This is a genomic window from Rathayibacter sp. PhB179, assembly GCF_004345345.1.
Classification (GTDB): Bacteria; Actinomycetota; Actinomycetes; order Actinomycetales; family Microbacteriaceae; genus Rathayibacter; species Rathayibacter festucae.
Genome location: NZ_SLVD01000011.1, coordinates 55629 through 113299, shown reverse-complemented (window position 1 = coordinate 113299; position 57671 = coordinate 55629). Strand labels below are relative to the sequence as shown.

Below are 57671 nucleotides of genomic sequence, written 5' to 3'. Positions count from 1 at the left end.
GACACCTGGACACTGATGTCCCTCGTCTCGGCGGAGATCGGGTGCTCGCTCACCCTCTCCTCGATCATCCCGAGCATCGCCGACCCGCACCTGCGGTTCCTGCGCCTGCGGGAGGACGTCGAGCCGATCGAGCTGAGGATGGCCTGGCGGGCGGACAGCGACGACCGCGCCGTGCACGCCGTCCTCCGCCTGTCGGAATCGGTCTTGCCGACGCCGGGGTGATTCATTCTCGCTGGGTAAGAGTGCCTCTCTCACTTGGTATTGGAACGGATTCAATGCCGGTGTCACAGTGAGACTTCCTGAGGGACCCAAGCTGACGAAGGAGTCACCTATGACAAACCCGCACCTCGAGACGGATTACGACGCGGTCGTCGTCGGCGCCGGTTTCGCCGGCATCTACCAGCTGTACACCCTGCGCGAAGAGCTCGGACTCCGCGTCCGCCTGTTCGAGAAGGGCTCGGGCATCGGCGGGACGTGGTTCTGGAACAAGTACCCCGGCGCGATGTCCGACACCGAGAGCCCCTTCTACCGCTACTCCTTCGACAAGGAGCTGCTGCAGGAGTGGAGCTGGAGCCGCAAGTACATCGACCAGCCGGACATCCTCGCCTACCTCGAGGAAGTCGTCCGCCGTCACGATCTCCTGAAGGACATCCAGCTCGACAGCGAGATCACCTCCATCGTCCTCGACGAGGCGACCGACACCTGGACCGTGACCACGGGCGCCGGCGAGTCGTTCACCACGCGCTACGTCGTGACGGCCCTCGGCCTGCTCGCCGCGGTGAACGTCCCGGACATCCCGGGCATCGACACCTTCCAGGGCACCCTCGCGCACACGGCGGAGTGGCCCGACGACCTCACTCTTGAAGGCAAGCGCGTCGGCGTCATCGGCACCGGGTCGACCGGCACTCAGTTCATCGTCGCCGCGTCGAAGAAGGCCGAGCACCTCACCGTCTTCCAGCGCAACCCGCAGTACTGCGTCCCGTCGGGGAACGGCCCCGTCGAGCCCGGCGAGGTCGACAGCGTCAAGGCCCGGTACGACGACATCTGGAAGCAGGTGCGCGGATCGCAGGTCGCCTTCGGCTTCGAGGAGTCGACCGTCCCCGCCTCGTCGGTGACCCCGGAGGAGCGCGAGCGCGTCTTCGAGGAGGCCTGGGCCCGCGGCAACGGCTTCTACTTCATGTTCGGCACGTTCAACGACCTGGCGGTCGACCTCGAGTCGAACGAGGCCGCGGCCGACTTCATCCGTCGCAAGATCGCCCAGACCGTCACCGACCCGGATACGGCCCGCAAGCTCACCCCCACCCAGGCGTACGCCAAGCGCCCCCTGTGCAATCTCGGGTACTACGAGGTCTACAACCAGGAGAACGTCGAGTTGGTCGCCCTGCTCGAGAACCCGATCGTCGAGATCGTCCCCGAGGGCGTCAGGACCGCTGACGGCGTGCTGCACGAGCTCGACGTGCTCGTCCTCGCGACGGGCTTCGACGCCGTCGACGGCAACTACCGGCGCATCGACGTCGTGGGCCGCGGCGGCGTCACGGCCGACGAGCACTGGAGGGATGCACCGACCAGCTACCTCGGTATCGCGACCACGGGCTTCCCGAACATGTTCATGGTGCTCGGCCCGAACGGCCCGTTCACGAATCTCGTGCCCTCCATCGAGGTCCAGGTCGAGTTCATCACCAAGCTCGTCGAGACCGGCGAGCGCGAGCAGGTCACGATCGAGACCACGCAGGACGTGGAGGACGGCTGGTCGGTGATCTGCAAGGACATCGCCGACGGCACCGTGTTCCCCAAGACCGACTCGTGGATCTTCGGCGCCAACATCCCGGGCAAGAAGAGCAGCGTGCTGTTCTACATGGCAGGCATCAGCGCCTACTCCGAGGTCCTCGCCGAAGTCGCGGGAAACGGTTTCAAGGGGTTCACCCTCACGCCGGCCGCGAGGCCCGTCGAGGTCTGATCCGCGCAGCACGATGCCCCGGGGTGCCGAGCACTCCGGGGCATCGTGCTGCCCACAGCTCCGGTCCGTGAGGACGCGAGAGTGAGAGGGATCCGCCCCGCCGGCCGCATCCTGCGGACAGGTCGGCGGGGCGGACCCCTGGTCGCGAGAGGGGGACTCGCTCAGGTGAGCGGCTGGATCGTCCGCACGAGCTTCTTGTTGGCGAACTCGTCGATGCCGAAGCGGGCGAGCTCGCGACCCACGCCCGAGCGCTTCACGCCGCCGAACGGCAGATCGGGGGCGGTCTTGCTCGTCGCGTTGATCCACACCATGCCCGCGTCGAGCTGCTCGGCGAGCGAGGCGGCGAGGTCTCGGTCCGCCGTGAAGACGCTGCTGGCCAGCCCGAACGGCGACGCGTTCGCGAGCTGCACCGCCGCCTGCGGCGAGGGAACGCGGTAGACGACGGCCGTCGGGCCGAAGAGCTCCTCCTCGAACGCGCGCATCTGCGGCGTCACCTCGGTGAGCACGCTCGGCGGATAGAACGCGCCGGACCGCTGCGCCCCCGGAGCGGTGTGCAGCGTGGCCCCCTGGGAGACCGCGTCCTTCACGATCTCGTCGAGCTCGTCGCCCGCGCCCGCCGAGGACAGTGGGCCGAGGAACGTGGCCGGATCCATCGGGTCCCCGGTGACGATGTCGGCGACGGCGTCGATGAACTTGCGAGTGAACTCCTCGTACACCGCTTCCATCACGATGAACCGCTTGGACGCCGTGCAGGCCTGGCCGCCGTTGGCATAGCGCCCGACGATGCCGGCCGCCACCGCCGCATCGACGTCCGCATCGTCGAGCACGATGAACGGGTCCGAGCCGCCCAGCTCGAGCACGTACTTCTTCATGTGCCGTCCTGCGATCTCGCCGACCGCGGAGCCCGCCCTCTCGGACCCGGTGAGCGAGACGCCGCGGACCCTCTCGTCGGCCACGATCACGGCGACCTGACGGCTGTCGATGAAGGCGTTGAGGTAGGCATCGCGGGGGAGCCCGGCGTCGTGCAGGACCCGCTCGATCGCCAGGGCCGCACGCGGGCAGTTCCGGGCGTGCTTGAGGATGATCGTGTTCCCGAGCGCGAGATTCGGCGCGACGAAACGGGCCACCTGGTAGTAGGGGTAGTTCCAGGGCATCACCCCGAGGAGCGGCCCGATCGGCTCGGTGCGCACGAGAGCCTCCCCGCCACCCGCGATGTCGAGCTGCTCATCGGCGAGGAATCTGGCGGCGTTGTCCGCGTAGTACTCGTAGATCGACGCGACCAGCGTGACCTCGCCCCGCGCCTGCGTGATGGGCTTGCCCATCTCCACGGTGAGGATCTCGGCGAGCTCCTCGATCCGCTCCCGGTGAAGGGCCGCGGCACGACGGAGCACGGCGGTGCGCTCCTTCAGGGGGAGGGAGCGGAACGACGAGTACGCGGCCGCCGACCGGGTCAGAAGGCCCTCCACCTCGTCGTCGCTGAGGAGCTCGTGCTCCTCGAGCGTCTCGCCCGTGCTCGGGTTGATGGTCTTGTACGCGCTCATCGTCTCTCCGCTTCGTCGCCGGTCCTGCTTCGTCGCCGGTCCTGGCCTCCAGCCTGACCTTCGGACTCGATGGTCGTCCAATACCGATGGCCGCGCCCGTCGATCCGCGCGATGAATCAATCGGACCCCGATCAGGTATTGGACACGCATAAGTCGCCGTGTGACCCTGGCGGGACCGTGAAGGTCGAGGGAGATGTCATGAGTGGTGCACCAGAGCGAGTCGGCGTGATCGGCGGCGGTCGGATGGGGGCGGGCATCGCCCAGGTCTTCGCCCAGGCGGGATCCGAAGTCACAGTGATCGAGCGCGACGACGATGCCGCGGTGGCCGCTCGGGCACGCTTGGCCGACGGGATCGCCAAGGCCGCCGCGCGGAATCCCTCCGTCGACCTCGAGTCGACTCTCGCGCGCGTGAGAGTCTCGACCTCCTACGACGACCTGGCGCCGGCCGGCTTGGTCGTGGAAGCGGTCCCCGAGGTGATCGAGCTCAAGATCGAGGCGCTCACCAGAGCGGAGCGCGTCGTCTCGCCCACGGCGTGGGTGGCGACGAACACCTCCTCGCTCCCAGTGACGCGGCTCGCCGAGGAGCTCACGCATCCTGATCGGTTCTGCGGTCTGCACTTCTTCAATCCCGTACCGCCGTCCGCCCTCGTCGAGATCGTCCTCACTCCGCGCGCGTCGAGCGCCCTGCGCGACGCCGCACTCGGCTGGGTCGAGTCACTCGGCAAGGCGGCGATCGTCGTGACCGACTCTCCCGGCTTCGCCAGCTCGCGGCTCGGCAACGTCCTCGCCCTCGAGGCGATGAGGATGCTCGAGGAGGGGGTGGCAGAGGCCGCCGACATCGACGCCGCGATGGTCCTCGGCTACCGCCACGCCACCGGCCCGCTGCGCACCTCCGACCTCGTCGGCCTCGACGTGCGACTGAACATCTGCGAGTTCCTGCACGAGTCCCTCGGCGAGAGGTTCGCGCCGCCGCAGATCCTGCGCGACAAGGTCGCCGCCGGTGACCTCGGCCGCAAGACGGGTCGCGGCTTCTTCGACTACAGCTGAGTCACCTGGCCCACCTGAAGCGGCCTTCGAACGCGCCGATCGCGGCCCACCTACCCTCAGAGTCAGCACGTCAAAAGAAGGACGAGATGCCTAAGCCGCCACTGCCCGAGAACGTCGTGGAGTTCCTCCGGGCGCCGAACCCGGCGGTCATCGCGTCGGTGCGCCCGAACGGCGAGCCGCACACCGCGACGACCTGGTACGAGATCCAGGACGACGGCTCGATCCTGGTCAACATGGACGGGACGCGAGCCCGCCTGAAGTACCTCCGCGCGAACCCGCACGTCTCGCTCTCCGTGATGGGCGCGGAGAACTGGTACTCGCAGATCTCCCTCAGCGGGCGGGTGAGCGAGATCCGCCGCGACCCCGACCTCGCCGACATCGACCGGCTCGCGACCCGCTACCGCGGTGCGATCTACCCCGACCGCGAACGGGAGAGCTGGACGGCGATCATCGAGGTGACGTCCTGGTTCGGCTGGGGGCCGGTCCTCTCCGCGTGACCCGGATCACCGTCGCCGGGTGGTCGGACCGCGCGAGCTGGGCGGTACGCCCGGTCCTCGAGGACGGCTCGGCGTTCGCGTTCGCCGGCCATCCGCTCGAGGCTTCTCGCTCACTGACCTTCGACGCCGTCGCGGGGACCGCCCGATGGAGGACGCCGGGCCGATTCGAGCGAGTCATCGTCCGGGGCGCCGTCGCCCGAGCAGCATCGCTGCGAGGTTGAGGACGAGCAGCGCGCCGCCGAGCCCGGCGATCCACGCTCCGAGGAGCGCGATCCCGCCGTCGGCGGCGGTCGACTCGAGCGCGTGCGCGACCACCACCGCGGAGGCGCACGCGCCGATGTACTGCGCCGTCCGATAGAGCCCGCTCGCCGATCCGGCTGCGGTCGACGGCGAGGCGGCGTGCAAGAGGAGCTGATTGCCGAGATTGTTGAAGCCGTTCGGCACACCGAGCAGGACAGCGAACGCGACGAGCAGCAGCAGGGGGCTCTCGTCATCGACGAGGAAAACGAGGATGCCGCCTGCCGCGACCATCGCGGTCGTGCCGATCGCCAGCAGTACGCGCGGGCCGGCTCGCCGTCCGAGCCGGGTCGCAATCAGCGTCGAGAGCACACCGACGCCGAAGACGGGGAGCATCAGGAGACCCGTGACGGCCGGATCCAGCCCGCGAGTCGATTCGAGCCACTGCGGGAGTCCGTAGAACACGCAGTAGAACGAGGTGAAGGTCGCTATCGCTCGCAGACAGGTCAAGCCGATCTGCGGGTGGCGACCCAGGAGGCGCAGATCGACGAACGGCGAGCGCGCCGAGAGCTCTCGCCAGACCAGGGCGCCCGCGAGGGGCGCGCCCACGGCGAACGCGAGCCACAGCGGTTCCCCGGTGAGGGAGAGCAGGCCGAGCATCAGCGCGACCAGGGCGCCGACGAAGAGCACCATGCCGAGCGGATCGAGCGACCGGATGGTCGGCAGCACGCCCGTCCGGGTCTGCGCAGCGTCTGCGGGAACCGTCCGAAGCACCCAGATCGCCGAGTTGAGGATGATCGGCAGGTTCACCCAGAAGATGCCCTGCCAGCCCGTCGCCGTGACGAGGAGACCGCCCACGGTCGGCCCGAGAGCCGCGGTGGCCTGACCGCAGAGGGCGACGATGCCGATCGCACCGACAGGGATGACGTCGCTCGCAGCGGCCTGGCGGCGGATGATGGCCATCGCGGCGGGGAACTGGATCGACGTGCCCAGACCCAGCACGATGCGGTCGAGGACGAGCCACTCGATGGAGGGGGTGAACGGACCGGCGACGGAGGCAGCGAGGACGACGACGAGGCCCGCCAGGTAGACGCGTCGGGGTCCGAAGAGGTCGGCGAGCCGGCCGCCCGCCGGAGCGCCGACTGCGGCGGCGATGTAGAGGCCGCTCACGAGCCAGGGGATCGACTCGGCCGAGCCGAACTGCAGCGCGATGGGCACGAGCGCGACGGCGATGATCGCCGAGTTGAGTCCCTGCAGCACGGTGCCGGAGCCGAGTGCCCACGCGAGACTGCGCGGCAGGTCGCGAGGGGACGACGAGGTGGGCGGTTCCTCGGTGCGGGTGCGGCTCATGACAGGGCGGCGATCTCGCCGGGAGTCGCGAGGTGTACGTCCGGATGCGCGGCGAGCCGCGCGAGCGTCCGCTCCGCCACGTCGGCGAAGCACGCCTGTCCGAGCACCCAGCCGAACCAGCTCAGCCCGAGGTAGCGGGCTCCGAGAAGATCGGCGTCCTCGATGAGCTGATCGACGGTGTCCTCCAGCGCCCTCTCGTAGTCGGCGAAGGGCTGACCCCGGGTGTACAGCGCGAACATGTCCTCCGTCTCCAGAGGATGCGGCAGGGCGATCAGCCCCTCGGAGGCGCCGGAGAGCGTGACCGGCCGTTCGTCGACGGGCCAGTCCCCGAACCAGGAGAAGCCGGCCTCGTGCAGCAGAGCCGTGGTCTGCGGGCTCTGGCCCCGCTCCGGTCCGAACCAGCCGCTCGTCGAGCGGCCGGTCGCGGCCTCGACAGCGGATCGCGCGTCGGCGATCGATCCGCGCTCGTCGGCGGTGCCGCTGCCGAGGATGACGTCGGCGGCCTGCCCGCGCACGACGATCTCCTGCGCTCGCCCCGCGGCGAGCCTGGCCAGACCGGGCATTCGTCTCACTCCTGCCGCGTCCAGGGCGACGGCGACGGGAGCACCGGCTCGCTCGGCGATGTCGAGCAGGCGCCAGATGCCGACAGTGAGACCGAAGTCCCACTGGGACAGGCGAGCCACCTGGCCGTGTCTCGGCTCGGACGTCTCGCGCCCGACGCCGCCCTGCATGGTCGTCGGCTTGAGGGCGCCGGACGGCACGACGTCCAGATAGGCGGGGGCGTGCAGCAGCACGCTCACCGCGAGCTTCTTCCCGTCCGGAAGAGACCAGGGTGCGCGGGAGGCGTCCGAAGTGCGCGGCAGGTCGGGGGCGAAGACGACCGCGTCCGCGGGGTTGGTGATGATGCTCATCGCACCGCTCCGTCCTGATCGAGCGCGCTGGCCAGCTGGGCGTCGTAGTGGTGGTCGAGGTAGTGCTCGGCGATGTCCCCGGCTCGCGTGACCCAGAGCCGCTCGTCCGAGCGCAAGTAGGCGAACACCTCCTCGAGGGCGCGTTGCATGCCGGGCTGCCCCAGGACGAACGGGTGGGTGGCGATGCAGGCGACGCGCCCCTGGCCGTCGCGGTCGGCGTCTGCCAGCAGGCGGTCGATCTGAGCCTTGACCATCGTCACGAAGTAGTCGGAGGAGTAGTGCTTCGCGTGCAGCAGGGGGACGTCGTTCAGCATGTAGCTGTAGGGCATCGAGACGATCCGCGCTCCGGAGCGGGTGCGCAGCGGGCGCGGCTGCTCGTCGTGGACCCAGTCGGCGTGGTAGATCATCCCGTGCTCCGCCATCAGGTCCACCGTGTTGTCGGTGCCGCTGATCTTCGGCCCGAGCATGCCCTTGAGACGCGCTCCGCCGTAGTAGGCGTCCACCACCGCCTGCGATTCCCGGAGGAACGCCGCTTCGTCCGCCTCGGGCAGGTCGTAGATCGGACGCAGGTTCGAGATGCCGTGGCTCATCACCTCCCAGTCCCGCTCCCGCATCGCCTCGCGGATGTCGGGGAACTCCTCGAGCACGGTCAGACTGAGGGAGACGGTCGACGGGATCTCGAACCGGTCGACCGCTCGTAGCAGGCGCCAGAAGGCGGTGCGGTTGCCGGCGTCGCGGTGCATGTAGTGCTGCAGGTCGGGTGCGGGGACGCGACCCTGGGGGCTTCCGCCACCGGGCGGGATGTAATCGTAGTGCTCGACGTTGGGCGCGTGCCAGACCGCGACGGTCCTGCCCTCAGGCCAGGTCACCTGCGGACGGGTCACGATCGGCTCGTAGACGAGCCGATCGTCGGTGCTGAATCGCAGCGGGGCGCTCACGAAGCTGTCCGCACAGGCGATCGCTCTGCGGCGATCGATGTGAACCGCGCCAGGGTGGCGTCGAGGGGCACGACGTCGCCGAAGCGGTCCTGGATGTCCCACAGGGAGACCTCGCCCGAGAGCGTGCGGAAGTCGTCGCAGCACTCCTCGACCAGGCTCAGCCGGTAGTCGCGGTAGGCCGCATCGGTGGCGGTGGCGCGAACGCATCCGCTCGTGCTCGTACCGGCGAGCACGATCTCGTCGACGCCGAGCTCCTGAAGCAGATCGTGGAGTCGCGTGTTGTAGAACCCCGAGGCGACCGTCTTCTCGACGATGTGGTCGCCGGGCTGGGCCGGGACGGCTGAACTGATCTCGGTCCAGGGATTCCCGCGCTCGCAGCGCTCGGTGAGGCTCGAGCGGACCCGCTGGGCGAGCATCCGGTCGTCGAGGGAGTCGAGGACCATCACCAGGTAGACCACCGGCACTCCGGCGCGGCGCGCGGCATCGAGCAGGACGTTCGTCCTCTCGAGGGCGACGGCGGTGGTGGGGCCGACGAACTCGTGCTCGGTGAAGGCTCGCTGGAAATCGACCACGACGACGGCCGGAGTGGTGCCCGGGCCGACCTTCGTCCGGGCGGAGCGGAGGTCGCGGATCCTGTCGACTTCGAGGTTCCAGTCGGTCATGAAGTGATTCCTTCCGGCAGGCGCCCGTGCACGGGCGGTTCGGTGAGAGCGGCGACGACGGCACGGGCCGCGCGCACCGCGAAGGTGGTGCCGGTCAGCGTGGAGTTCGCGGTGACCGGGGTCGGGATCACGCCGTTGCCGGCGAGGTAGAGGTTGTCGAAGCCCCAGACACGGGCGTCGGTATCGCAGACGCTGGTGCCGTCGTCAACGGGCCCCATGCGGACGGTGCCGGTGAAGTGCAGGGACGAGCCGGGCGCGAGCAGTGCGGTGTCCCGCTCGGGGTCGAAGCGTCCGATCCGCTCGGCGGCCTCGCGCTGCCGCACCCGGGCGAGTGCGATCAGCTCCTCGTCGCGCGGGGAGTAGTCGAAGTGCACCCGCATCCGCGGCAGGCCCATCGCGTCGGTCTCGGTCTCGGAGAACTCGACGTGATTGGCGGCGCGGACCTCGGTCGGGACGTAGAGAGCGAGTCCCACGGAGTAGTCGACCGTCGCGCCGGCGTCGTCGACATGCGGTCTCTCCATCATCTGGCCGTGGAAGGGCTGCGCCTCGTCGCTGTGCGGAAGCCAGTACGCGCCGACGGCCCACTCGCCCTCGCGAGGCGCGGCCAGGCTCGAAGGATCGATGCCGAGCCGCGCGATGTCCGGGAAGACGCGTCCGGTGAGGAAGGCGTGCTCGTTCAGATGCGTGCCGAGGGCGGCCGGTCGGATACCGCTGGCGAAGAGCAGCTGCGGTGTGCGCAGCGTGTCGGCGCAGACGACGACGATTCCCGCCTTCAGACGGGACTCGTGACCGGTGGCGACGTCGCGGACGATCGCGCCCGTCACGGTTCCGTCGCGGTGCTCGAGTCGCACGCAGAGTGCTCCCGGAAGCAGTGCGAACGCGGGATCTGACCCGTCTGCCATGGCGGGCAGGATCCGGTTCGGCCCGGTCCGAGGGCGAGGTCCCGATGCCGTGGGGGTCATGGCCATAGGCATGGTCCGCGGATGGCGCCCCTCCGCGCTGGTGGGACCGAACACGGCGTCGAGCTCGCGGAGGACCGCTCGGCCGGCGTCCGTGATGCCGAAAGCGTCGTCGTGCACCCCGAGCACCCGCTGGGCCGTCCGGAGATCGGCGTCCCACTCGGCGGCGGGGAGGAAATCCGGTACCTCGCGGCCCCACGGAGCCGGACAGGCCGCCGTCCAGTGGACTCCCATTCCACCGACGTTCCAAGCGAGTGACGCACCCGGCAGCGCGGCGGCGTCCTCACCGAGGGAGGAGAGATGGTGCATCCCCGGCTCGACGTCGGCCATGCCGCCTTCGACAGGGGAACTGACTGCGGCACCCGTGTAGAGGGCCTGCACCCCGCTGGCCACTCGAGCGTTGTACCGCTCGTGGATCAGGGGCTCTGCGGAATCGTGCAGGTGCTGGCCGGGTACCGACCCGATCACTGCGCCGCCGTCGATCATCACGATCGACGCGTCCGGCGACGCTTCCCGGATCAGGCGCGCAGTCGCGGCGCCCATCAGACCGCTGCCGACGATCAGCACGTCGGTGATCATCCCTTCACCGCCCCACCGAGGACACCTCGGACGAAGAATCGCTGCATGCCGATCAGGATGATCAGCGGCACCAGGATCGACAGGCAGGTCGCGGCCATCAGCACGGCCTCGCCCTCGCCGTTGGACTGCACGAGCCCCGCGACCTGCACGGTGAGTGGCGCCTCGAGATCGCTCCCGCCGAGGAAGAGGAGCGGGATGAGCAGATCGTTCCAGGACCAGAGGAACTGCATGATCGCGAGCGATGCGAGGACGGGGAGGGAGAGAGGAGTGACGATGGTGCGGAAGGTCTGGAACGTCGAGGCTCCGTCGATCGCGGCGGCCTCGAAGAGCTCCTCAGGGATGGAGGCGATGAAGCCGCGGATGAGGAAGATGCCGAACGGGATCGTGAAGCCGACCTGGTAGATCCAGACCGAGGGCACCGTGCCCTGCAGTCCGATCGCGGCGAAGAACTTCAGCATGGGCACGAGGGTGACCTGAGGTGGTATGACGAGCATCGCGACGAGGAGCAGGGAGATCACGGTGCGACCGGTGAAGGTCATCCGGGTCAACGAGTAGGCGCCGATCAGGGAGAGCACCGTGGTGAGCACCGTGGTCGGGAGGGAGATCGCCAGCGAGGTGGCGAGGCTCTCACCTGCCGAGATGAACCCCATCGCCTGCTGGTAGTTGTATCCGGTGAAGAGCGGATCGACGATCGCGGTCCACCATCCGGTCGACGCGGCGTCGGCCTGGGTGCGCACGGCGGACACGAACAGGCCGAGCACGGGCGTGAACCAGACCAGCATGAAGACGATCGTGACGATGTGCAGGACGATGCGCCCCGGGGTGAGCAGCCGGCGCAGTTGCCGCCGCCGATGGACGACCGGAGCAGGCTCGGCGAGCGCGGTCGATGCCGTCTCGATGACGGGAGCGGTGAGGGTGCTCATCTCAAGCCTCTTTCTCGGCGCGGAACTGGCGGATGTTGAGGGCGATGATCGGAGCCGCGGCGATCAGCAGCAGGATGGCGATCGCGCTGGCGTGTCCGTAGTCGCTGGAGGAGAAGAGCTCGGAGTACATGCGGTTCGCGACCACATCGGTGCCGAAGTTGCCATTGGTCATCACGTAGACGATGTCGAAGACCTTCAGAGCGAAGATCACCTCGGTCGTGATCACGACCAGGACGGCGGGCGCGATGCTGGGCAGGACCATGCTGAAGAAGACGCGGAACTCGCCCGCGCCGTCCAAGCGCGCCGCCTCGAGCATGTCCGCAGGCACGTTCTTGACGGCTGCCGACAGGATGAGGGCCGCGACTCCCAGGCCCGACCAGATCGCAACGAAGATCAGAGCGAAGGTGTTCACCGTCTGCGTCTGAAGCCAGGGGATCGGCGCAGCGCCTGGCAGCAGCGTCCACAGCGCATTCAGCAGGCCGCGCTGCTCGGATCCGGCCGGCTGGTAGGAGTAGTTCTGCCGCCAGATGATCGAACCCGCGGCGAACGAGATCGCGGTGGGCAGCACGATCAGAGTCATCGCGAGCTTCTCGTAGCGGACGCGGTCGAAGACGACCGCCACGATCAGTGCAAGAACGAGGGTGCCGACCGGGAACGCCACGATCCAGATCACGTTGTTGCCGAGGATCTCCAACATCGACCCGGAGAAGGCCCAGACGAAGTTCTCGCCTCCGACGAACCTGGTGCCCGTCTCATCCATCACGGACAGTACGACGGTGTAGAGCAGGGGGTAGAGCAGGATGAGCGCGACGACGAGGAGCGGGACCAGGAGCCACACCCACGGGCGCAGGACCGAGCGGGGGCGCCGAGGCAGCAGCCGCTCCAGGATGCGCTCCCCGAGACCGAGAAGCAGATACACGGCGGCGGGGATGGCGATCGCGCCGATGAGGATCAGCGCCGGAACGCTGGTCGAGAGATCGATCATCGGACGGTCCTTCGGGTCGGGGTGCGTGTGGAGGTGGTCCCGCTCATCGCTGTCAGCTCGCCGAGACGGTGTCCTGGATGGACTGCAGGACGGAGTCCAGCGATGCCGGGTCCTGCATGTACGCGACGACGCCCTTGTAGAGGGCCGAGCGGACGTCGGAGCCGGCGAGTGTGCTGATTCCGGTACCGAACGTGACGTCCTCATTGATGAAGGTCTCCGCAGCGCGCTGCAGCAGCACGCTGTCGTAGGTGTCAACAGGCACGTCGAGGTTCGAGACGGTCCACTGGTCGGCGGAGGCGAGTAGCGTCTGCGCCTCGGTGGAGGCGATGTAGGCCAGCAGCGCGCGGGTCTCCGGGGTGTCGTTGAAGGCGAAGGTGCCTTCGGTCTGGAAGATCTCCGTCTCGGCGAACTCCGGAGTCGAACCCGGTACCTGCATGAAGTCCAGGTTCTCGCCCGGGACCATGACGTCGGTGCTCCCAGCGATCAGGCCGGCGGTGAAGGATCCCCACACCTCAGCGGAGCAGAGGTCGGTGACCAGGCCGTTGGAGCCGGTGGAGATCGGCTCTGAGAGCGCGCCAGTCACACCTCCGTTGACGGCGGCGTCGTTCGTGGCGATGGCGCCGAACATCTCGAAGGCGTCCTTTACCTCCGGGGAAGTCCAGGCGAGCTCTCCGCTGCCCCACGCGGCGAGCTTGTCCGGGCCGTACTTCTTCGCGAAGAGGGTCTCGATGAACTGCGCACCGGGGAATCCGCTGCTCGCTCCCGACTCCTGCGCCGCGCACCACGGGGTCTCACCTGCGGCGATCGCACTGTCGGTCCACGCCATGACCTCGTCCCAGGAGGCGTCCTCGGTGGGGCCGGTGTAGGTCTGCGGGTTGTACCACATCATGAAGTTGCTGAATCCCTGGAAGACGGCGCGAGCCTCTCCGTCGAAGGTGACCGCGTCGAGCAGCGAGCCGCTGTAGCTCGACGCCAGCTCTTCGGCTCCAACGACCTCGGTCACGCTGACGAGATCCATCGTTGAGGCGTACTGGCGGAAGACCCCGAGGGACATGCTGGCCATATCCGGCGGATTGTCGGCCTGAACGCGTGACTGCACCACGCTGATGTAGTCCTGGGTGCCGGTGTATTTCACGTCCACGCCCGTCGCTTCCTCGAACGGCGCGTAGACGGCCTCGAGGATCGCTCCCTCGTTGCCGCCGTTCGGGCCGATGAGCTCGATGGTGCCGTCGAGCTCGGCGGGCTCGGCGATCTCCGCCGCCTTGGCTTCGGCCGAGGCGACGAGGTCGGAGTCGAGGACGACGCCCGTGCTGCCGTCAGCACGTGCACCGGCCTCCTCTGCGGAGGCGCAGCCTGCGAGGACCGAGGTGATGAGACCGCCGACGAGGACGGTGCCGATGACGCGGGAGCGTCGACTGCGGAAGTGGTTCATGAGTGGGGACTCCTCAACGGTGGTGCGGGGAGCCGGCGCGGCAGTCGCCGTCCGGATGGTGCAGGGATGTCCTCGCGGGGCTAGGCGAGGGACGCGTCGAGGTGGGCGCGCGCGGCGGCCATCTCCTCGACGGGGTTCGGGACCGCGTCGAGCTCGAGGAGGATGAGCGGCCCGACGCGGGTGGTCTCGGAGAGGGCGGCCCAGGCCGTCCAGTCGACGGTGCCGGCGCCGACGCGTCGGAAGTACTCGCGATGAGCGAGATGGATGCCCTCGTCGACAGTTGTCTCGGGCATCTCGCCGATCGCGTCCTTCCAGTGGGAGAGGATGACGCGCTCGCGGTGCCGGGACACTGCGAAGCTCGGCTCGGAGCCCGACAGGACCAGGTGGCCGGTGTCGGGGCAGAGCCCGACGTAACTCGGATCGGTGAGGGCCATCAGCAGGTCGAGGTCGCGGGTGGTGCAGACCAGGGAGTGGGCCTCTGTGTGCACCGCCGTCTTCACGCCCTGGCGCAGGCTCGCATCGCCAATGGCGTGCAAGGAGTCGGCGAAGGCGTTCATGGTTTCGAGGCCCACGAACAGAGGAGGAACCGCGTTCGTCGACCGGCGCATCGGCGGGGCGACGACGAGGGTGTCGCCGCCAGCGCGCCGGATGAAGTCGCTGTCGACGGCGGCGCTATCGGCGAGCTCGGCCGCACTCGCGTCGGGCATCCGGACCGGGTCGACGAAGAACCCGCTCTTGAGAGTCAGGCCGTGCTCGGCGAGAGCGGCGGCGAAGGCCTCGGGACTGCCGAACGCGGCGAGGGCCGAGAGCCGGTCAGCCGGGGCGAAGGTCATCTCGACGACCGAGATCCCCGCATCACGGCAGCCGGCCATGATCCGCAGCCAGAGAGCCTCCGGGTCTGCTGCTGCGAACGCGAGCAGCTCCTCACGGTTCTGCAGGCCCCAGAACGCCGGGTGATAGAAGGTGATCAGATCCACCCCGTACTGCTGTTCCATTGTGCGAGCCTCTCGGTCTGTTCCGATGAGGAAATTCGTTCCGTTCAGTGGAACGCGTATATTGCCGTCATCAGTTGAATTGCTAGCTACGGTAGGTGTTAGAAGCGATTAATCCGTTTCGTCGGTGTAACAGTTACGTTTCCGACCGCACGGAACGGTGGGCAGTCGTTCCGTTCAATGGAACACTGGCCTGGAACAAGGGGGTCGCATGACAGACAGTGAGCGGAACGGCGCGTCAACGACGGAGCGGGTGGCCGACATCCTGCTGGCGTTCGCGGAGGGGGAGCGTCTCGGGGTCTCCGAGCTCGCTCGCCGCGTCTCATTGAGCAAGGCGGTCGTACACCGCATCCTTCAGACGCTCGTGCACCGCTCGCTCCTGCGCTACAACGGCGGAACACGGGACTACTCGCTCGGCGTCGCGGCCATCGGTCTGAGCCGGGCATCGACACGGCAGAACGAGCTGCATGCCGCCGCGGCCCCTGTGATCGCCCGGCTCTCGTCGGCGACGGGGGAGACGACGATCCTGTCGCAGCGGCAGGGGTACCGGCGCTTCTACATCGACCAGGTGGAGAGTGCCCAGCCCATCCGGATCACGATCGCGGTGGGCGGGTCCTACCCGATCACGGTCGGAGCGAGCGGGCTGGCGATGCTCGCCTTCCTGCCCGACGCCGACCTCGACGCCGCGCTCAGCCTGCCGCTCGAGCGCTTCACCGAACGGACCACGGTCGAGGTCGATGCTCTCCGAGAGCGCCTCGTGCAGATCCGCGAGCAGGGATGGGCGCGCACGGCCGGTGAGCGAGTGGCCGAAGCGACCAGCATCGCAGCCCCGGTCCTCGACGAGGACGGATCGCCGATCGGCTCGCTGAGCGCGGCGTACCTCACGTCGCGCTTCTCAGAAGAGGCGGCCAACGATCTGGCCCGACTCGTGAAGGATGCGGGGGCGGATGCGACCACGCGGTATCGGCAGCTCCGAGCGATCTGATCGGCGTCCTCGAGGACTCGTCATCGGAGGCGATCGCGTGCCGAGCGCACGATCGCCCGTGGGCGGGGGCGAGGAGAGTCCGTGGAGCCGGTGCCTGAGCGCCCTGCCGCTCAGCCCGTGGTGCGCATCGCAGTGGCAGCGGCGGCCGAGACGACGTACTCCCGATAGGCGGCCGCGCTCGCTTTCGGCGTTCTCGCGAAAGTCTCGCGATCGACCTCGACGAGGCCGAAGCACCTGTCGTAGCCGAAGATCCACTCGTAGTTGTCGAGGAGGGTCCAGTGGCAGTAGCCAATGACCGGGACGCCGTCCAGGAGGACCTGAGCGAGACCGTCCAGAGCGGGGCGGATAAATCCTGCGCGCAACGCGTCGTCGGAGGCGCCGAGCCCGTGCTCGGTGACGAGCACGGGGACTCCGCTCACGGCGTGGGCGTAGCGGACTGCCCCGGCGAGTGACCCCGGCTCGATCGCGGTGCCCATCGCATTGAGGGGCAGGCCTTCGGCGGGCTCGAGGCGCCCCGCGGGCCCGTAGTACTCCCTCTCGTAGTTTTGCACCCCGATGAAGTCGTCCGAGCTCGCCAAGTCGAGCCAGTGCTCGTAGACCTCGGAGCGCTTGCGGTTCCGGACCCGCTCTCCGCCCTCGGCGGCGACGTCGTCGCTGACGGCGATCGAGATTCCGACGGGCAGATCGGCCCGATGCCCTCTGATGACGGCTCGGGCTGCGAGGTGTGCGCGAGTCAGTCCGGCCTGCATCTCCTCGAACTCCTCGGCGAGGACGACGTTGCCGACGCGGTAGCGCTCGGAACCGGACGCGGTGCTCGCGGCGTGCAGGGTCGCTCGCTCGAGCTCCGCCACGAACGGCGGCAGCTCGGCCCAGCTGAGCAGCTGGGGGAGGTTCGGCTCGTTCAGGGTGACGGCGATCGAGATGCGGTCGCCGAAGCGGCGCATCACAGCGTCGCAGTAGGCGGCGAAACGGTCGGCGGCGTCGGCTGCGAGCCACCCGCCCGCCGCCGCGAACCAGTGCGGTGCTGCGAAGTGGCTGAAGGTGACGATGGGGGCCAGCCCCCTGAGGAGGCAGCCGTCGACGATCTGCTCGTAGTGCGAGAGGGCGTCCTGGTCAAAGACTCCCGCCACGGCCTCGACACGCGCCCATTCGACCGAGAAGCGGTAGCTGTTCAGGCCGAACGAGGCGGCGAGGTCGAGGTCCTCCTCCCATCGGTTCCAGCTGTCGCTCGCGGCTCCCGACCGCTGAGTGAAGATCGTGGGCTGCACGTGCTCCAGGAACCAGATGTCGCTGGCGGTGCTGCCGCCCTCGTTCTGGTAGCCGGCGGTCGCAACGCCCCAGAAGAAGTCGGAGGGGAAGGCGGATCGTGTCATGCAGTGCGCTCCTGGAAAGGGATCGAGGGGAGGCGGACGTCGATCCGGTGCTCACCCGGGGAGAGTTCCCGGTCGTTCGCCCCTGGCAGGCGCAGGACGGCCGTGGTGCTTTCGGGAACTCCGATCCGGACGCTGAGATCGTCGCCCGTGCGATCCCAGCGGACCGACGCTCGGCCGTGCGGAGTCTGCAGGGCCGTCTCCGCCCAGTCCAGTCCGCCGCCGGGCTGGGGCGCGATCAGGAACCGGCGATAGCCGGGTTCCAGCGGGGAGAGTCCGCCGATGGTCCGGTGCATCCAGTCGGCCACCGAGCCGAACGCGTAGTGGTTGAAGCTGGTCATCTCGCCCGGGTTGATCGAGCCGTCAGGCAGCATCGAGTCCCAGCGCTCCCAGATCGTGGTGGCGCCCATCGTCACGGGGTAGAGCCAGGAGGGGCACTCCGTCTGGAGGAGAAGCCGGTAGGCGTGGCGGACGTGGCCGGTGGAGCTCAGTGCCTCGGTGAGGAACGGAGTCGCGGCGAACCCGGTCGAGATGCGGAAGCCGCTGGCCTCGACGAGCTCGGCGAGGCGTCGGCCGGCCCACACTCGCTGGGGGGCGTCGAGCAGCCCGAGGACCAGGGCCAGCGTGTAGACGGCGGAGCAGTCGCTGCGGATGCGCTCCTCAGAGACGTACTCGTTCTGGAAGCCGGCGCGGATCCGCTCGGCCCCGAGGCGGAACTCGGCCTCGTCCTGCGACCGACCGAGGAGCGCGGCGGTATCGGCTGCGATCGTGCAGGTGCGGAACGCGCACGCTGTCGCGACGACACCGGAGTCGGCCTTCGCCGCCCAGGGCATGTCGTCCGGCGCATCCGGATCGAGCCAGTCTCCGAACTGGAAGCCGGAGTTCCACACGTCGCGCTCCGAGAGCAGCTCCAGCTCGCGTCGGGCGTGCGTCGCGAGGGAGTCGTAGGACTCGGTGAGCACCGACATGTCGCCGTACGCGATCCAGAGCTGCCAGGGCAGCCATGCGGCGACGTCGCTCCAGACCGCCGCGGTGTCCACCGGCGGCAGGTCGGGCTGATCGATGTACTTGAGAACGTCGGGCACCACCAGCGGCACCCCGGTCGCACCGTGCCGCTGCTCGAGAGCCAGATCGCGCAGCCAGTCACGGAGGAAGTCCGCAGAGTCGAAGAGGTACACCGCGGTGGCGCCGAATACCGCGAGGTCTCCTGTCCAGCCGAGGCGCTCGTCGCGCTGCGGGCAGTCCGTCGGCACGTCGACGAAGTTTCCGCGCATCCCCCAGACGATGTTCTCGTGCAGGCGGTTCAGCATCGCGTCCGAGCACGCGAACGTCCCGGTGCGAGGCATGTCGGAGGAGATGACGACGGCGGTCATCGCGGATCGCAGCGCCTCGAGGTCGCCGTCCCAGCCGTCGACCTCGACGTATCGGAAGCCGTGGAAGGTCAATGTCGGCTCGAACAGGTCGTCGCCCCCCGAGAGCACGTAGCGGTCAGTCGCCAGCGCGCTGCGCAGGGGCCGGGTGCCGAGTTCGCCGTGCTCGAGCACCTCCGCGTGCCGGAGCGCGAGTTCCTGCCCCGACTCGCCGCGGATCCGCAGGCGCACCCAGCCGACGACGTTCTGACCGAAGTCCACCAGGGTCCTCCCGCTCGGGCTCAGCGAGATGTCGACGGGTTCCCGCTCGAGCTGAGGCCGGACGGGCGGGGCCAGGTACGGCTCCAGGGTGCCCGTCGGCGTGATCGCGTCGAATCCGTCCCTCCACGACCGGTCGTCGAAAGCCGCAGTCGACCAGCCGACGGGGACGACCCGGGCGTCGATGTGCTGGCCGTCGTAGAGGTCGTTCGCCGTCGTTCCGCTGCTCCCGACGCGCCAGGCCCTGTCGGCCGTGTTGGTGGTGACGGTTCGGCGGTGCCCGTCTTCGAAGAGCACCGTCAGCTCGGCGTATCCGGCGAGCCGATCACCGTAGAACGCGGAACCGCCCGACCAGGTGAGCCGGCCTCGATACCACCCGTTGCCGAGAGCGAGACCGAGGACGTTCGATCCCGGCGCCACCAGCTCGGTCACATCGTGCTCCGCGTAGCGGAGGCGCCACTCGTAGCTCGTCCAGCCCGGGGTGAGCAGATCGGGCGCGGCCCTCCGGCCGTTGAGGTGCGCATCCACAATGCCGAGGGCGGAGACCCGGAGCGTCGCGGCTCGCACATCCCCGTGTTCTCGGTCGAGCTCGAAGCGGCGGCGGAGCAGGGGCGCGCCACCGAAGTCGGTGCGGGGCGAGATGAACTCGGCGTCGAGGTCGTTCACGATCCCTCTTCCCTTTCCGTGGTCTGCGGGTGTTCGGTGACACCGTAGCAAACATTTACCATCCTGGTCATGGTTGTGCCTCCGTTGTCGACATGGCGTGGGACACTGCCGATGACAGGAAGAGGAGGCGATCCGATGAGGGAGACGTCCGAGGACGCACCGGCCGCATCGCGTGCGCCGGATCGAGCGCGCTACAGCAACGGTGAGCGCCGCCGAGAGCAGATCATCGAAGCGGCGGTCGAGATCTTCGCCGAGCAGGGCTACACCGCGACGTCCCTCAGGGCGATAGCGGAGCGCGCAGGAACCAGCCACGTGAGCCTCAAGCACCACTTCGGCACCAAGGAGGCGATCTTCCAGCGGGTGCTCGAGCACCGCTTCGCTCTCGACCGCGTCGCGCGTCAGCAGTCCATCCCGGGGGCGGGGATCCTCGAGATCGCCGGCATGATGATGCGCCGCAACATGGAGTCGCCCGAGCTGCTGCAGCTCGACGCGACCTTGACGGCCGAGGCGATCGCACCCGAGCACCCGGCCCACGACTACATCCTCCGCACGCAGGAGGACTTCGTCGCCGAGGTGGCGCCCACTCTGGCGCATGAGCAGAAGGCCGGCAGGATCCGGGCCGAGCTCGATCCCACGGTCGTCGCCCGACAGCTCAACGGCCTGATCCAGGGCATCCAGGTGCAGTGGCTGTACAACCGCAAGCTCGACATGGAGCTGCATGTTCGGACCTTCCTGGAGCTGCTGCGACCCTGATCCGATCGGCGAGGGACCCCGAATCTCACGGCAACCTTTTCCACGCTGGTAAATGTCTGCTACTGTCGGCCGCACGTCGCCCGTGATCCACACCGCGACGCCGGTGCGGCCGCTGCCAGGTCGTGCGCATTCACACATGAAGCAAAGGTGCTCGCCATGACTGCTCTGCCCGAGTCCGCCGCCGCGTCGGCCGACCCGATGCTCGACCCGACGCCGACAGAGGCCTTCCGACGGGAGGCCGCGCCGCGCCGGGGCTTCCTGTTCTTCCTCGTGCTCGCGTCCGTCGGAGCCGCTTCCGCCCAGATGAGCGTGGCCCTGCTCACGCTCTCGCTGAAGGCCAACCAGATCGATGCGGACGACGCGACCTCGATCCTCGCCCTCGCGAGCGGCATCGCGGGCATCCTCGCCCTGGTCGGCCTGCCCATCGTCGGCCGCCTGAGCGACCAGTCGCGCTCCCGTGCCGGCCGCCGCCGCCCCTTCCTGATCGCCGGCGCCGTCGCCTTCGCCCTCGGGGCGGCGCTGATGATCACAGCGACGGACGCCTGGTCGCTCACCGCAGCCAACCTCGCCTTCACCCTCGGCTCCATCTGCGCCGGTGTCATCACCACGGCTCTGATCGCCGATCAGCTGCCGGCGAACCGGCGGGGCCTGCCTTCGGCCCTGATCAGCCTCAGCACTCCCGTCGGCGCTCTGCTCGGCATCGGTCTCAGCCAGCCGTTCGGCTCGTCGGTTCTCGCGCTCGTGCTGATTCCGACTGCTCTCGCCGTCCTCGGACTCGTCGCGCTCAGCCTCTTCCTTCGCGATCCGCAGTTCATCCAGGAGCGCAAGCCGTTCCACCTCCTCGAACTCGTCGGCGTCTTCTGGGTCAACCCACTGCGGCACCCCGCGTTCGCCCTGGCGTTCGCCAGCCGGATGCTCGTGTTCTCGGGGGTCGCCGCGATCAACGCGTTCCAGGCGATCTACCTGCTCGATCACCTCGGCTTCGCGCCGCAGGAGCTCGGGTCCGCGATCCTGCTCACCGTGCTGATCAACACCGGCGTCTCCCTCCTCGTGGCGCCCATCATGGGCAAGCTCTCGGACCGGATCGGCCGACGCAAGCCCTTCGTCGTCATCGCGGCGGTCATCCTCGCGATCGGCCTCCTCCTGGCCGCGTCCGCGACGACGTTCGAGTTCTACCTCGCTGCCCTCGTGGTGGTCGCGATCGGGCAAGGCGTCTACTTCAGCGTCGAGCTCGCCCTCGCCTCTCAGGTGCTGCCCGATCCGGACAACCCCGCCAAGGACCTCGCGCTGATCAACGTCGCCAACAATCTGCCGGTCTCGATCGTGGCGGCCGTCGCGCCCGCGCTGCTCGCCGTCGGCGTGGCCGCGAACGACCCGAAGAACTACAGCGCGCTCTTCATCGCCGGAGCGGTCTCAGCGCTGATCGGGGCCGTCGCGGTCTCGTTCATCCGCTCGGTCCGCTGAACCGCCCCCCACTGAAGGCCGGCCGCTGCGCGCGGCAGAGAGAGGACCACCACCGTGTTCGAACCGGAATCCACCGTCGACGACGTCGTCGCCGACCTGAGCGACGACGAGCTCGCTCGCCTGACCTCCGGGTCGGACTTCTGGAACAGCCAGGGGCTGGAGCGGATCGGCTTGCTGCCGATCATGGTCGCCGACGGCCCGCACGGTCTGCGCAAGCAGTCGGCGGACAGCGCTGGCATCACGCTGCACGGGGCAGTGCCCGCCACCTGCTTCCCGACGGCAGCCGCGCTGGCCTCGACCTGGGATCCTCGGCTTCTGCACGAGATCGGCTCCGCGCTCGGCGCCGAGGCCCGGGCCGAGCGGGTCGGGGTCCTGCTCGGCCCGGGCGTGAACATCAAGCGGCATCCGCTCAACGGACGCAACTTCGAGTACCTCTCGGAGGACCCGCTGCTCGCGGGGCTACTGGGAGCGGCGCTGGTACGGGGCGTCCAGAGCAAGGGCGTCGGTGCATCCGTCAAGCACTTCGCCTGCAACAACCAGGAGACGAATCGCGCGCGCATCTCGGCCGACGTCGACGAGCGCACGCTCCGGGAGATCTACCTGCGCCCCTTCGAGCGCGTCGTCCGGACGGCCCGTCCCTGGACGCTGATGACGGCGAACAACCGGATCAACGGTGTCTACGCGTCGGAGCACGCCGAACTGCTCGGGATCGCGCGCCACGAGTGGGGCTTCGACGGCGCCGTGATCTCGGACTGGGGGTCCGTCTACGACCGGGTCGCCGCGCTGCGCGCAGGGCTCGATCTGGAGATGCCGGCGAACGCGCACGCCGATGAGGAGGTCCTCGCCGCAGTCAGCGCCGATCCGAGCGTGCGCCATGCGGCGCAGGACTCTGCACGCAACCTCCTGCGCCTGGCCGAGCGGATCGCACCGGCCGACGGTTCGCCCGTCGATGCCGACGCGCACCACCGGCTGGCCCGCGTCGCCGCAGCAGAGGCCTGCGTGCTGCTGACAAACGACGGGATGCTCCCGCTCGAGCCGGAGCCCGGGCAGCGGATCGCCATCATCGGTGCTTTCGCGACCTCCCCGCGCTTCCAGGGGGCCGGAAGCTCACGCGTCACTCCGACCCGGGTAGACGATGCCCTCGAGTCGTTGCGCGCGGCGGTGCCGGAGGGGGTCATCGTCGAGTTCGCACCGGGCTTCGGGCTGGACGATACGGCGGCCGACGAGTCGCTCCGGGCGGAGGCCGTCGACCTCGCGCGAGGAGCCGACGCGGTGCTCGTCTTCCTCGGTCTGCCCGAGGGTGACGAAGCCGAGGGGGCCGACCGCACCGAGTTCGCACTGCCGATCCCGCAGCGCCGCCTGCTTGACGCGGTCTTGACGGAGAACGACCGGGTGGCCGTCGTGCTGTCCAACGGCTCCGTCGTCGAGATGAACTCGTGGGCCGATCGGCCGGCGGCGGTTCTCGAGGCCTGGTTGAGCGGCCAGGCCGGCGGGTCCGCTGTCGTCGACGTGCTGCTCGGCACGGTCAATCCGTCCGGCCGCCTCGCCGAGACCGTGCCGATCGCGCTGACCGACTGCCCCGCGAACATCGGGTGGCCGGGCGAGGAGGGCCGCACCCTCTACGGCGAGGGCATCCACGTCGGCTACCGGTACTACGACAGCTACGGCGTACCCGTCGCGTTCCCCTTCGGCCATGGCCTCTCGTATACCGCCTTCGAGCACACAGCCACGGCGACCGTCACAGAGGAGGGCGGAGTCCTGATCGACAGCGTGGTCACGAACGTCGGCGGACGGGAGGGGCGCGAGGTCGTCCAGGTCTACGCGAATCACATCACCCCGGGCGTCCACCGTCCCCGCCGGGAGCTCGTCGGTTTCGGTGACATCACCCTGCCGCCGGGCGCGTCAGGATCGGTCCGCATCGCCGTCGCGCCGCAGGACCTCGCTTACTGGTCGATCGGAGCGCACGACTGGGTGGTGACAGCCGGGCCCCTCACGCTCGAGATCGGCGCTTCGTCGCACGACATCCGCGGGACGCTCGAGGTGGTGCTGCCCGGCAACGGCGTCCGACCACCCGTCACCCTCGGGCACACCCTTCAGGAGTGGCTCGAAGACCCCGAGAGCGGTCCGCTGGTCCGCGAGGCGTTCGGGCTCACGAACGAGAACGATCCACTGCCGGCTCCCTTGGACGATCCCGAGGTCCTCAAACTGGTCGGTGGCACGACCATGGGCAAGTTCGCCCACTTCGGGATGGGAATCGACCAGCCGGCTCTGGAGCGGATCCTGGAGAAGCGCGTCTCATGACGATCGGGATCCGACCGGCGCCGGGCGAGGCGGCGTCGCACCTCCCTCCGATCAGCGGGCCAGGGCGGCCAGCTCAGCCCGGTTGCGGGCGCCGGCCTTGCGCAGCAGGTTCGACACGTGGAACTTCGCGGTGCTGCCGCTGATGCCGAGGTCGTCCGCGATCCGCCGGTTCGAGGCGCCGAGCGTGATCAGGTTCAGCACCTCGCGCTCGCGGGCGCTCAACTCGGCGAGGTCCAGCCCGTCCGGCTGAGCCGGCGGGTCCAGCGGCAGGCGGATCGACAGGGTCGAGCCCCAGCCCGCGGTCGACGCGATCGACAGCTCGCCCTCGAGACCGCGCACGCGCTCCGCGATCGGGCGCAGCGCCTCGTCGCGGGTGCTCAGCTCGCCGCGGCCGTCGTCGCGGATCTCGACGAGCAGGTTCAGCCCGTCGCAGTCCCACTGGATCCGCACCCGCCGCGTCTGCTCCGACTCCACGAACGCCAGCACGGCGCTGCCGACGATCGCGCGGGCCGCGTGCGCGACCTCGCCGGGCAGGGCGCATCGGGCCGCCCGGTCGTCGAGCCGCAAACGCCCACGCCGTCCATCGAGCAGGGACACGACCTCGAGCCGGTGACTCACGCATGGGCGGCTACGGCGACGACCCGTTCGGCACCGGCGAGCCCGCCGCCGCGGCGGCGAGCGTCGACGTTGCTGCGGGGGAGGAGTCGACGCACATCGAATCCGCGAACGAGTTCGTGCGCAAGCAACTCATCGGCACTTACCGGCGCGGAGTCATGGCGCAGGGCTCCGGAGGCCGCGCGCCGACCCGGAGGCCGGGGTAATTGCATGGTGGATCAACCACTGCGCCCCGCGAGCGTCCTGCTCTCCGCGGACGGGCGGGGTGCTGGCCCCTCCTTGCTGATCGAGTAGGCCGCGCAGCGGGCGTATCGAGCTCCTCCGTGCGGGGGACGTGGGTCTCGATACGCCGCCTGCGGCGGCTACTCGACCAGCATGATGGCGCCTGTGGGGGCTACTCGACCGGCGAGCTCTGTGGGTCAGGCGCGGGGGCGGGGCTGGAGGCGCTCGAGCTGGGTGACGTGGGCCGGGGTGAGCTCTTCGAGGGAGTGGGCGCCGAGGAGCTTCATGGTGCGGACGATCTGGTCGGAGAGGATCGCGATGGTTCGGTCCACGCCCTGGCGGCCGCCGGCCATCAGGCCGTAGAGGTAGGCGCGGCCGATCAGGGTGAACTTCGCTCCCAGGGCGATGGAGGAGACGATGTCGGCTCCGTTCATGATGCCGGTGTCGACCATCACCTCGGTGTCGGTGCCGACCTCGCGGACGACCTCGGGCAGGAGGTGGAACGGGATAGGCGCGCGGTCGAGCTGGCGACCGCCGTGATTCGACAGCACGATGCCGTCGACGCCGAAGTCGGCGAACTTGTGGGCGTCCTCGACGCTCTGCACGCCCTTGATCACGAGCTTCCCGGGCCACATCTCGCGGATGACCTTGAGGTCCTCGAAGCTGATGGTGGGGTCCATGGCGAGATCGAGCAGGTCGCCGACGGTGCCTCCGGTCGCACTGAGCGAGGCGAACTCGAGCTTCTGGGTGGTGAGGAAGTCGAACCACCACCACGGGCGGGGCAGCGCGTCGAGGACGGTGCCGACGGTGAGCTGCGGCGGGATGGAGAAGCCGTTGCGCTTGTCGCGCAGGCGGGCGCCGGCGACGGGGGTGTCGACGGTGAAGAAGAGCGTCTCGTAGCCGGCCTTGGCGGCGCGTTCGACGAGGCCGTAGGAGATCTCGCGGTCGCGCATGACGTAGAGCTGGAACCAGTTGCGGCCGTCCGGGTTGGCCTTCTTCACGTTCTCGATGGAGGTGGTGCCGAGTGTGGAGAGGGTGAAGGGGATGCCGGCGGCGGCGGCCGCTCCGGCTCCGGCGGACTCGCCCTCGGTCTGCATCAGACGGGTGAAGCCGGTGGGCGCGATCCCGAACGGCATCGCGGAGGGCGCGCCGAGGACGGTGGCGGTGGTGTCCACGGCGGCGACGTCGCGGAGCACCTGCGGGTGGAACTCCACGTCCTCGAAGGCCTGGCGGGCGCGGGCGATGGAGATCTCGCCCTCGGCGGAGCCGTCGGTGTAGTCGAACGCGGCCTTCGGCGTGCGGCGCTTCGCGATGGTGCGGAGGTCCTCGATGGTGAGCGCAGCGTCGAGGCGGCGCTTGCGGCCGTCGAGCTCGGGCTTCTTGAAGCTGAGGTACTCGAGCAGCTCGACGGGCTTCGGGAACTGGCGCTGGACCATGGATGGAGTGCCTTTCGTGCGTGAGTGAGCATGGCGACGTCTCCTCATCGCCTCGGAAGTCAGAGTGGGCGGACCCGGAGAGAGTTCATTCCGCCATCGACTGCGAGCGATGATCCGGTGATCGAGGAGGAGTTTCGACCCGCGAGGAACGCCACTGCTTCGGCGACCTCGCGTGTGGTGATCATTCGACCGATCGGCTGGCGCTGATTGAGCGCCTCCAGCTCGGCGGCGGGGTCGTCGAACGAGCGGAGATTCGCATCGACGAAGCCTGTGTGCACCGTTCCCGGATTCACGCAGTTCACCCGGATGCCCTCGCGAACATGGTCGGTGGCCATCGCGATCGTGAGGCCGTAAACGGCTGCTTTCGATGCTCCGTAGACCGCCCGTTGTGGAAGCCCGCTCGTCGCGGCCACGGAGCACATGTTGACGATCGAGGCACTGCTCGACTGGCGCAACGCCGGCAGCGCAGCGGCGCTCACTCGCGCGACACCGATCACATTGACGTCGAGGACTCGCTGCCAGGTCTCCTCAGTGCTCTCCTCCACGGTGCCGACAGCGCCGATCCCGGCGTTGTTGACGACGATGTCGAGTCCGCCGAATCTTCCGACGACCGAAGCGATCGCGGCGTCGATCGATGCTCGGTCCGTGACGTCGCAGCGCACACCGAACAGGTCTGCCGGCACTGAGTCGACGTCGCGGTCGAGCACCGCCACTAGCGCCCCGCGCTCTGACAACAGAGAAGCGCACTCGGCGCCGATGCCCGAGGCGCCGCCGGTCACGATCGCGATGAGCCCGTCGAGCGCGCTCATCGTCCGGTCTCCGCCTGCTCGAAGCGCTGCTCGGCCTCGCCGAGTCCTTCGATCGAGAGCGTCACCGCGTCCCCGGCGCGGAGGTAAGGGTTACCCGGGATGCCGAGCGCGACACCAGCCGGCGTGCCCGTGTTCACGAGATCACCGGGGTGCAGCACCATGAACTGGCTGAGGTACCAGACCACGTAGGCGGGGTCGAAAACCATGTCAGCGGTTGTGCCGTCCTGGCGCACGACTCCGTTGACCGAGAGAGTGAGTCGGAGATCCGATGCGTCGAGCTCTTCGGCGGGGACGAGCGATGGTCCGAGCGGGTTGAAGGTCTCGCAGCTCTTGCCCTTGTCCCACTGCCCGCCGCGTTCTAGCTGGAACTCCCGTTCGGACACGTCGTGCGAGAGCACGTATCCGGCGATGCACGCCGCTGCCTCCTCAGGGGAATCGAGATATCGCGCTTGGACGCCGATGACGACACCGAGCTCCACCTCCCAATCAGTCTTCACCGAGCCGACTGGGATCCGCACGGCGTCGAAGGGGCCGACGATCGTCGCGGGATCCTTCATGAAGACGACGGGTTCTGCTGGGACGGCTGCGCCAGTCTCGGCTGCGTGGTCGCGGTAGTTGAGGCCGATGCAGACGATCTTGCCGGGCCTCGCGATCGGCGATCCGATGCGCAGCTCGGCGACGTCCGCCTCAGGGAGGAGCCCTTCTCTCAAAGCGGTTCGCACGCGGTTCAGACCGTCGTCGGCGAGAAAGACGCCGTCGATCTCGGAGGTGAGGCTTTCCAGGTCGTACGCGATGTCCAAGTCCAGGACGTAGGGGCGTTCAGCCCCCGGGTTGCCGAGGCGACGGATCTGCATGGTGGTCCTCCAGAGGGCCGGTGGATGAGCGGGTTGGGCGAAGAGCGAAGGAGAGAAGGTGGGGGATCCGACATCGCGGATTTTGCGTCACTGAAGTCGTTGACAGCGCGGACCGGCAGCCCCGCTCACCGAGTACCGAGACCGTAGACCCGCCGAGCGGTCCCGCCGAGAACGGCGGCTCGTCCGAGGGGGTCGAGAGAGCTCAGCAGATTCGTCGTCGAATCGATGATTCGTCGGTAGCCGCCCGATAGTTCCGAGACGGGCCAATCGCCTCCGAAGAGCATTCGATCCGGTCCGAAGACATCGAGCGCTACTTCTACGAACGGTCGAACCTGATCCGGGCTCCATGCGGCCGCGTCTGTGCCGAGGGACTGCAGACCGGAGAGCTTTGCCGAGACCGTGGGAAGGGGCCCCAGACGACGCACCAGCCGCTCCCATTCTCCTTCCGCCCAGGGGCCAGCGGCGCCGACCGGCGGTTTGCCGAGGTGGTCGAGCACGATCCGGAGACCTGGGTGCCGGTGCGCGAGTTCCGGGATGTGCTTCAGATGCGCAGGGAGTACTGCAGGCAAGTCGAACACGAGACCTGCTGCGTCGATCAGATCGAGTATCTCGCGAGCGGCCGGGCGGAGGATCCAGTCGGGGTCCGGTCGATCGTGCACGAGCGATCGAACCCCGACGACGAGCGGGTCCTGCAGCAGCGATTCGAGCCGAGCCGCCGCCATCCTCGGGTCATCGAGAGGCACGAACGCGACGACCCCGATGAGCTCGCTGTGTGCTCTGGCTGCGGCCAGCATCGCGTCGGTGTCCTCATCGGTGTCGGCTGCCTGAACGAGAAGCGCCTGCGAAACCCCCGCGCGGCGCAGCACGCCGATCGCCTCTTCGGCGGTGACGGTCCGATCGATCGGGGCGTGCTGCGGACCGAGCCAGTCGTAGCGATGCCGGGACGGGTCCCAGATGTGCAGGTGAGCGTCGATGACACCCGCTCCGCGATCATCGGGGGTCGTCTCCGGACTCACTCGCTCAGCTCGTGGCTGCGGCCCAGTAGCCGCCTTCGGGGAATCGGAACTCTTCGATGGTTGCTTCGAAGACTTCAGCCGAGTACCCAGGCCGAGACGGGACGATGTAGGCGCCGTCCTTGACGATGCAGGGGTCGACGAAATGCTCGTGCAGGTGATCGACGTACTCGGTGACGCGACCCTCGAGTGAGCCGGACACAGCGACGTAGTCGAAGACGGAGAGGTGCTGCACCAGCTCGCAGAGGCCGACCCCGCCGGCATGCGGGCAAACGGGCACGTCGAACTTCGCGGCCATGAGGTACACCGCGAGGATCTCGTTGACGCTGCCGAGGCGGGCGGAGTCGAGCTGGCAGTAGTCGATGGCCTCGGCCTGGAACAACTGCTTGAACAGCACCCGATTCATGCCGTGCTCACCGGTCGCAACCCCGATGGGTGCCACGGCGCGGCGCACTGCAGCGTGGCCGAGCACATCATCCGGGCTCGTGGGCTCCTCGATCCAGAGGGGTTTGAACTGCGCGAGCGCACGGACGTTCTCGATGGCTTCCGGAACATCCCAGACCTGGTTCGCGTCGATCATGAGGTCGACGTCCCAGCCGATCACCTCGCGGGCGAGAGCGAGGCGTCGCAGGTCGTCGTCGAGGCTGCCGCCGACCTTGAGCTTCACGTGCTTGTAGCCCGCGTCGACAGCTTCCTGGCAGAGGCGCCGAAGCTTGTCATCGGAGTATCCGAGCCATCCCGCGCTGGTGGTGTAGCAGGGGTATCCCGTGCGCTCGAGATCGGCGATGCGGTCAGCGCGGGTTGCGACCTTATCCGAGAGGATCGCGAGTGCCTCGTCCCTGGTCAACGCGTCCGAAAGATAGCGCAGGTCGGCGGCGTCGACGAGCTCGTCGGGAGTCATGTCGGCCAGGAGACGCCAGAGCGGCTTCCCGGCAGCGCGCGCAGCGAGGTCCCAGACCGCATTCATGACCGCCGCGAGAGCGAGGTGCACGACGCCCTTGTCCGGTCCGAGCCACCGCACCTGTGAGTCCGACTGCAGTTCGCGGTACAAGCCACCGAGGTCGCCGACGACTGCTGCCACGTCACGTCCGGGGAGGGAGGCCGCGCGGATTCGCGCGGCGAGCACGCAGAGCTCGTTGCCTCGTCCGATGGTGAAGGTGAACCCGAATCCGCTCAGGGCGGGATCGTCGGTGTCGATGCGAACGTAGGCGGCCGAGTAGTCGGCGTCCTTGTTCATCGCGTCCGACCCATCGGCGCTCAGCGACGTCGGGAAGCGGAGGTCGGTGACAGTGACGTCGGTGATCCGGGTCATGCGGAATGCCTTTCGAGGGTCGGGGCAGGGCGGCTCGAGATCGGGGTGGACGGGTTCAAGAGGCCGAGTTCGATGAGTTCGGTCCAGAGGTCGGCCGGGGGGTGTGAGGCGAAGCGCTCGACGTTCGAGTCGACTTGGTCAGCAGTCCGCATCCCGAGCACCACTGAGGCGACCGCCGGGTGGGTGAGCGGGAACAGGGCAGCGGCCTCCGGGAGCGAGCTGCCGTGCCGCTCGCAGACCTCGGCGATGGCGTTGGCTCGGCGGATCAACGCCTCGGGTGGGGCTGCGTAGTCGTAGCGGGACTCGGGGGTGGGACGAGGCTTGGAGAGCAGCCCGGAGTTGTAGACACCGGCTGCGATGATGCCCACGCCTCGCTCCTGGGCTGCGGGCAGGAGGTCGGCGAGGGCGCTCTGGTCGAGGAGTGTGTACCGGCCGGCCACCATGACGAGGTCGAGGTCACTCTCGCGGACGAATCGTGCCGGCGCCGCCGACTGGTTCATGCCCACTCCGACCGCCCGGATCACGCCCTGCTCGCGTAGTTCGATGAGCGTCGGGAGGGCAGCGTCGAGGGTCTCCTCGACGTGGTCATCGGGATCATGGACGTAGACGACGTCGAGGTGATCGAGTTGAAGACGCTCGAGGCTGGACTCGATCGAGCGGAGGACCCCGTCGCGGGAGTAGTCGCGCCGCCGGACGGCCGTAGCCGTGACCGCGAACCCCTCATCGTCGAGTGCGCCGGAAGGATTCTCGACAGGGTCGAGGATGCGGCCGACTTTCGTAGAGACGACGAAGGTGTCGCGGTTCCACTTAACGAGGGCTTCGCCCAGTCGGCGCTCCGACAGCCCTAAGCCGTAGTGGGGTGCGGTGTCGTAGGTCCGGATCCGGCGCTCGTGAGCACGGGCGAGTGCGCCTACTGCCTCGGCGTCGTTCGTCTCGCGGTAGAGATTTCCGAGTTGAGCGCCACCGAAGGCGAGTGCACCGAGGTCGAGCGCAGCGACGACGTCCTTCATTCGTGAATCTTCCTTTGAGCTGGCGAGAGGGGTCCTTTCGCCGGGATCAGCCGGCGGTGGGACATGGATGACGCAGTCGTGCGGGACAGGGGTCGTTCCGTCCCGCACGACGTCGTGGTGGTGATGACTGCCCCGACCTCAGTCGAGTGGGATCACTCAGCAGGCCCGGGCGGTGTACGCGACCGTCGCGGTCCGGCTCGGTGCGGAGCCGACCGGTCCGACGGACGCGGTCGCCTCTCCGGCGGGCATGGTCGTGAGGCGGGTGGAGAACGCCGAGGACGCGTTCGCACCCGGCGCGACCTGAGCGAAGCTCTTCGAGCCGTAGGCGCTGGTGAGGGTTACCGCCATGGGTGTGCTGCCGGTGTTCGTGGTCGTGACGGACAGAACCGCCTTCCCGGCCACGCACCGAGAAGACGCGACGGTCGTGCTCGGGTAGGTCGCTGTGGCTGCCGAGATCCGGACGGAGTCCCACACCAGGGCGGAGGCGTCGAACGCGACCGCGATCCTGACATCGGATGACGCGGCGAAGGTCGACGGGACGGCCACCGAACCCCTCTCATTTGCGTCGAACGCGACCGTGCCCAGATCGACTGCCGCGCCGGCGCCGGTGAGAGCCCAGACGCGGCCGGTGACTCCGGCGTTCGTCTTCGTTCCGGCCGGATCGGCGGTAGCGGCGTTCAGCGCCAGGGTGCTGCCGGCGGGGAGGTCGTCGACGCCGATCAGGGTCGTCGACTGTCGGGCCGCCGACAGCCCGGAGGCGGTCGGGGCCTCCTGCACGAGCTGCCACTCCTGCGCGTCGTCAGCGGTGGTGTTCGTCGACGCGTCGATCGAGGATGCCAGGCGGACCTGATCCCCCGCCGCAGTGCCGCTGAGGAAGAGGCCGGTGTTCTTCGTGGACTGGATCTTCGTGTAGCCGTCAGCTGTCGGTACGAGGGTCCACAGTTTGTCGGAGCCGTTGTCGTCGACCCACTGGGAGAGGGGCTGGCCGGCGGTGGCGTTGCCGAACCAGATGCCGAGGGCGCGGCCCCCCGCCTTGTTCAGGAAGGTGACGCTCGAGCCCTTCCGCTGCACGTGCCAGCGCTGAGTGTCGTTGCCCGGGTTGTCGCTCCAGGTGATGATGTCGGGCTGATCACCGGTGTAGACCGGGTCCTGCGTCTTGTCCTGTGCCGTGCTGAGGACCTGACCGGTCGCTCTGTTCACGAGCGAGTAGTAGGCGCCCTCGGAGTGGCCGAGATCGAGGGATGCGGTACTGACGGGTCCGGTACCCCAGGGAGCCTGCAGTATCTGGATGCGGCCGGTGCCCTCGACGTACTGAAGTGCGCGGCTGTAGCCGGCGGGAACTGTGGTCTGGTACTGCTTCCATGCGCCGTCGCTGCGCCCGGATTCGTTGACCCAAACGGCTCCGCTGTTCGCTGCGTTGTAGATCAATCCGCCGTCGGGGCGTCGGACCAGGACCGGGCTGCCGCCTTGCGCGAGTCCCTGAGAGCCGGCTGCCACGGGAAGCTGTGAGATCGGCAGTCCTTCTGCGCCGCCGACCGACCGGAAGTTCTCGGGATCGTCCGCGATCTTGTAGCGGACGTTGTCGCCCCCACCCCAGTACTCGTACGTGAGGAGCCATTTGCCGTCCGTCGTGGGGACGATGTTGGTCATACCGGGTCGACCACCACCGATCTTGGTCTTCCCGTCGTGCGGTTGCGTGAGTCCGGCGACGTCCACGATGGGCGCCGTCCACGCGCCGACGCCGTCCCAGGTCGTGTGAGCCAGGATCTGCCCGCCGGAATCTGCGGAGCTGGCGTCGGCGGGATCGAACCGGGCGACGCCGGTGGTCGCGTCGTAGCCGAGGGCGTCTCTCTCGTCGGAGTAGAAGACGATCAGCTTCCCGTTCCGCATCATGAGGTAGGGCTCCCAGACGGGGTCCTGCCAGACCGAGTCTCCTTCGACTCCGGTGTACGACGTGGGGCTCGCGGCGACCTTCGAAACGAGACCCCAGGACGCGCCGTCGTTCGTGCTCGCCCAGAGAACAACGGCGGACGCGAGACGGTTGTTGTCGGTCGAGGTGCCCGGCGAGACGACCGTCGAGAGGATGACGGTGCCCTTCTTGTAACTGCCGAGGTCCTCGGGCAGCACGTAGAGGTAGGGGTTCGTCCAGTTGCTCGTGTACGGCGAGTAGGCGGGGTCGTCGGTGACGTAGGCCGGTGCTCGGAGGTCGGCGAGCTTCTGCCAGGTGTCGCCGTAGTCGTCGCTCTTGAAGATCGGCATGTCTTGGCCGACGACTGCGCCTTGACTGTCCTCGAACGCTGCGAGCAGGCGACCACTCGGAAGCTGGGTCGACTTCGGGTAAAGAATGCAGGGGCTCTTGTTGCACGAGCCCGGATCGGTCGCCGTGTACACCGAAGACGGCGTCGGCTGGTACGCCGATGCGCTGACGCCTCCGCTCAGCGCGAGGCCGGTTGCGAGAGCGCCGACCGTGACGGTCGAGAGGCTCCATCTGACAAGGTTCTTCACGTTGCTCCTCCTTGAGCTCGATGCATCCATTCCACCGATCAGCTGGTGCGCGGGACGATGACGCGGACGGAAAGAGTTTCCAACCGTTCGACGGATCGACCTCACCCGGGACTTCGTCATGATGCGGTGAAGTCCGCCTGCACCCTCACGCGAAGAGTTCCCGGCTTGATGACGAGCGAGCGCGAGTCGATCTGTGTGGTGTTCGGGGCCCCGCGGAGGACACCGGCTCGCGGCAGGACGATGGTGACGCCTTCGGGCCGCAGCCATTCACCACGCGTCGACAGCTCGAGATCGAGATCGATGCCGTCCGGAGTCCACGACAGTCGACTGACAGTGACTGCCCCTCGCGCGGTCAGACCGGTGATGGTGCCGGCGGCCCACTGAGACGGGAGAGCTGGCAGCACGTGCAGCGTGTCGCGGGAGGACTGCAGCAGCATCGCGGCGACGACAGCGGGCAGTGCGCCCGAGGCGTCGAGATTGAAGATCGCGCCGGCGTCGTGCGTCGTGCTGAGGGCACGAGTGAAGTGGTCCCGAGCCAGCCATACGGCGCACTGGTAGGCCGAGGACGCGTCACCGAGAGCCGCGGCCGCGAGTCCGATGGAGGAGAGTCCGAACGCCATCTCCATGTGACCAGGAGGGCCCGACGGAATCTCGGCACGCCACGCGATCTTCGCTCTGACGGTGCCCAGTGCCGCCGCGCGGAGCTTCTCGTCGGTGAACGCCTCATCGGGCTCGTACCAGAGTCCGTGGAGCTGCGAGACGTGCCGATGAGCGATGTTCTCCGGCCACCGGGTGGACCATTCGGCGAGCGTTCCATCAGTGACGATTGCGAACTGAGGCAGCCGGCTTCGCGCGGCGGACCATTCCGCGGCGCGATGGGTGTCCCCCCGTAGTTCGGCGAACCAGGCGCCGACGCGGTAGCCGTCGCGCAGAGCGGCGATGTCCGCGGTGGCATCGGCGACCAGAGGGTTCTCGCTACCGGCCGGGGTGTTCTCGGGGGAGTACGAGGGCGAGAGGATCCCTCCGGCGTCGTCGATCACTCGGCGGGAGAAGTCGAGGATCTCGATCGTGAGGTCCCAGAGCCAGTCGTCGAGGATCGTCCGGTCGCCGGTGACTTGGATGTAGTCGGCTGCGAGCCGCAGGAACCAGGGACCGTTCCCGAGCCAGAACTGGTGGGGGTAGTCGCGGAGGAAGTGGTTGGCGTGTCCGTGAGTGGTCATCCGGGCGGGGAGGAGCATTCCGTCCTGCCCGAAGATCCGTCGGGCGTTGGATCGGTAGTGGTCGAGGTAGCGGCGGACGAGCCGGAACAGCGAGGTCATCACTTCCGGCGTGCCCGTCCAAAGGACAGCCGCGAGAGCTCCGAGCTGGACGTTCCCGTTCATCGTGTAGTCGGCGGACCATGCCGGCGACCAGGTGCCCTGCCAGACCCCTTGCAGTGTCGGCGGCAAGGACCCCGTGGAGACGGCGATGTTGCGCAGTCCCGCCAGGTAGGCGAGTTCCAGTACCCGCGCCTCGGCCGGCACCGCGCCGGCCGAGGCATCTTCCCAGATGCGTTCCGTCGGTTCGTCAGCGCTCGTCGAACCCGCGAGCGTCAGCTCGGAGGCGGGTAGCAGCGACGCGATGTCAGCCAGCACATGGTCTGATCCGGAGTCGTAGGTGGTGGTGACGTCGATGCGGAAGCGGCAGCCTGAGGCGGGCACTTCTACGCGCCAGGTATTCTCGCCGTCCGGCTCATGGGGCGCCTCCGAGATGACGCGGGCTTGGGCACTCGCCCCAGTACCCGGTTCGAGACCGAGCGCTTCGACGATGACGATCAGTACGGATTCGGTGGCTGCGGTCCGAGTTCGAATGGTGTCGCTGTAGTCGACGGGAAGGACGGTTGTCGCGGATGATCCCGCCTCGTGCACCGGTACGAGGCGCAATCGACCGGAGATCGGCTCTTCCGACCAGAGCTCGACGTCGAAACCGGCGGTGCCGTGGCTGGTCGAGATGCTCAGGCCTGTTCTCGCGCCGGACGGCAGTTCCCACGAGACTCCCGCGTCTCCGTTGATGAGCGAGATGTCTCGCCGGTAAGCGCTCCAGTTCGTGTGGTCGGGCTGCCACTCCAGTTGAGCGATCGCTCCGAGCGGATCGGTCCAGATCAGCGTGTCCGGATCCCACCCCTGCTCGCGCAGGGTCTTCTCGACGAGGTCGGCGGCCGTACCTGAATCTCCGTCGGCGAGGGCCCTGCGGACAGCGGGGAGCGCGGGCGCGAGGAGGGGGGCGGGGACACGGCTGTTGGCCGGCACGAAGAAGTCCTCGTGCGCTAGCGCGACGACGTGCCGCGGTGGATCGCCGTAGAGGATGCCGCCCACGACTCCCGTTCCTGCGAGGAGGCCCTCCTCCCAGGTCTTCGCGGTCAGCGCGCTCCACGCGGCCCTGCTCATGCGTTCCCGCTTCGGATCGACGAGCGGACTGCCGCGTAGGTCGTCATCTCACGCTGGTGGTCCACGTACCGCACGGGTCCGGTCAACTCGACCGTGACGATGGGAGCAGCGCCGGCGGCGTTCTCGGCGATGCTCAGTTCGATGAGGCCGGCATCGACGCGCCGACGTAACGCGCGGTCGGTGTAGGCGGTGAGATCGGCGTGCATCGTGAAGCTCACCTCGGCGCTCTCGCCTGCCTGCAGCAGGAGCCTGGTGAAGCCGATCAGCTGGCGCACGGGCCGGGTGACATCCGCCTCGACATCGTGCAGGTACAGCTGCGGGACCGCGGTGCCCGCTCGCGTGCCGCGGTTCTCCACCGTCGTGGAGACGGTCACCGTTCCGTCGGTGGTGATCCTCGCGGCGTCCACCTGGAGCGGCCCGAAGACGAAGTCGGTGTAGGAGAGCCCGAATCCGAAGGGGAAGGCGGGGGTGGGGTCGATGTTGCTGATGCCTTCGCTGCGCAGGGCGAGCGGCGGCGCGAGGTAGGTGCCGGGCTGGGCGGAGGATGCTCCAGGGATCTGCACCGGCATCCGGCCACTCGGGTCGACTCGTCCGGTCAGGACGCCGGCGATGGCGGCCGCGCCTTCCTGCCCCGGGAAGAAGACCTGGAGCGCGGAGGTGGCCTGCTCGACGAGCGACCCGATCGCGTACGGGCGTCCCGAGAGCACGATGAGGATGCTCGTGCCGGCTGCCTCGAGGACCCGTTCCGTCAGCTCGTGCTGTGATCCGGGGAGCTCGAGACCCAGCACGTCGCAGCCCTCGCCGGAGGTGCCGTGCCCGAACATGCCGGAGCGGTCCCCGACGACGACCATGGTGAGGTCTGCTGCGGCAGCGGCAGCCACGGCCGCTGGGATGTTCGCGGTGTCCTCGCCGATCACCGTTCCACCGGCGATGAAGGTCACTTCCGCGTTCGGGAAGGCCTCCCGGATGCCCTGCAGGACATACGGTGCGCTGATGCCGAGTCCCGCCTCGGGGAAGTTGGGGAGCACGTGATTCGGGAAGGAGTAGCAGCCGAAGAGCCCGTGCGGGTCATCCGCCAGCGGGCCGATGACGGCGATCCTTCGCGGCTCGTCGCTCAGCGGAAGCACCGCGTCGGTGTTGCGCAGAAGGACGATGGACTCTTCGGCCAGGCGTGCGGCGATGTCGCGGTTGCGGGTCGAGTCCAGATCGACCGACTGGTCGCGCTCCGGCGTCCAGTCCTCGTCGAGGAGGCCGAGCTCGGCCTTCTGGGTGAGGATGCGGGTGGCGGCGGTGTCGATGAAGTCGACGCCGACCCGCTCCGCGAGCTCCTCGGTGTAGGACGCGGTGTGGGGCAGCTCGACGTCGATCCCGGCCGTCAAGGACAGCGCACCCGCCGAGACCAGGCCGTCCGCGACGCGGTGCATGGTCTGGAGGAAGGGGGTCGCCCAGTAGTCCGAGACGACCGTGCCGGTGAACCCCCACTGATCGCGGAGCAGCCCGGTCAGCAGTTCCCGATCGCTCGCCGTCGGGACGCCGTCGAGCTCGGTGTAGGAGTTCATGACCGAGCGCACGCCGGCGGCGACGACCGCCTTCTCGAACGGAGGGAGCATCACGTCCCGGAGCTCGCGCTGGCCGATCGAGACCGGAGCGTGGTTCCGGGCACCGCGGGAGGCGGAGTATCCGACGAAGTGCTTCAGGGTGGCGATGACGCCCGCGGACTGGATGCCCCTGACATAGGCGGCGGCGAGCTCGGAGACGAGGTAGGGGTCCTCGCCGAGCGTCTCCTCCACTCGGCCCCAGCGGTAGTCGCGGACGACGTCGAGGACCGGAGCGAGACCCTGGTGCACCCCCAGCGCCGCCATGTCGGTGCCGATCGCCTCGCCCATCTCCTTCACGAGATCCGGGTGGAAGGTGGCCGCCCAGGCGAGCGGAGTGGGGTAGACGGTGGCCTTCCAGGCGGTCAGACCGGTGAGGCACTCCTCGTGCGCGATGGCGGGGATCCCGAAGCGGTTCGCGTCGACCACGCGGCGCTGCAGGCCGACGAGTCGCGCGATGCCCTCCGCGGGCTCGACGGGCGCGGTCCCGAACGGTCTGGTGATGTGACCGATGCCGTCGATGATCGCCTCCTCGAACGGAAGAGCCATCTCGTGGGTCTCCTGCAGCGGGGCGACGGCCTCCTCCAGGTCCTCGGAGCCGGGCCAGGTGCTGCCGATCTGCTGCAGCTTCTCGCGGAGGGTCATCTGCTGAACCAGTGACGCAGCGCGCTCCGCCGGGGTCGACGACGTGTCTTTCCAGAGCGGGAGTGCGTCGGTGGCGGGAGTGGTCATGACGGCCTTTCGGGGGAGTGCTCGGCGCGGTGCGCTGTGGAGGAACGAACCTCGAGATGCGTCGACAGCTCGACGCGCTTCGTGGTGATGGTCTCGCCTCGGGAGAGGCGCAGGAGAGTCGTGACGGCCGTTCGACCGATATCGGCGATGGGCTGGTGCACGGTGGTCAACGGCGGTGCGGAAATGCGCGCGATGAGGGTGTCGTCGAAGCCGACGACGCTGAGGTCGTCGGGGACGGTGATGCAGAGCTGTCGTGCGGCCTCGAGCACCCCCATCGCTGAGGCGTCGCTGCCCGCGAAGATCGCTGTCGGCGGGTTGTCGGACGACAGGAGGGCCCTCGCGGCGGCCAGTCCGTGCTCGTAGCTGTACGCCTCGCGGGGCACGCTGGTGAGATCGACGTGGATGCCGGCCTCCGCCATGGCGGCGGCCCAGCCGTGAGCTCGGACGATGTCGCAGCTGGCCCGGGGTGGTCCGCCGATGTAGTCGATTCGGCGGTGGCCGAGCTCGAGGAGGTGCTTCGTCGCCTCATAGGCGCCGGCCCAGTTGGTGGCGCCGATGCTGTGGGTCGTCGTGCGGGGGCTGTCGATCGGGTCGACGAGGACCATCGACAGCCCGGCGGCTCGTAGCGCGCGCTCGCGGGACGCCGAGTAGGTGCTGGTGACCTCGATGACGCCCAGGCGCCCCGCTCGAGCCAGCGTGCTCGCCCACGCCGTAGGAGTGTCGGTGATCGCGGACTCGATGGAGCGGGTGAGGAGTCCGATCCCCAGGCTGCTGGCGACTTCTATCGCCCCACCCAGGAAGGCGGCGAGGTAGGGATTGCTGACGTCCCGAGGCTCCACGAGCATCTCGATCGTCGACTCCCCGGCCAGGCTCGCCGCTCTCTGACGATCCGCGAGAGCGACGAAGCCGAGCTGCTGCGCGGCGGCGTCGACACGATCCCGCGTCCCGTCGCCGACTCCGGCACGTCCGTTCATCACCTTCGACGCGGTCGACAGCGAGACGTTCGCAGCCTTCGCGACGTCCTGGAGAGTCACTTTGCGGGCGCTGGCGTCGAGCGTCATCACTTACCCCCGACGCCCATCAACCCCCGGACGAGAGAGCGGCGGGCGAAGACGTACAGAAGCAGGATCGGGACGACGGTCAGCACGATCGCCGACATCAGCCCGGGGATGTTGAGCGAGAACTCCTGCCGGAAGATGCCCAGCGCGAGGGTGGCGACGCGGTTGTCGGCCGAGCGCGTGAGCACCAGCGGGAGCAGGTAGTTGTTCCAGGCGTTCAGCGCCGAGAAGATCACGATGGTCGAGACCCCGCCCTTCGAGAGCGGAAGCACGAGGGTGGCGAAGGTCCGGAACGAACCGGCGCCGTCGAGCGCCATCGCCTCATACTGCTCCGTCCCGATCTCGCGCATCGAGCCGGAGAGGATCAGCGTCGTCAGGGGGATCAGGAAGACAGCCGTGGGGATGATGACTCCGAGCAGCGTGTCGTAGAGCGACAGCCGGTCGATCAAGAAGAACACCGGGATGACCACGACCTGAGCGGGGATGGCGAGCCCGAAGAGCATCACGCGGAAGACCACGCGTACCCAGCGGCTCTCGCTGCGGACGATGGCGAAGGCGAGCGGTGGCACGACCAGCAGGATGATGAGGACGGTGCCGACGGTGATGAGACCGGAGTTCAGCAGGAACCGTCCGAAGCCCTGCTGGAAGGCGTAGGCGTAGTTGTCGAGGGTGAACTCGCGTGGCAGGCCGAGGGGTCCATTCTCCGCATAGGTCGCACGGCTCTCGAAGGAGGCACGGACCATGACGTAGACCGGGATCATGATGATCAGCAGCCAGAGGCCGGCGAAGAAGCCGGCAATGTAGTTGGGTCGGGTGCGCATCAGAGGCCTTCCTGAGTGCCCTGCATCTGGTCGTACCCGGTCGCTCGCACCATGCCGATCGACACGATGGCGGCGACCGCGATGACGATGACTGCGACAACGCAGCCGTAGCCGAAGTCGAGAGCGGAGATGCCGCGGTCGTACATGAAGAACGGCAGGTTGGACGTCGCGCCGCTCGGGCCTCCGCGGGTGAGGATGAGGATGAGATCGAAGGTGGTGAAGGTGCCGACCACCATGAGGATGGTGGAGGTCACGATCGTGTTCTTCAGCTGCGGGACGGTGATGGAGAAGAACTGCCGCACGGTGCCGGCCCCGTCGATGGCGGCGGCCTGGTAGAGCGTCTCGGGGATCGACCGCGCTCCGCCCTGGTAGATCAGGGTGTGCAGGGGAGTGGCGCCCCACAGGTAGATGAACGCGATCAGCCCGATGGCGCTGGCGGGCTGTCCGAGGATGTTGCTGAAGAGGTTGTCGGGGCCGAGCAGCGGCGTCAGGAGGGCCGGGATGCCGAAATTCGGGTCCGCGAGCGAGGCCCAGAGAACAGCCACGGCGGCGGTGCTCATCAGCAGAGGGATGAAGTACAGCGCGGCGACGACGGCGCGGGCCCGCTGCGGGCCGGCAGCCCAAACGCCGATCAGGAGGCTGACGGGGAGCTGCGTGACGACGGCCAGGATGACGAGGACGACCGTGACGACGAGGCTCCGGTGCAGTGCCGTGTCGGTGAGGACGCGCGCCCAGTTGTCGAGGCCGACCCACTGGGGCGCGATGAGGCGGATGCCGTTGTACTCGGTGAAAGAGAGGTAGACGGCGAAGACGAGGGGGAGCAGAGCGAAGACGGCGAACATGAGGATCGCGGGGAGGGACCAGACGAAGCCGGGGCGGCCTGCTTTGCGCGGGCCGGGGCGGCCCGCTGCGGACAGGCCGCCCCTCTTCGCCTGAGCCTTCTCTTCATCGAGGAGGAGGGTCATGGCTTGGTGCCTTTCATCGTGACGGACGCTCAGCGACCGTCGGGGTTCTTCTACTCCTGGGCGGTCGCGGCCTGCACCGCGGAGACCCACTCATCAGCGTCGATCGTGCCGTTGAAGTAGTCGGCCATCGCGTTCTGCAGCGGCGTCTGGCTGGAGGCGGGCACCACCTGGTCCCAGGACAGCTGGAACGTGGGGGCGTCCGCGACCAGGCCGGCGACGAAGGTGAGGAACTCCTTGTTGGTCTCGTCGAGGCTCGAGTCGGCCGCCACGAGATCGCCGGCATTCGTCGTCGGCGGCAGGTTACCCAGAGCGAGCTGGTCGTTCAGGAACTCGTCGCTGTAGAGCTCGGCCAGGAAGCCGCGGACGGTGTCCGGGTACCGGGTGTCAGCGGCCACGTTGTAGAAGTTGCTGAGGTTGCCGGCGATGTCGCCCGCTCCGTCCGACCCGAAGGACGGGAAGGCCGTCCAGCCGAGGTCGTTCTGGACGAACTCCTCGTCGCCGCCCTCGATCGTGGCGTAGTGCCACGTGCCCATCAGCTCGTAGGCGGACTTGCCGGTGCGCAGGAGGGCCGCCGATCCGTCGGTTCCGTAGGAGACGGAGTCGAAGTTGTTCCCGAAGGCTCCCGAGTCCACGAGCTCGCGCAGGTCGTCGAGTGCGTCGAGGCTGTCGTCGCTGGCCCAGACGTCGGCGTCGCCCGCCAGGCCGTCCTTCACCGCGTCGGCTCCGTCAACCCGGTCGAACAGGTACTGGTACCACATCTGGGTGGGCCACTTGTCGGCTCCCGCGAGGCCGATCGGCGTGACGCCGGCGTCGCTCAGCGGGCCGACCTGCGCGAGGAGGTCGTCCCAGGTCGCCGCCGGCTCGAGACCGGCGTCCGCGAGGACCTTCTTGTTGTAGTAGAGGAAGGTCGGTGCAACGCCTCGCATCGGGATGCCGTAGGCGTCCTCGTCGATGACCTCCTCGTCGAAGACCGACGGCAGGAAGGCGTCGCGCAGCTGCGGGTCCTCCTCGATGAAGTCGTTCAGGGACAGCAGGGCGCCGGCGTCGACCAGGGGCTGGATGCCCGCGGCGCCCCAGCTCATGAAGACGTCCGGGGCGGAGGCGGTGCCGATCGAGTTGCGCACCGCCGTCGTGTACTCGGCTCCGGAGGTGGATCCGGTGTCGATGACGACCTTCACCTCAGAGTTTTCGTTGAACCGGTCGGCCGCGGCCTGCTCCGCCGACGCGGCGGCGTCACCCAAGACCAGGACGTGGATCTCGTCGTCGGGTCGTGCGGAGTTCCCGGGGCCGTCCGAGCTGTTCCCGCCCGAGCAGCCCGCCAGGACGACGCCTGCGACCAGAACCAGGGCAGTCGCCGCAGCACCCCTGAAAGGTCCACGGGATCGCGAGTTCATCATTGAATGCCTCTCTGCATCATGATTGCGGCCGCCCTCGAGGGCCGACGCAAGCCCGCTTCGTTGCCGGGCGTCTGAAAACTAACAACTCCAGAGCGACACATGATCGCAGGATCCAGCGAAAGTTTTTCGTATCGACGGTGTCGAGCAGTGGGTCGAGGGTGCGGCGTCCCCGAGGCCCGCTCGCCCGGCGAACACACGCGCGGCACTCGCCCTTCGGGCGATCACCAGGTCGCACCGGCGGCGAGCGAAACTCTTTCCGAACCGAGGACGGAGGCGTGATGCTGAGCTCTAATGAAGGTGGACCCCAGCACTTGAGAGGACTGCAACGATGCAGAAGCACCTTCGCAAAGCGACGCTGATCGCCGGCGCACTCGCCGCGACAATCGGCCTCACCATCCCCGGGGCGCTCAGTGCGTCCGCCTACTCACCCAGCGTGCAGAGTGTCTACACGGCGCAGAACCCTGCGAGCTGCAACAAGAACCCGTGTGTGCTCTACCCGAAGTCAGCGCAACTGCCGAGCGGCCGGATCCTCGCGACCTTCGAGGACAGCGAGAGCGCAGTCGTCGGCCAGACCCTGCCGGTTCACAAGACGGACGACGACGGTCGCACCTGGCAGAAGCTCGCCGACGTCAAGGCGCCCGCCTTCGCGTCGACCGATCCGAAGTACGCCAAGTACACCAGCAACTGGACCAACTCCTACCTCTACACGCTGCCGCAAGACGTCGGCGCACTGAAGTCCGGCACCGTGCTCCTGGCCAGCGTCGTCTCAGGAGATGACGCCTGGTACCGCGAGCACAAAGCAGCAGACCCCAACTGGATGCCCTCCGGCGACGGCGACCGGCAAGACCTTGCGATCGCGCTCTACTCCAGCGTCGACGAGGGTGCGACCTGGAAGATCGAGAACATCATCACCGAGGGAGGCTGGCAGGGCGGCAGCGCCGGAGCCATCGGCCGCACCTCAAACGCCAACAGCACGGCGCAGGTCGACCCCGTCTGGGAGCCGTACCTGATGGCCTACAACGGTCAGCTCCTCGCCTACTACTCCGACGAGAACGACTACCTCGGCTACAACGCAACGACAGGTGCGCCGATCCTGGACCCGGCGAATCAGACCGCGTCCGACTCGCACGGGCAGATCCTCGCCCACCGCAGTTGGGACGGCGCGAGCGCCTCCTGGAGTGCGCCCGTCGTTGACGTCGCAGGCGATGTAGTCGACCGCAGCAACGGCACGACCCAGATCGGAGGCGGCCGGCCCGGCATGTCAACGCTGGCGCAAACAGCCGACGGCAAGTGGCTCCTCACCTTCGAATACTTCGGCGGCGGCGACAACGTCCACTACAAGATCGCCGACGACCCCACCAAGTTCTACTCGGTCGGCGGCGCCGCTGGCTCGAACATCACCTCACTGGCCACCTCCGGTCCGCCCCTCGCCACCGGCGGCAGCCCCGTCCTCGCACGCTTCCCGGACGGCCGTATCGTGTACAACGCCTCAGGCAGCGGCAACGTATGGGTGAACGAGTCGGGCCGCAGTGACGGCACCTGGAAGGCGCTTCAGACGCCGATCGCCGGCGGCTACAGCCGCAACCTGCAATACGTCGCTGGTACCGGCCAGCTGATGATCCTGCAGGCTCAGTGGGCCGGCGGCAGCGTCGGGCCGATCAATCACGTCGACGTCGATCTCGGTCGCAGCCTCGGCCAGTACTACACGATCGTCAACCGAGCGACCGGCCAGGTTCTCAGCACTGACGGCGACAAGACGCAGGACCCGCCCTTCACCGGCGACCGACCTGACCTGCTCACCTGGGACAAAGCCACCGCCAACGACACTCAGCGCTGGCGCGTCGAAAAGAAGGGGTCCTCGTTCTCGTTCCTGAACAGGGGGGGCGGACGCTCCGTCGCCATCTGGCAGGGCAACGCGTCCGCGGGGCAGCAGCTGACGCAGTGGGTCGACGACAACGGTTCCGACAAGCTCTGGAATCTGGTTCCGACCAGCGACGGCTACTACCGCATCCAGTCGACCAAGAACACCTCGGTCGTCTGGAGTGGCGCCGCCTACGGTGCGACGAAGCTGGGCACCGTGATCGACGCCGCAGCCGATCCCAAGGCCGACGACGCGCAGGAGTGGATGCTCGTTCCGGAGGAACTCGTCGCCACCGATCTGACCGACGCCCGCCGGTCCACCCGCCTCGTCGGATCCGACTCGGCACCCGTCGCGTCGCGCGTGACCCTCGATGCGAGCAGCTCGACCCGATTCGCCTCGCACGCCGGTGTCGCCGGTCGAGTCTCGGCCTTCGCTGCCGACGGCACGCGCACCGACCTGGGTACCGTCTCGTTCGACGCCCAGCAGAAGGGCAGCGTCGCGCTTCCCGCCGCGCTGGCCGCCGGCAACGACTACAAGATCGCGGTCGCTTTCGACACCTCCGCGCCCGTGTGGGATTCCGTGAGGATCGCGCCCGCGGCGCCGTCGTACCCGACCAATGCCGCCGCCTCCACGCGGTGCGTGGCGTCGAAGGTCACCCTCATGGTCACGACCACGAACACGGGCACCACTCCGATCACCGTGAAGATCGACTCGGCCTTCGGTTCGAAGAGCTTCGCCCAGGTCGCCCCCGGCGCGAGCGCGTCCGCCGCCTTCTCCACACGATCCGGATCGATCCCCGCCGGGGAAGCGACCTCGACCGTGGGACCGGTCGGTTCAACCCCGACTTCAGCAGCGTCCGTTCCTTACGCCGGGCGGAGCTGCTAACCCAGCTGAACCGATTCGGAGGAAGGGGCGGACCACAAGATGTGACCCCCCTTCCTCACCCCAAGTCGCGACCCTCGACGCGCGACCCCCTCGAGAATCGTGCCGGCGATGCCGTCGGCCGGAGAACGGAGAACACCCGCAATGAGAACCCGCTCCTTCCTTGCTCGCGGCGCCGCCGGACTGGCCGGAGGACTACTCCTACTCAGCGTCGCTGGGACCGCAACGGCAGCCGAGACCGAGATCGATAACAACGATGTCGACGTGACCGTCGAGATCGCCCCGCTCATCACCCCCGGGACGCTGACGATGTCGGTCGACGGGACCTCGACCGGCCTGATCGAGAACGGCTCCACCTCGGTCATCCGCCAGTTCACCGGCACCCTGCCAACCGTCACCGTCACCGACACCCGCAACCCCGAGGAGATCCCCGCCGGCACCGGCTGGTACGTTCTCGGCACCGCGACCGACTTCGTCTCCACCACCGGCGATGTGATCGGCGCCGAGAACTTCGGCTGGGCCCCGAACCTCATCGACGGCGGCGACTCCGGCCTCGTCGCCGAAGGAGACGTCGTCGACACCGCCATCGACGGCGGAGCAGACGGAGTCGGCCTGATCGACCAAGAGCTGCTCGCCATCACGAACGACTCGGCTGCCATCGCCCAGGAGGGCTCCTGGACCGCGAACGCTGACCTGTTCCTGCGCACCGAGCCCACCGTGGACGCCGGCGACTACAGTTCTACCCTCACCCTCTCCCTCTTCGAATAAGACCGAAGGCACGCGTAGCGCCTGCACCACTACGGCAGACGTGACCGGGCTCCCTCAACCCGGCCGCGTCCGCTTCCGACTGCTCGGCACGGCAGCACGCCTCGAACCAGCGGTTCGAAGACGCCTCTCCGCACCCCGTGCTCATGCGGCGCCCGATCCGATCGGGCCTCGAGAGTACGTTCCAGCTGCAGCGGCACCCGAGGTGCTCCTCTCAGGACAGGCCTGGTGCGACCAGTCCACTCTCATCGGCGAAGATGACCGGCTGAGCGCAATCGTGAGCGTCGAGTTCGGTCATGATGCGGTCGAGCTGGCCACGACTCCGGTACCGGTTGCTCAAGCGAGTAGGGCTGCACCAGCAGCGGGCAAATCGACCTCAAGCCGCGCCCAGTACGCCTCGTCGTCCACTCGGGTGAGCGCAGAGCGTTCGAGGGTCGCGAGCACCATCGTCGCGGCGAGATCCGCACGACTGCGACGATCGACAGTCGAGGTGGCCAACCCCGCGACGAGTCGGCTGCGCTCTTTTTCGAGCCACGGCGCAATCCGAGCGGCGATTCCCGGCTGCAGCGGTGCGTGGATCAAAAACTGGCGGATGAAGACGCGATTCTCGCGGAAGAGATGAGCGAGCGCGAGGAAGCTCGCCTCAGGATCAGCGGAACCGTTCCCTTGCTCGGAGAACTCGCCGAAGGTGACGGAGACCTGCTCGGTCCACTGGCCGACGACCTCCTCCACAAGGTGGGCGCGATCTTCGAAGCGGTTGTAAACGGTACCGACCGCGACACCCGCGCGCTCTGCCACTGCGGCCAGCGTCAGCCCGTCCAGACCTACTTCCTCGATCAGCTCGCGCGCCGCCTTCAACACGAGCTCTCGCGACCGGAGGCTCCGAGCCTGCCTCGGTTCTCGTGCACTCGTTCTCGAATCTGAATTCATGTTCGTATAGTATCGGTGGAAGGTGACCATCGAGGTCGCCGCCGAAGGAGAACACGATGCTCGAGATCCGCACCTACACCCTTGCCTCCGACGAGGCCCTCGAACAGTACGCTGACGTGCATTGGGCGCGGCACATCAGCAGCCTCGCCGCCTACGGCATCACAACGCATCACGTCTGGCGCGAGATCGGCGGCGACCAGCCCCGGCTCATCGCCCTTGTCGAGTACGCCACGGGCGCCGACCCGCGGGCGGTCACTGCGACCTACATGAGCAGCCCCGAGTTCCGCGCGGACATGGACGGCTTCGCGATGGACGGGATCATCGGTGTGTCCTCCGTCTTCGTGGAGCCGGTCTCGTCGGACCCGACTTCTTGACTAGTCGGATTGGGGGGTGTGCGACGAGCATCTCGTCGTCGCTTGCGCCAACCTGAGGTACCCACGCCTGGGCGGGAGGATCATGCATCGCAAGCCCTCGAGCGACGTGAACTGACACGGTCTCGATTGGCGAATGTTGGTCACAGGGTGGCTACCTGTTCCGACATGTTCACGAGCCGGCATCATGCTCACGAACGGCGCAACTACTGATCACGTCTCCCTGAGCAGCCGGTAGCGCCGACGCCACAGCCAGCAGCGGCGTATCGCGAGACGATACTTCCGAACTCACGAACTTCCGAACTTCCGACGCGCCGGCCGATCAGGTCGGCGGCCCCGATGGAATCGGCCTCGTCGACCAGGAGCTGGCCGTCGCCGAGGAGGGCTCCTGGACCGCTAGCGCCTACCTCTACCTGCGCACGAGCTCGGCTCGTCCGGCATCACCGTGAATGCGATCGGGCCCGGGCCCGATCGCCACCGACCTCTTCCTGAAGGCGAATGCCGCTGAGTCGCCGCAGACGAAGGCGCTCATCGCCGGCGTCCCGGTCGGGCGGCTCGGGCAGCCGGAGGACATCGCGCATGCGGCCAGGTTCTTCCTCGACGACGCGGCCGGCTTCGTGACGGGCCAAACACTCTACGTCTGCGGAGGACTGACGGTCGGGATCAACCCGGTGTGATTCGCGAAGCCCTACCCAGCGAGGAAGGGCAGGTCGCCCGAGGCCCAGGTCGCTCAGTTCTCGCCCAGATACGCCGCTTCCACTGCTCGGAAGTCGCCGAGGAGCTCGTCGGCACGGCCGGAGAGTGCGACCCGGCCCTCCGCCAGCACGTAGGCGCGGTCGGCGACCCGAAGCGCAGTCTGCGCGTGCTGCTCGACGAGCAGGATGCCGACGCCATCATCGCGGGCGGCACGGGGCGCGTCCATCAGCCGCTCGACGAACTTCGGAGCCAGGCTGAGCGAGCGTTCCTCGATCACGAGAGCTCTCGGCCAGCCGGCCGACGCTCGCGGCGATGCTGCCGCGGCCGAGTCTGAGGTTCTGGCCGACTGTGAGCTCGAGTAGCACGCCGTGTTCCTCGATCACGGATGCGAGGCCACCGCAGACCCAGTGCGGCGGCGGATTCGTGCGCGCGACGCCGTCGAGCAGCACTCGCCCCCTCGTCTTTGCAGTCGCCGTTCTCAAGTTCTCGCATGTCCCTTCGACGTCTGGGTACACCTTGCCGAACTCGGAGTTGCACTTGAAAGGACCGTGAGCAGGCCGATCGCGCGACAGTCTCCGACCGCTGCCACCCAGCGCACCGTCGCGTGCTCGCTCTACACACATGTCGGGCCACCCGACCCGATCAGAGCTCCGCGGAGAATTAGTTGCGGCAGACCTGGCACGAGCTATTTTATCGTGCTAAATTCGCGGCAGCCGAGCTCGATGTCGAGCAGGCACCATCCGGGAAGGACAAAGATGTTCCGTTGGAAAAAAGCTGCCGCCGTCGTGGTCGCCGCCTCCCTCGCAGTCGGTCTGACGAGCTGCACCGCCGGTGGCGGTGATGGTTCTGGAGGGGAATCGGGCGGCACGCTCACTCTCGGGGCCATCCAAACCTTGACGACCTTCGCTGCGGCGGACTCCTACTGGGCGAACGAGTCGCCCTACATGCAGGCCGTCTACGACACGGTGCTGCGCGCCGAGCCGGACGGCACGATCACGGAGGGACTGGCGACCGCTTGGGCGTACAACGAGGACAACACCGTGCTCACGCTCACGATCCGTGACGGGGTCGCTTTCTCGGACGGGACGCCAGTGGATGCGGCCGCGGTTGCGCAGAATCTGATCCGATTCCGCGACGGGAACTCGCCCGACATCACCAAGATGGCAGACCTCCAGGACGCCGTCGCAACCGACGCCTCCACGGTGACGGTCACTCTGACGCAGCCGAACCCGACATTCCTCTTCTACCTGACGCAGAACGCCGGCCTGGTCGAGAGTCCGGCGGCGTTCGCTTCCGCCGACATCCAGACCGTCCCGGTCGGATCCGGTCCCTACGAACTGGACGCGGCGAAGACCGTGGTCGGCACGTCCTACGTCTTCACAGCCAATGCCGATTACTGGGACCCAGCGTCCGTGCACTACGACAACCTGGTCATCAACGTCTACAGCGATCCCACCGCTCTGGTGAACGCCCTCAAGGGTGGCCAGGTCAACGCGTCGACCCTCGCCCTGAACAAGAACGTGGCGGAACTCGAATCGTCCGGGTTCACTGCGAACGCGGCAGAGCTCAGCTGGATGGGTCTGCTGCTCCTGGACCGTCAAGGCACCCGCGTGCCCGCCCTGGCCGACGTCCGCGTCCGTCAGGCCATCAACTACGCCTTCGACAAAGAAGCGATGCTGAAGTCCATCGGCCAGGATTACGGGACGGTGACCGGCCAGATCTTCCCGCCGTCCTCGGTCGGCTTCGACGAGTCACTCGACGACCGTTACGACTACGACCCCGAGAAGGCGCGAGAGCTGCTGGCCGAGGCCGGCTACGCCGATGGCTTCACCCTCCAGATGCCCACCGCGTCCGCTGTCGATGCGTCCACGTTCACCCTCATCCAGCAGCAGCTGTCCGACATCGGCATCGATGTGGTCTACACGGACGCGGGAAACAACTTCATCGCCGACGTTCTCGCGCCGAAATACCCCGCGACGTGGCTCATCCTCCAGCAGGATCCGGATCTGGCCCTGATCAACTTCCACCTCAGCAAGGACGCCATCTTCAACCCGTTCAAGAGCGAGGATCCCGAGCTCACCGCGCTGATCGAGAAGGTGCGCACCACGGAAGGCAGCGAGTACGAGGCCACGGTCAAGGCCATCAACAAGTTCACTGTTGAGCAGGCCTGGTTCGCGCCCTGGTACCGCCCGGAGCAGACCTTCGTCACGGACGCCGCCACCCAAGCCGAGGTGCAGCAGGGCAACTCCTACCCGTACCTCTGGAACATCCGGCCCAAGAGCTGATCGAGAGGATGGAAAATGAACCTCGGAGCACTGACGTGATTCTGCGGACGAGAAGAGCTGTGCTGCCCGATGCGACCGGAAGGGTGTCGTGACGGAGTCGACGTCCGGGCGGCGCGACGTCTTCGACGAGGTCGGCTACCGTCCACTGCTTGACGGTGCGAACCTTGCAGGCTGGAGCGCAATTCCGCGCGTCTACGGTGCGGTCCACCCGGGCGGCCCGACAGTCGAGAGCCTCCTCCAGGAACAGGGGATCGCCCTGCCGGTCGAGCCGGAGAAGCACCCCGCGTCCTGGAGGGTGGAGGACGGCGTCTTGATCGGCGCCCAGGCCACCCCGGGTTACGGCGGCTATCTGCTCAGCGACGAGTCGTTCGGCTCCTTCGACCTGGCCCTCGAGATGCGGCCGGACTGGCCCGCCGACACCGGCGTGATGCTGCGTCGCCGAGCGGACGACTGGGCGGGCTTCCAGGTACTCGTGGACCATCGCCCGTCCGGGGGCATCGGCGGCTTCTTCGGGAACGGGCTCGCCTCCTTCTCGGCGGTCCCGTTCGCCGTGGACGCCGTACTCGATGATCAGGGTCGCCCTGTCGGCCTTCGCGCCGATGATCCTGCGACAAGCGTGGAGCCGGTCACGGCGGAGAAGGTCGCGCGGCTCGAGGAAGCCGCGGACGTCGATGAGTTCTTGCAGGTGTGGCGCTGGAACGACTGGAACGAACTCCGCATCCGGTGCGAGGGCGGAGCGCTACCGGTCCTCACGACCTGGATCAACGGAGTGCAGATCGCCCGGCTCGACACCGCACGCCTGCGCTCACCCGGGTACGACCCCGATGCGGTCGCGACGCATCTCGGGGACCGCGGCCGCATCGCCCTCGAGGTGCACGATAACGACAGCGTTTTCGGCGAGTCTCGCTGGGGGCGCGGGGCGGTGTGCCGCTGGAGGGACATCCGCGTGCGGGAGTGAGCACGCACCTGCTCGAGCGGCGGATGTCAGACTGGGAACGACTGCTTCGTGAATCAGGACGGTGGGGGCGAGATGAGTGGAGGACGCGATGACCGCGCTTCTCCGCCGACGATGCGCGACATCGCGGAGTCGCTCGGCGTCTCCCGACAGCTCGTCTCTCTCGTGCTGCGCGGTGCGGCCGGTCCGAGTGCCGACTCGCGCGAGCGGGTGCTGGCGGCTGCATCCACCCTCGGGTACCGACCGAACGCGTCGGCGCGGCAGCTCCGGCAGCAGCGAACCGGGCTCCTCGGCGTGGCCTTCGCGGTAGGGCACCCGTTCCAATCGCGTGTCGTCGAGCGGATGATCGTGCGGGCAGCTGAGCGCGGCTACCACGTCGTACCCCGCCCGATGGTGGGCGAGCACCCGAGCGAGGACGCGATTGCGGCGCTGCTGGAGGAACGAGTGGAGGCGATGGCGGTCTTCAACGGTGATCCCACGGCGCTCGCGCTCGCAGATGCCCGGGCGAGAGTGCCGATCGTCTGGCTGGGCGAGTGGTCCCGCGATGACGGAGTGGACAATGTGCACGTCGACGAGGTCGGAGGCTTACGAGCGGCCGTCGCACACCTCGTCGGTCTCGGGCACCGACGCATCGCCTACATCGGCGGCGACGAAGGCCACCTGGGGCGCGATCGTGCAGCCGCCTATGCAGCCGCGATGGAGGCGGTCGGTCTCGGCGATCACGTCGATGTCATCCCGAGCGGGTTCGACGAGGAATCGGGAGCGGACGCCGCACGCCTGGTCTTGACCCGGGAGGATGCGCCGACGGCACTGGTGTGCTGCGGCGACCAGGTAGCGGTCGCCGTCCTCTCGGTGCTCGCGCTGGCACGCATCCCCGTCCCGGCCCGCATCTCCGTCGTCGGCTTCGATGACAGCCCGCCCGCAGCCCTGAGCTATCACCGCCTCACCTCGGTGCACCAGGACGTGGAGCTCACCGTCGAGGCGACCCTCGACACTCTCCTCGAGCGCCTCGAGGGATCCGACGCTCCGCGTCGTCGCATCTCTACCCCGGCCACGCTGATCGTCCGCGACTCCACCGGCCCCGTCCCCACTTCGAAGATGTGACCTGAGCGCCCCGAGATCCGGGCCGCGAGGCACGGGAAGGGACTCGGCGAACGACGAGGAGTCCTGCACCGTAGGACGCGGTCATCGGACCTGCTTGATCGGAATGACGACGAGCGCGCCGATCAGCGAGATCACTCCGGCGCCGATGAGCATCGCGACATAGTTGTCCGTGCCGCCGCCGATCCCCAGCAGGGCGAGACCTGCAGCGGGGGCGAGCGACTGCGGCAGCGAATTCGCGATGTTGATCACGCCGAGGTCCTTGCCGGGCTTCGCCGGGTCGGGGAGCACGTCGACCACGAGGGCGGTGTCGACGGCGGCGTAGACGCCGTAGGCGAGACCGAGGACGACCTCGGCGACGTAGAACATGCCGACGGTGTTGCTGAAAGCGAGGACGACGAAGCCGACGCCAGTGAGGGCGGTGGATCCTGCGACGAAGATCTTGCGCCGGCCGAGCCGGTCGCTCAGCCAGCCCGAGACGAAGGCGGCGGCCATCAGGGCGATCGTGTAGAGGAGCACGCCGAGCGCGATCGCGCCGACGGCGGCCTCGGCGTCGAGACCGAGGTGGTCCTGCATGTAAAGGAGCCGGTAAGTCGTGAACATGAAGGTCGCGAAGGTGATGAGGAAGCGCGACCACCAGGCAAGGCCGAAGTCGGGGTACTTCACCGGGTTCGTCCAGAACGTGCCGAGGATCTGGCGCAGCGAGAATGGACGCTGCTCGAGCGGAGGCAGGCGATCGGGGGTGACGAAGACGTAGATCGTCACGAGGACGACGCCGAGAACGCCCGGCGCAATGAACAGCACCGGCAGGTTGCCGACCAGCAGCACCGCTCCGTAGACGCCGGCGAGGATCGAGACGTTCTGCGCCAGAGCCAGGGTGCTCGAGGCCTTGCCGCGCTGCTCGACCGGCACGTTGTCCGCGAAGCTCGCGATGAGAGCGGCCGACGCGGCGTTGGAGGCGAGCTGGCAGACCAGCCATGCGAGCGCGAGCGCGACGATGTCGGTGGCCGCCGCGACGAGCACGAGGCCGACGGTGAGCGCGACGATGCCACCCAGGAGCCACGGCTTGCGCCTGCCCCAGCGGCTGCGGGTGCGGTCGCTCAGCGCTCCGAAGACCGGGTTTCCGATCAGCGCCCCGAGCGCGCCGATGGGGAGCACCGTGCCGATGATCGCCGCGGGATTGCTCGGGTCGAGCTCCTGCGCCTTGAGCTGCATGCTCACGATCACCGGGGAGAGGATCGCGATGAAGATGCCGAATTGAGCAAGGCCCAGCGCGGGGAGATACCACCTGCTCAGCGGTCTCGTCGAGATCGGAGTGGTATACGGGTGGGCGGGGACGTTCGTCGTCATCGACGGCTCCTTGGGTCGGATGGGCCACGCTTCACAAGCGATTTAGCTCGTGCTAACGTCGGATTCCGTCGCCCTAGCTCGTGCCAACCGCAATGAGCAACGACTCCTTCACCGCGAAGAGCTGCGGGAACCGCCGACCGTCAACGAAGCCCTGGAGGCGCTGTGCTGCCCACCCATCTCCCCACTCCCGACCTGTTCCTGCCCGCGACGGGCGAGCCCGCGCTGCGCTGGGGGATCATCGGCCCCGGCTGGATCGCCGGGATGTTCGCCGATGCCCTGCACGCCCACACGGCGCAGCGCGTCGTGGCGGTCGGATCCCGCTCGCAGGACCGGGCCGACGTCTTCGCGGCGCAGCACGGCATCGAGCACGCACTCGGATCGGTCGAGGCGCTCGTCTCGCACCCGCAGGTCGACGTCGTCTACATCGCGGCGCCGCAGAGCGAGCACGAGGCGCTGGGACTGCAGGCGATCGCCGCGGGCAAGCACGTGCTGATCGAGAAGCCGTTCACCGTCACCGCCGCCGAGGCGCGCACCCTCACCGAGGCCGGACGCTCCGCGGGCGTGCTCGTGATGGAGGCGATGTGGAGCCGCTACCTCCCGCAGGCGTCCGTCCTGCGCGGGCTCCTGGCCGACGGGGTCCTCGGTGAGGTGCGCTCCGTCCTCGCCGACCACGGCCAGCTCATCCCCACCGACCCTTCGCACCGGCTCAACCGGCCGGAGACGGCGGGTGGCGCGCTGCTGGATCTCGGGGTCTATCCGATGCAGTTCGCGTTCCAGGCGCTCGGTGCCCCGGAGAGCGTCCGCGCTCTGGGTGCGCTCACCGCGAGCGGTGTCGACGCGTACGCCACCGTCGTGCTGCAGCACGGCGGGCTCGGTCAGTCGATCGTCACCACGTCGATGGTCGCCCGTAGTCACACGGGCGCGTCGATCGCGGGGACCGAGGCCGCCGTAACCTTCGCGGGTCCGTTCTACAACCCGACCTCTTTCCGGCTCGCCTCCGCCGAGCACGGCGGCCCCGTCATCGACTGGAGCGATCCCACTCCGCTGCGCGGCTTCGACGCGCTGTCCTGGGAGGCCACCGCGCTGGCCCGCTTCGTCGGCGAGGGGCGGCTGGAGTCGCCCGTGCACGACCACGAGGAGACCATCGGCATCATCGGAGCCCTCCAGGAAGCCCGCGTGCAGCTCGGAGCGGTCGGCGCCGTGCGCGACGAGGTCGCCGCATGAGCGCGGACGGCGTCGCCGCGCGCCTCGCCGAGCTGGACGAGCAGGAGCGCGAGCTGGTCTTCGACCGCTTCGACAGCGGAACCGCGTACCGGCTGGGCACGCGCCTCGCCGCCCTCGCGGTCGAGCGCGGGCTTCGGGTCGGCATCGACATCCAGCGTCCCGGAATGACGCTCTTCCGGGCGATGCTGCCCGGCACCACCCCGGACCAGGAGGTCTGGATCCAGCGCAAGGCCGCCCTCGTCCTGCGGATGGAGGCCTCGGGTGCACTCGTCGAGGCGCGCTTCGCCGGCTTCGATCCGGCGAGCATCGGCTGGCTCGACCACCGCTACGCCGTCACCGCCGGCGCAGTCCCGATCCGGGTGCGCGGCGTCGGCGTCGTCGCCGTCGCCACCGCCTCCGGGCTCTCCTCCGAGGAGGACCACGACCTGATCGTCGAGGGCCTGCGCGCGCAGATCGCCGAGGAGCAGAAGGCCGAGGGGCGGTCGTGATCGAGAGCCCCCCGCTGCCGCAGCTGCTCCCCGGCCAGCGGGCCCGCATCCGGATCTGGGACCGCGCCACCGGCGCGGTCCGCACTGTCGCCGAGTCGACCGAGCTGCTGTTCGAGGCGCCGAACTGGACCCGCGACGACCGCCTGCTCGTCAACGCGCAGGGCCGGCTTTGGCTCCTGCCCGCCGACGGGACCGCGGCGCCGGTCGTGATCGACGCCCCGGGGCTGCCGCCGGTCAACAACGACCACGTCCTCGCTCCCGCCGGCGACGTCGTCTTCGCCTCCGCGAACGACTGGCACATCTGGTCGGTGCCGCTCGCAGGCGGCCGGCCCACGCGGCTCACCGAGGAGGACGGCGCGCTGCACTTCCTGCACGGAGTCCGCCCCGACGGCGAGCGGCTCGCCTACGTCCGCCTCGAGCCCGAGGGCAAGAACTGGTGGGCGTCCGCGAAGATCCACACGATGGCGAGCACCGGCGGCGACGACCGGGCGGTGACCGACCACCCCGGCCCCGCCGACGGCAGCGAGTGGACGCCGGACGGGGAGTGGATCCTCTTCAACACGGAGCAGTTCAGCACCGAGCCCGGCCACGCCCAGCTCGCCCGCATCCGCGAGGACGGCACCGGCCTCGAGCAGCTCACCTTCGACGAGCGGGTGAACTGGTTCCCGCACATCGACCCCACCGGCGAGGTCGTCGCGTACCTCAGCTTCCCGCCCGGCACGACCGGCCACCCCGGGAATTTGCCGGTCGAGTTGCGCCTCGTGACGGTCGGAGCCTGGACCCAGCCCACCACCATCGTCGAGCTCTTCGGCGGCCAGGGCACCGTCAACGTGCCCAGCTGGGCCCCCGACGGCTCCGCGTTCGCCTTCGTCGACTACCCCCTCGAGTGAATCGGAACACCCCCATGACTCAGCACCTCCGCGTCGTGATCGTCGGCACCGGCATGATCGGCGCCGCGCACCTGCGCGCCGCCCGCCTCGCCGGCGCCGACGTCCTCGGCGTTCTCGGCTCTTCGCCGACCCGCTCTGCCGCTATCGCCGCCGAGTGGGGCGTCCCACGCGGTTACGCCGACCTCGACGAGGTCCTCGCCGATCGCCCCGACGTCGTGCACGTCTGCACCCCGAACGATACCCACGTGCCCTACGGCGTGCGCGTCGCCCGCGCCGGGATCCACCTCGTCCTCGAGAAGCCGATCGCGACCTCCGTCGAGGACGCCGAGCTGCTGGTCGCCGCCGTCGAGGAAGCGGGAGTCGTCGCCGCCGTGCCGTTCGTCTACCGCTACCACCCGATGGTCCGCGAGATCCGGGCACGCCGGATCGCCGGAGAGCTCGGCGACGTCCTCCTCGTGCACGGCAGCTACCAGCAGGACTGGCTCGCCTCGCCAGACGCGTCGTCGTGGCGGGTCGACCCGGAGAAGGGCGGCCCGTCGCGCGCCTTCGCCGACATCGGCTCGCACTGGGCCGACCTCGCTGCCTTCGTCTCGGGGGAGGAGCTGACCGACGCCTCGGCCTCCTTCTCGACGGCGTACCCGACGCGGCCCTCGGGGACAGCGGAGTCGTTCGGCGGCGCGGCGACCGGAGAGCACGTTCCCGTCCGGACCGAGGACATCGCCGTCGCCACCTTCCGTACGGCACGCGGCCTCGTTGCGAACACGGTCGTCTCGCAGGTCTCCGCCGGCCGGAAGAACCGCCTCTGGCTCGAGATCGACGGCTCCGCCGGCTCCGCGGTTTTCGACCAGGAGCACCCCGAGTCCGCATGGTTCGGCGGCACCGGCGGCTCGACCGTCGTGCACCGCGGGGAAGGACGCGTCTCCGCT

49 protein-coding genes (2 of these 49 cut by a window edge) are annotated in these 57671 nt (G+C 68.4%); 20 read left to right on the top strand and 29 right to left on the bottom strand.

The genetic code is table 11. The features are described 5' to 3' along the window. Both EDF43_RS19210 and EDF43_RS19205 read left to right on the top strand, forming a co-directional pair. Positions 1 to 222, top strand: partial view of a LysR substrate-binding domain-containing protein gene (locus EDF43_RS19210; protein ID WP_132438123.1) — the 3' end only. It extends 675 nt beyond the left edge of the window; 222 of the gene's 897 nt are visible here — the last part of the coding sequence; the start codon falls outside the window, past its left edge; it ends in the stop codon at positions 220 to 222. 109 nt (positions 223 to 331) lie between these two features. Continuing rightward, the gene (locus tag EDF43_RS19205; protein WP_132438124.1) at positions 332 to 1957 is read left to right on the top strand and encodes an NAD(P)/FAD-dependent oxidoreductase; all 1626 of its coding nucleotides are present in this window, start codon (positions 332 to 334) and stop codon (positions 1955 to 1957) included. 161 nt (positions 1958 to 2118) lie between these two features. Here the strand turns inward: EDF43_RS19205 and EDF43_RS19200 are convergent, their stop codons facing one another. Continuing rightward, positions 2119 to 3498, bottom strand: a complete 1380-nt coding sequence (locus tag EDF43_RS19200) for an NAD-dependent succinate-semialdehyde dehydrogenase (protein WP_132438125.1) — start codon at positions 3496 to 3498, stop codon at positions 2119 to 2121. Between the two features lie 198 nt (positions 3499 to 3696). On the opposite strand from EDF43_RS19200, the gene EDF43_RS19195 reads away from it, so the two are divergent. Further along, positions 3697 to 4545 (top strand): 3-hydroxyacyl-CoA dehydrogenase family protein, encoded by an 849-nt coding sequence (locus tag EDF43_RS19195; RefSeq protein WP_132438126.1) that lies wholly within the window; start codon positions 3697 to 3699, stop codon positions 4543 to 4545. An 86-nt stretch (positions 4546 to 4631) separates the two neighbouring features. Next, a complete protein-coding gene (locus EDF43_RS19190) occupies positions 4632 to 5042 on the top strand; it encodes a pyridoxamine 5'-phosphate oxidase family protein (protein WP_132438127.1) in 411 nt (136 codons plus the stop codon). Positions 5043 to 5216: 174 nt separating this feature from the next. On the opposite strand, the gene EDF43_RS19185 is transcribed toward EDF43_RS19190, so the two are convergent. The 9 genes from EDF43_RS19185 to EDF43_RS19145 all read right to left on the bottom strand — a co-directional run bounded on the left by EDF43_RS19185 (position 5217) and on the right by EDF43_RS19145 (position 15013). Beyond that, complete coding sequence (locus EDF43_RS19185) at positions 5217 to 6629, bottom strand: MFS transporter (protein ID WP_132438128.1); 1413 nt, start codon at positions 6627 to 6629, stop codon at positions 5217 to 5219. Beyond that, on the bottom strand, positions 6626 to 7540 hold the full coding sequence (locus EDF43_RS19180) for a hypothetical protein (RefSeq protein ID WP_132438129.1): 915 nt from the start codon (positions 7538 to 7540) through the stop codon (positions 6626 to 6628). Before EDF43_RS19180 ends, EDF43_RS19185 begins: the two co-directional genes overlap by 4 nt. Next, positions 7537 to 8424, bottom strand: coding sequence for a polysaccharide deacetylase family protein (locus EDF43_RS19175; RefSeq protein WP_165909192.1), 888 nt, complete (start codon positions 8422 to 8424; stop codon positions 7537 to 7539). Before EDF43_RS19175 ends, EDF43_RS19180 begins: the two co-directional genes overlap by 4 nt. A gap of 50 nt (positions 8425 to 8474) precedes the next feature. Continuing rightward, entirely contained in the window at positions 8475 to 9140 is a 666-nt protein-coding gene (locus tag EDF43_RS19170) for an isochorismatase family protein (RefSeq protein ID WP_132438131.1), read from the bottom strand. Beyond that, positions 9137 to 10678 (bottom strand): GMC oxidoreductase, encoded by a 1542-nt coding sequence (locus tag EDF43_RS19165; RefSeq protein WP_132438132.1) that lies wholly within the window; start codon positions 10676 to 10678, stop codon positions 9137 to 9139. The genes EDF43_RS19170 and EDF43_RS19165 overlap by 4 nt, the downstream gene beginning before the upstream one ends. Next, a complete protein-coding gene (locus EDF43_RS19160; RefSeq protein ID WP_132438133.1) occupies positions 10675 to 11601 on the bottom strand; it encodes a carbohydrate ABC transporter permease in 927 nt (308 codons plus the stop codon). Before EDF43_RS19160 ends, EDF43_RS19165 begins: the two co-directional genes overlap by 4 nt. 1 nt (position 11602) lies before the next feature. Continuing rightward, positions 11603 to 12586 carry a sugar ABC transporter permease gene (locus EDF43_RS19155; protein WP_132438134.1) on the bottom strand — a complete coding sequence of 328 codons (984 nt, stop codon included), beginning with the start codon at positions 12584 to 12586 and terminating at the stop codon, positions 11603 to 11605. A 52-nt stretch (positions 12587 to 12638) separates the two neighbouring features. Next, positions 12639 to 14018, bottom strand: a complete 1380-nt coding sequence (locus tag EDF43_RS19150; RefSeq protein WP_132438135.1) for an ABC transporter substrate-binding protein — start codon at positions 14016 to 14018, stop codon at positions 12639 to 12641. A gap of 80 nt (positions 14019 to 14098) precedes the next feature. Next, positions 14099 to 15013, bottom strand: a complete 915-nt coding sequence (locus tag EDF43_RS19145; protein WP_132438136.1) for a sugar phosphate isomerase/epimerase — start codon at positions 15011 to 15013, stop codon at positions 14099 to 14101. A 157-nt stretch (positions 15014 to 15170) separates the two neighbouring features. Between EDF43_RS19145 and EDF43_RS19140 the strand changes: the two genes are divergently transcribed. After that, complete coding sequence (locus tag EDF43_RS19140) at positions 15171 to 15995, top strand: IclR family transcriptional regulator (RefSeq protein ID WP_132438137.1); 825 nt, start codon at positions 15171 to 15173, stop codon at positions 15993 to 15995. Between the two features lie 110 nt (positions 15996 to 16105). Here EDF43_RS19140 and EDF43_RS19135 read toward each other — a convergent pair whose 3' ends face one another. Together EDF43_RS19135 and EDF43_RS19130 are read right to left on the bottom strand one after the other, a co-directional pair. Further along, a complete protein-coding gene (locus EDF43_RS19135; protein WP_132438138.1) occupies positions 16106 to 17368 on the bottom strand; it encodes a family 1 glycosylhydrolase in 1263 nt (420 codons plus the stop codon). Beyond that, positions 17365 to 19659 (bottom strand): family 78 glycoside hydrolase catalytic domain, encoded by a 2295-nt coding sequence (locus tag EDF43_RS19130; protein ID WP_132438139.1) that lies wholly within the window; start codon positions 19657 to 19659, stop codon positions 17365 to 17367. Before EDF43_RS19130 ends, EDF43_RS19135 begins: the two co-directional genes overlap by 4 nt. Before the next feature lie 135 nt (positions 19660 to 19794). Between EDF43_RS19130 and EDF43_RS19125 the strand changes: the two genes are divergently transcribed. The 3 genes from EDF43_RS19125 (at position 19795) to EDF43_RS19115 (ending at position 24177) form a co-directional block, all read left to right on the top strand. Continuing rightward, positions 19795 to 20412, top strand: a complete 618-nt coding sequence (locus EDF43_RS19125; RefSeq protein WP_165909193.1) for a TetR/AcrR family transcriptional regulator — start codon at positions 19795 to 19797, stop codon at positions 20410 to 20412. A 156-nt stretch (positions 20413 to 20568) separates the two neighbouring features. Next, entirely contained in the window at positions 20569 to 21876 is a 1308-nt protein-coding gene (locus EDF43_RS19120; RefSeq protein WP_132438141.1) for an MFS transporter, read from the top strand. Positions 21877 to 21930: 54 nt separating this feature from the next. Continuing rightward, a complete protein-coding gene (locus tag EDF43_RS19115; protein ID WP_132438142.1) occupies positions 21931 to 24177 on the top strand; it encodes a glycoside hydrolase family 3 C-terminal domain-containing protein in 2247 nt (748 codons plus the stop codon). A 51-nt stretch (positions 24178 to 24228) separates the two neighbouring features. Here EDF43_RS19115 and EDF43_RS19110 read toward each other — a convergent pair whose 3' ends face one another. Continuing rightward, on the bottom strand, positions 24229 to 24795 hold the full coding sequence (locus EDF43_RS19110; RefSeq protein ID WP_243646369.1) for a LuxR C-terminal-related transcriptional regulator: 567 nt from the start codon (positions 24793 to 24795) through the stop codon (positions 24229 to 24231). 2 nt (positions 24796 to 24797) lie between these two features. Here EDF43_RS19110 and EDF43_RS19105 point away from each other — a divergent pair, with 2 nt between their 5' ends. Further along, on the top strand, positions 24798 to 24998 hold the full coding sequence (locus EDF43_RS19105; protein WP_132438144.1) for a hypothetical protein: 201 nt from the start codon (positions 24798 to 24800) through the stop codon (positions 24996 to 24998). Between the two features lie 213 nt (positions 24999 to 25211). On the opposite strand, the gene EDF43_RS19100 is transcribed toward EDF43_RS19105, so the two are convergent. From EDF43_RS19100 to EDF43_RS19040, 13 genes are all read right to left on the bottom strand, one after another. Further along, positions 25212 to 26450 carry an alpha-hydroxy acid oxidase gene (locus tag EDF43_RS19100; protein WP_132438145.1) on the bottom strand — a complete coding sequence of 413 codons (1239 nt, stop codon included), beginning with the start codon at positions 26448 to 26450 and terminating at the stop codon, positions 25212 to 25214. A gap of 59 nt (positions 26451 to 26509) precedes the next feature. Next, positions 26510 to 27259 (bottom strand): SDR family oxidoreductase, encoded by a 750-nt coding sequence (locus EDF43_RS19095; protein ID WP_132438146.1) that lies wholly within the window; start codon positions 27257 to 27259, stop codon positions 26510 to 26512. Beyond that, positions 27256 to 28113, bottom strand: a complete 858-nt coding sequence (locus tag EDF43_RS19090; protein WP_132438147.1) for a fumarylacetoacetate hydrolase family protein — start codon at positions 28111 to 28113, stop codon at positions 27256 to 27258. The genes EDF43_RS19095 and EDF43_RS19090 overlap by 4 nt, the downstream gene beginning before the upstream one ends. A 125-nt stretch (positions 28114 to 28238) precedes the next feature. Continuing rightward, on the bottom strand, positions 28239 to 29129 hold the full coding sequence (locus EDF43_RS19085; RefSeq protein WP_132438148.1) for an amidohydrolase family protein: 891 nt from the start codon (positions 29127 to 29129) through the stop codon (positions 28239 to 28241). A 4-nt stretch (positions 29130 to 29133) separates the two neighbouring features. After that, entirely contained in the window at positions 29134 to 30438 is a 1305-nt protein-coding gene (locus tag EDF43_RS19080; RefSeq protein WP_132438149.1) for an L-fuconate dehydratase, read from the bottom strand. Beyond that, entirely contained in the window at positions 30435 to 31448 is a 1014-nt protein-coding gene (locus tag EDF43_RS19075) for an aldo/keto reductase (RefSeq protein WP_132438150.1), read from the bottom strand. Before EDF43_RS19075 ends, EDF43_RS19080 begins: the two co-directional genes overlap by 4 nt. A gap of 156 nt (positions 31449 to 31604) precedes the next feature. Next, entirely contained in the window at positions 31605 to 33953 is a 2349-nt protein-coding gene (locus EDF43_RS19070; RefSeq protein ID WP_207901863.1) for an RICIN domain-containing protein, read from the bottom strand. Positions 33954 to 34069: 116 nt separating this feature from the next. Next, positions 34070 to 36379, bottom strand: coding sequence for a glycoside hydrolase N-terminal domain-containing protein (locus EDF43_RS19065; protein WP_132438152.1), 2310 nt, complete (start codon positions 36377 to 36379; stop codon positions 34070 to 34072). Beyond that, a complete protein-coding gene (locus EDF43_RS19060) occupies positions 36376 to 38706 on the bottom strand; it encodes a glycoside hydrolase family 3 N-terminal domain-containing protein (protein ID WP_132438153.1) in 2331 nt (776 codons plus the stop codon). Before EDF43_RS19060 ends, EDF43_RS19065 begins: the two co-directional genes overlap by 4 nt. After that, on the bottom strand, positions 38703 to 39767 hold the full coding sequence (locus tag EDF43_RS19055) for a LacI family DNA-binding transcriptional regulator (RefSeq protein WP_132438154.1): 1065 nt from the start codon (positions 39765 to 39767) through the stop codon (positions 38703 to 38705). The genes EDF43_RS19060 and EDF43_RS19055 overlap by 4 nt, the downstream gene beginning before the upstream one ends. Then, positions 39767 to 40585, bottom strand: a complete 819-nt coding sequence (locus EDF43_RS19050) for a carbohydrate ABC transporter permease (protein WP_132438155.1) — start codon at positions 40583 to 40585, stop codon at positions 39767 to 39769. Before EDF43_RS19050 ends, EDF43_RS19055 begins: the two co-directional genes overlap by 1 nt. Then, complete coding sequence (locus EDF43_RS19045) at positions 40585 to 41550, bottom strand: sugar ABC transporter permease (protein WP_132438156.1); 966 nt, start codon at positions 41548 to 41550, stop codon at positions 40585 to 40587. The genes EDF43_RS19050 and EDF43_RS19045 overlap by 1 nt, the downstream gene beginning before the upstream one ends. A 50-nt stretch (positions 41551 to 41600) precedes the next feature. Continuing rightward, the gene (locus tag EDF43_RS19040; protein ID WP_132438157.1) at positions 41601 to 42944 is read right to left on the bottom strand and encodes an extracellular solute-binding protein; all 1344 of its coding nucleotides are present in this window, start codon (positions 42942 to 42944) and stop codon (positions 41601 to 41603) included. A 331-nt stretch (positions 42945 to 43275) separates the two neighbouring features. On the opposite strand from EDF43_RS19040, the gene EDF43_RS19035 reads away from it, so the two are divergent. Beyond that, on the top strand, positions 43276 to 45693 hold the full coding sequence (locus EDF43_RS19035; RefSeq protein ID WP_207901859.1) for an RICIN domain-containing protein: 2418 nt from the start codon (positions 43276 to 43278) through the stop codon (positions 45691 to 45693). 261 nt (positions 45694 to 45954) lie between these two features. Next, the gene (locus tag EDF43_RS19030) at positions 45955 to 46458 is read left to right on the top strand and encodes a hypothetical protein (RefSeq protein WP_207901857.1); all 504 of its coding nucleotides are present in this window, start codon (positions 45955 to 45957) and stop codon (positions 46456 to 46458) included. A 333-nt stretch (positions 46459 to 46791) separates the two neighbouring features. On the opposite strand, the gene EDF43_RS19025 is transcribed toward EDF43_RS19030, so the two are convergent. Beyond that, entirely contained in the window at positions 46792 to 47316 is a 525-nt protein-coding gene (locus EDF43_RS19025) for a TetR/AcrR family transcriptional regulator (protein ID WP_165909194.1), read from the bottom strand. Between the two features lie 125 nt (positions 47317 to 47441). On the opposite strand from EDF43_RS19025, the gene EDF43_RS19020 reads away from it, so the two are divergent. After that, positions 47442 to 47759: an NIPSNAP family protein gene (locus tag EDF43_RS19020; RefSeq protein WP_132438160.1), complete on the top strand. Its 318-nt coding sequence runs from the start codon at positions 47442 to 47444 to the stop codon at positions 47757 to 47759. Positions 47760 to 48205: 446 nt separating this feature from the next. Further along, complete coding sequence (locus tag EDF43_RS19015; protein ID WP_207901855.1) at positions 48206 to 48433, top strand: SDR family oxidoreductase; 228 nt, start codon at positions 48206 to 48208, stop codon at positions 48431 to 48433. A 53-nt stretch (positions 48434 to 48486) separates the two neighbouring features. On the opposite strand, the gene EDF43_RS19010 is transcribed toward EDF43_RS19015, so the two are convergent. After that, positions 48487 to 48729 carry a hypothetical protein gene (locus EDF43_RS19010; RefSeq protein WP_132438161.1) on the bottom strand — a complete coding sequence of 81 codons (243 nt, stop codon included), beginning with the start codon at positions 48727 to 48729 and terminating at the stop codon, positions 48487 to 48489. 478 nt (positions 48730 to 49207) lie between these two features. On the opposite strand from EDF43_RS19010, the gene EDF43_RS19005 reads away from it, so the two are divergent. The 3 genes from EDF43_RS19005 (at position 49208) to EDF43_RS18995 (ending at position 52796) form a co-directional block, all read left to right on the top strand. Next, positions 49208 to 50737, top strand: coding sequence for an ABC transporter substrate-binding protein (locus EDF43_RS19005; protein ID WP_132438162.1), 1530 nt, complete (start codon positions 49208 to 49210; stop codon positions 50735 to 50737). 88 nt (positions 50738 to 50825) lie between these two features. Then, entirely contained in the window at positions 50826 to 51695 is an 870-nt protein-coding gene (locus tag EDF43_RS19000) for a DUF1080 domain-containing protein (protein ID WP_132438163.1), read from the top strand. 111 nt (positions 51696 to 51806) lie between these two features. After that, a complete protein-coding gene (locus tag EDF43_RS18995; RefSeq protein WP_132438164.1) occupies positions 51807 to 52796 on the top strand; it encodes a LacI family DNA-binding transcriptional regulator in 990 nt (329 codons plus the stop codon). An 81-nt stretch (positions 52797 to 52877) separates the two neighbouring features. Here EDF43_RS18995 and EDF43_RS18990 read toward each other — a convergent pair whose 3' ends face one another. Then, positions 52878 to 54143 carry an MFS transporter gene (locus EDF43_RS18990; RefSeq protein ID WP_132438165.1) on the bottom strand — a complete coding sequence of 422 codons (1266 nt, stop codon included), beginning with the start codon at positions 54141 to 54143 and terminating at the stop codon, positions 52878 to 52880. A gap of 162 nt (positions 54144 to 54305) precedes the next feature. Between EDF43_RS18990 and EDF43_RS18985 the strand changes: the two genes are divergently transcribed. The 4 genes in view from EDF43_RS18985 to EDF43_RS18970 are tightly spaced (at most 14 nt apart) and all read left to right on the top strand, a layout consistent with a single transcriptional unit that may run on beyond the window. Beyond that, the gene (locus EDF43_RS18985; RefSeq protein WP_132438166.1) at positions 54306 to 55367 is read left to right on the top strand and encodes a Gfo/Idh/MocA family oxidoreductase; all 1062 of its coding nucleotides are present in this window, start codon (positions 54306 to 54308) and stop codon (positions 55365 to 55367) included. Then, positions 55364 to 55855: a heme-binding protein gene (locus EDF43_RS18980; RefSeq protein ID WP_132438167.1), complete on the top strand. Its 492-nt coding sequence runs from the start codon at positions 55364 to 55366 to the stop codon at positions 55853 to 55855. The genes EDF43_RS18985 and EDF43_RS18980 overlap by 4 nt, the downstream gene beginning before the upstream one ends. Beyond that, positions 55852 to 56745 carry a PD40 domain-containing protein gene (locus EDF43_RS18975; RefSeq protein ID WP_132438168.1) on the top strand — a complete coding sequence of 298 codons (894 nt, stop codon included), beginning with the start codon at positions 55852 to 55854 and terminating at the stop codon, positions 56743 to 56745. Before EDF43_RS18980 ends, EDF43_RS18975 begins: the two co-directional genes overlap by 4 nt. Before the next feature lie 14 nt (positions 56746 to 56759). Then, positions 56760 to 57671, top strand: partial view of a Gfo/Idh/MocA family oxidoreductase gene (locus EDF43_RS18970; RefSeq protein WP_132962530.1) — the 5' portion only. 591 nt of this gene lie beyond the right edge of the window; only the first 912 of its 1503 coding nucleotides appear in the window; the start codon lies at positions 56760 to 56762; the stop codon falls past the right edge of the window.

Bases quoted from the DNA above. Each gene is read 5' to 3' on its own strand.
- EDF43_RS19205 (WP_132438124.1), top strand. From the start codon at position 332: ATGACAAACCCGCACCTCGAGACGGATTACGACGCGGTCGTCGTCGGC.
- EDF43_RS19200 (WP_132438125.1), bottom strand. From the start codon at position 3,498: ATGAGCGCGTACAAGACCATCAACCCGAGCACGGGCGAGACGCTCGAG.
- EDF43_RS19195 (WP_132438126.1), top strand. From the start codon at position 3,697: ATGAGTGGTGCACCAGAGCGAGTCGGCGTGATCGGCGGCGGTCGGATG.
- EDF43_RS19190 (WP_132438127.1), top strand. From the start codon at position 4,632: ATGCCTAAGCCGCCACTGCCCGAGAACGTCGTGGAGTTCCTCCGGGCG.
- EDF43_RS19185 (WP_132438128.1), bottom strand. From the start codon at position 6,629: ATGAGCCGCACCCGCACCGAGGAACCGCCCACCTCGTCGTCCCCTCGC.
- EDF43_RS19180 (WP_132438129.1), bottom strand. From the start codon at position 7,540: ATGAGCATCATCACCAACCCCGCGGACGCGGTCGTCTTCGCCCCCGAC.
- EDF43_RS19170 (WP_132438131.1), bottom strand. From the start codon at position 9,140: ATGACCGACTGGAACCTCGAAGTCGACAGGATCCGCGACCTCCGCTCC.
- EDF43_RS19165 (WP_132438132.1), bottom strand. From the start codon at position 10,678: ATGATCACCGACGTGCTGATCGTCGGCAGCGGTCTGATGGGCGCCGCG.
- EDF43_RS19160 (WP_132438133.1), bottom strand. From the start codon at position 11,601: ATGAGCACCCTCACCGCTCCCGTCATCGAGACGGCATCGACCGCGCTC.
- EDF43_RS19155 (WP_132438134.1), bottom strand. From the start codon at position 12,586: ATGATCGATCTCTCGACCAGCGTTCCGGCGCTGATCCTCATCGGCGCG.
- EDF43_RS19150 (WP_132438135.1), bottom strand. From the start codon at position 14,018: ATGAACCACTTCCGCAGTCGACGCTCCCGCGTCATCGGCACCGTCCTC.
- EDF43_RS19145 (WP_132438136.1), bottom strand. From the start codon at position 15,013: ATGGAACAGCAGTACGGGGTGGATCTGATCACCTTCTATCACCCGGCG.
- EDF43_RS19135 (WP_132438138.1), bottom strand. From the start codon at position 17,368: ATGACACGATCCGCCTTCCCCTCCGACTTCTTCTGGGGCGTTGCGACC.
- EDF43_RS19125 (WP_165909193.1), top strand. From the start codon at position 19,795: ATGAGGGAGACGTCCGAGGACGCACCGGCCGCATCGCGTGCGCCGGAT.
- EDF43_RS19120 (WP_132438141.1), top strand. From the start codon at position 20,569: ATGACTGCTCTGCCCGAGTCCGCCGCCGCGTCGGCCGACCCGATGCTC.
- EDF43_RS19105 (WP_132438144.1), top strand. From the start codon at position 24,798: ATGGGCGGCTACGGCGACGACCCGTTCGGCACCGGCGAGCCCGCCGCC.
- EDF43_RS19100 (WP_132438145.1), bottom strand. From the start codon at position 26,450: ATGGTCCAGCGCCAGTTCCCGAAGCCCGTCGAGCTGCTCGAGTACCTC.
- EDF43_RS19095 (WP_132438146.1), bottom strand. From the start codon at position 27,259: ATGAGCGCGCTCGACGGGCTCATCGCGATCGTGACCGGCGGCGCCTCG.
- EDF43_RS19090 (WP_132438147.1), bottom strand. From the start codon at position 28,113: ATGCAGATCCGTCGCCTCGGCAACCCGGGGGCTGAACGCCCCTACGTC.
- EDF43_RS19080 (WP_132438149.1), bottom strand. From the start codon at position 30,438: ATGACCCGGATCACCGACGTCACTGTCACCGACCTCCGCTTCCCGACG.
- EDF43_RS19075 (WP_132438150.1), bottom strand. From the start codon at position 31,448: ATGAAGGACGTCGTCGCTGCGCTCGACCTCGGTGCACTCGCCTTCGGT.
- EDF43_RS19065 (WP_132438152.1), bottom strand. From the start codon at position 36,379: ATGAGCAGGGCCGCGTGGAGCGCGCTGACCGCGAAGACCTGGGAGGAG.
- EDF43_RS19060 (WP_132438153.1), bottom strand. From the start codon at position 38,706: ATGACCACTCCCGCCACCGACGCACTCCCGCTCTGGAAAGACACGTCG.
- EDF43_RS19055 (WP_132438154.1), bottom strand. From the start codon at position 39,767: ATGACGCTCGACGCCAGCGCCCGCAAAGTGACTCTCCAGGACGTCGCG.
- EDF43_RS19050 (WP_132438155.1), bottom strand. From the start codon at position 40,585: ATGCGCACCCGACCCAACTACATTGCCGGCTTCTTCGCCGGCCTCTGG.
- EDF43_RS19045 (WP_132438156.1), bottom strand. From the start codon at position 41,550: ATGACCCTCCTCCTCGATGAAGAGAAGGCTCAGGCGAAGAGGGGCGGC.
- EDF43_RS19040 (WP_132438157.1), bottom strand. From the start codon at position 42,944: ATGAACTCGCGATCCCGTGGACCTTTCAGGGGTGCTGCGGCGACTGCC.
- EDF43_RS19035 (WP_207901859.1), top strand. From the start codon at position 43,276: ATGCAGAAGCACCTTCGCAAAGCGACGCTGATCGCCGGCGCACTCGCC.
- EDF43_RS19020 (WP_132438160.1), top strand. From the start codon at position 47,442: ATGCTCGAGATCCGCACCTACACCCTTGCCTCCGACGAGGCCCTCGAA.
- EDF43_RS19015 (WP_207901855.1), top strand. From the start codon at position 48,206: ATGCGATCGGGCCCGGGCCCGATCGCCACCGACCTCTTCCTGAAGGCG.
- EDF43_RS19005 (WP_132438162.1), top strand. From the start codon at position 49,208: ATGTTCCGTTGGAAAAAAGCTGCCGCCGTCGTGGTCGCCGCCTCCCTC.
- EDF43_RS18995 (WP_132438164.1), top strand. From the start codon at position 51,807: ATGCGCGACATCGCGGAGTCGCTCGGCGTCTCCCGACAGCTCGTCTCT.
- EDF43_RS18990 (WP_132438165.1), bottom strand. From the start codon at position 54,143: ATGACGACGAACGTCCCCGCCCACCCGTATACCACTCCGATCTCGACG.
- EDF43_RS18980 (WP_132438167.1), top strand. From the start codon at position 55,364: ATGAGCGCGGACGGCGTCGCCGCGCGCCTCGCCGAGCTGGACGAGCAG.